Origin of the sequence: Nonomuraea maheshkhaliensis (assembly GCF_039529435.1) — a bacterium.
GTDB classification, from domain to species: domain Bacteria; phylum Actinomycetota; class Actinomycetes; order Streptosporangiales; family Streptosporangiaceae; genus Nonomuraea; species Nonomuraea maheshkhaliensis.
Genome location: NZ_BAAAMU010000048.1, coordinates 20,786 through 73,620 on the forward strand (window position 1 = coordinate 20,786; position 52,835 = coordinate 73,620).

At 72.5% G+C, this 52,835-nt stretch carries 60 protein-coding genes and 2 pseudogenes (1 of these 62 cut by a window edge); 30 read left to right on the forward strand and 32 right to left on the reverse strand.

Going from position 1 to position 52,835, the window contains the following annotated elements; all coding sequences use genetic code 11:
- The 7 genes and pseudogenes from ABFX54_RS57080 to ABFX54_RS28720 form a co-directional block, all read right to left on the reverse strand.
- Positions 1–215: pseudogene (locus ABFX54_RS57080) on the reverse strand (SDR family NAD(P)-dependent oxidoreductase); the annotation flags it as partial.
- Positions 216–257: 42 nt separating this feature from the next.
- Positions 258–1,052 carry an NADPH-dependent F420 reductase gene (locus ABFX54_RS28695; protein ID WP_346109666.1) on the reverse strand — a complete coding sequence of 265 codons (795 nt, stop codon included), beginning with the start codon at positions 1,050–1,052 and terminating at the stop codon, positions 258–260.
- Positions 1,049–2,104 carry an LLM class flavin-dependent oxidoreductase gene (locus ABFX54_RS28700; protein WP_346109667.1) on the reverse strand — a complete coding sequence of 352 codons (1,056 nt, stop codon included), beginning with the start codon at positions 2,102–2,104 and terminating at the stop codon, positions 1,049–1,051. Before ABFX54_RS28700 ends, ABFX54_RS28695 begins: the two co-directional genes overlap by 4 nt.
- A 72-nt stretch (positions 2,105–2,176) precedes the next feature.
- Positions 2,177–2,740 carry an NADPH-dependent FMN reductase gene (locus ABFX54_RS28705; protein ID WP_346109668.1) on the reverse strand — a complete coding sequence of 188 codons (564 nt, stop codon included), beginning with the start codon at positions 2,738–2,740 and terminating at the stop codon, positions 2,177–2,179.
- Positions 2,741–2,973: 233 nt separating this feature from the next.
- A complete protein-coding gene (locus ABFX54_RS28710) occupies positions 2,974–3,408 on the reverse strand; it encodes a winged helix-turn-helix transcriptional regulator (protein WP_346109669.1) in 435 nt (144 codons plus the stop codon).
- Positions 3,409–3,457: 49 nt separating this feature from the next.
- A complete protein-coding gene (locus tag ABFX54_RS28715) occupies positions 3,458–4,618 on the reverse strand; it encodes a DUF1648 domain-containing protein (RefSeq protein ID WP_346109670.1) in 1,161 nt (386 codons plus the stop codon).
- Positions 4,615–5,019 (reverse strand): GntR family transcriptional regulator, encoded by a 405-nt coding sequence (locus ABFX54_RS28720; RefSeq protein WP_346109671.1) that lies wholly within the window; start codon positions 5,017–5,019, stop codon positions 4,615–4,617. The genes ABFX54_RS28715 and ABFX54_RS28720 overlap by 4 nt, the downstream gene beginning before the upstream one ends.
- Before the next feature lie 146 nt (positions 5,020–5,165).
- On the opposite strand from ABFX54_RS28720, the gene ABFX54_RS28725 reads away from it, so the two are divergent.
- A complete protein-coding gene (locus tag ABFX54_RS28725) occupies positions 5,166–7,046 on the forward strand; it encodes an alpha/beta fold hydrolase (protein ID WP_346109672.1) in 1,881 nt (626 codons plus the stop codon).
- Here ABFX54_RS28725 and ABFX54_RS28730 read toward each other — a convergent pair.
- Positions 7,030–7,902 (reverse strand): aldo/keto reductase, encoded by an 873-nt coding sequence (locus tag ABFX54_RS28730; protein WP_346109673.1) that lies wholly within the window; start codon positions 7,900–7,902, stop codon positions 7,030–7,032. The two genes, ABFX54_RS28725 and ABFX54_RS28730, sit on opposite strands and share 17 nt — an antisense overlap.
- Before the next feature lie 157 nt (positions 7,903–8,059).
- Positions 8,060–8,506, reverse strand: a complete 447-nt coding sequence (locus ABFX54_RS28735; RefSeq protein ID WP_346109674.1) for a winged helix-turn-helix transcriptional regulator — start codon at positions 8,504–8,506, stop codon at positions 8,060–8,062.
- A gap of 314 nt (positions 8,507–8,820) precedes the next feature.
- On the opposite strand from ABFX54_RS28735, the gene ABFX54_RS28740 reads away from it, so the two are divergent.
- The 3 genes from ABFX54_RS28740 to ABFX54_RS28750 all read left to right on the forward strand — a co-directional run bounded on the left by ABFX54_RS28740 (position 8,821) and on the right by ABFX54_RS28750 (position 10,828).
- On the forward strand, positions 8,821–9,639 hold the full coding sequence (locus tag ABFX54_RS28740; RefSeq protein WP_346109675.1) for a nitroreductase/quinone reductase family protein: 819 nt from the start codon (positions 8,821–8,823) through the stop codon (positions 9,637–9,639).
- A 251-nt stretch (positions 9,640–9,890) separates the two neighbouring features.
- Positions 9,891–10,529, forward strand: a complete 639-nt coding sequence (locus ABFX54_RS28745) for a TetR/AcrR family transcriptional regulator (RefSeq protein ID WP_346109676.1) — start codon at positions 9,891–9,893, stop codon at positions 10,527–10,529.
- A 5-nt stretch (positions 10,530–10,534) separates the two neighbouring features.
- Positions 10,535–10,828, forward strand: coding sequence for a DUF6204 family protein (locus ABFX54_RS28750; RefSeq protein ID WP_346109677.1), 294 nt, complete (start codon positions 10,535–10,537; stop codon positions 10,826–10,828).
- Here the strand turns inward: ABFX54_RS28750 and ABFX54_RS28755 are convergent.
- The gene (locus ABFX54_RS28755; RefSeq protein ID WP_346109678.1) at positions 10,800–11,288 is read right to left on the reverse strand and encodes a hypothetical protein; all 489 of its coding nucleotides are present in this window, start codon (positions 11,286–11,288) and stop codon (positions 10,800–10,802) included. The genes ABFX54_RS28750 and ABFX54_RS28755 overlap by 29 nt on opposite strands.
- Before the next feature lie 222 nt (positions 11,289–11,510).
- The gene (locus ABFX54_RS28760) at positions 11,511–12,161 is read right to left on the reverse strand and encodes a TetR/AcrR family transcriptional regulator (protein WP_346109679.1); all 651 of its coding nucleotides are present in this window, start codon (positions 12,159–12,161) and stop codon (positions 11,511–11,513) included.
- A gap of 145 nt (positions 12,162–12,306) precedes the next feature.
- Here ABFX54_RS28760 and ABFX54_RS28765 point away from each other — a divergent pair, with 145 nt between their 5' ends.
- The 4 genes from ABFX54_RS28765 (at position 12,307) to ABFX54_RS28780 (ending at position 16,154) form a co-directional block, all read left to right on the forward strand.
- Complete coding sequence (locus ABFX54_RS28765; protein WP_346109727.1) at positions 12,307–12,951, forward strand: CatB-related O-acetyltransferase; 645 nt, start codon at positions 12,307–12,309, stop codon at positions 12,949–12,951.
- 52 nt (positions 12,952–13,003) lie between these two features.
- Entirely contained in the window at positions 13,004–14,266 is a 1,263-nt protein-coding gene (locus ABFX54_RS28770; RefSeq protein WP_346109680.1) for an erythromycin esterase family protein, read from the forward strand.
- A 60-nt stretch (positions 14,267–14,326) separates the two neighbouring features.
- The gene (locus tag ABFX54_RS28775) at positions 14,327–15,865 is read left to right on the forward strand and encodes an FAD-dependent monooxygenase (RefSeq protein WP_346109681.1); all 1,539 of its coding nucleotides are present in this window, start codon (positions 14,327–14,329) and stop codon (positions 15,863–15,865) included.
- 118 nt (positions 15,866–15,983) lie between these two features.
- A complete protein-coding gene (locus ABFX54_RS28780; protein WP_346109682.1) occupies positions 15,984–16,154 on the forward strand; it encodes a hypothetical protein in 171 nt (56 codons plus the stop codon).
- Here ABFX54_RS28780 and ABFX54_RS28785 read toward each other — a convergent pair.
- On the reverse strand, positions 16,138–17,187 hold the full coding sequence (locus ABFX54_RS28785) for a MurR/RpiR family transcriptional regulator (protein ID WP_346109683.1): 1,050 nt from the start codon (positions 17,185–17,187) through the stop codon (positions 16,138–16,140). The two genes, ABFX54_RS28780 and ABFX54_RS28785, sit on opposite strands and share 17 nt — an antisense overlap.
- 65 nt (positions 17,188–17,252) lie before the next feature.
- Between ABFX54_RS28785 and thrC the strand changes: the two genes are divergently transcribed.
- The 11 genes and pseudogenes from thrC (at position 17,253) to ABFX54_RS28840 (ending at position 25,728) form a co-directional block, all read left to right on the forward strand.
- Entirely contained in the window at positions 17,253–18,317 is a 1,065-nt protein-coding gene (gene thrC / locus ABFX54_RS28790) for a threonine synthase (RefSeq protein WP_346109684.1), read from the forward strand.
- 39 nt (positions 18,318–18,356) lie between these two features.
- Positions 18,357–18,407 (forward strand): annotated as a pseudogene (locus ABFX54_RS57085) (hypothetical protein); the annotation flags it as partial.
- 248 nt (positions 18,408–18,655) lie between these two features.
- Positions 18,656–19,054, forward strand: a complete 399-nt coding sequence (locus ABFX54_RS28800) for a hypothetical protein (RefSeq protein ID WP_346109686.1) — start codon at positions 18,656–18,658, stop codon at positions 19,052–19,054.
- Between the two features lie 132 nt (positions 19,055–19,186).
- Complete coding sequence (locus ABFX54_RS28805) at positions 19,187–19,681, forward strand: hypothetical protein (protein ID WP_346109687.1); 495 nt, start codon at positions 19,187–19,189, stop codon at positions 19,679–19,681.
- A gap of 105 nt (positions 19,682–19,786) precedes the next feature.
- Positions 19,787–20,392, forward strand: a complete 606-nt coding sequence (locus ABFX54_RS28810; RefSeq protein ID WP_346109688.1) for a biotin transporter BioY — start codon at positions 19,787–19,789, stop codon at positions 20,390–20,392.
- A 7-nt stretch (positions 20,393–20,399) separates the two neighbouring features.
- Positions 20,400–21,800, forward strand: coding sequence for a class I adenylate-forming enzyme family protein (locus ABFX54_RS28815; protein ID WP_346109689.1), 1,401 nt, complete (start codon positions 20,400–20,402; stop codon positions 21,798–21,800).
- A gap of 1 nt (position 21,801) precedes the next feature.
- Positions 21,802–22,992, forward strand: coding sequence for a thiolase family protein (locus ABFX54_RS28820; RefSeq protein WP_346109690.1), 1,191 nt, complete (start codon positions 21,802–21,804; stop codon positions 22,990–22,992).
- A gap of 47 nt (positions 22,993–23,039) precedes the next feature.
- Positions 23,040–23,717: an energy-coupling factor ABC transporter ATP-binding protein gene (locus tag ABFX54_RS28825; RefSeq protein WP_346109691.1), complete on the forward strand. Its 678-nt coding sequence runs from the start codon at positions 23,040–23,042 to the stop codon at positions 23,715–23,717.
- Positions 23,714–24,319, forward strand: a complete 606-nt coding sequence (locus ABFX54_RS28830; protein ID WP_346109692.1) for an energy-coupling factor transporter transmembrane component T family protein — start codon at positions 23,714–23,716, stop codon at positions 24,317–24,319. The genes ABFX54_RS28825 and ABFX54_RS28830 overlap by 4 nt, the downstream gene beginning before the upstream one ends.
- A gap of 39 nt (positions 24,320–24,358) precedes the next feature.
- Positions 24,359–24,709 (forward strand): ArsR/SmtB family transcription factor, encoded by a 351-nt coding sequence (locus tag ABFX54_RS28835; RefSeq protein WP_346109693.1) that lies wholly within the window; start codon positions 24,359–24,361, stop codon positions 24,707–24,709.
- Positions 24,706–25,728 carry a VOC family protein gene (locus tag ABFX54_RS28840; protein WP_346109694.1) on the forward strand — a complete coding sequence of 341 codons (1,023 nt, stop codon included), beginning with the start codon at positions 24,706–24,708 and terminating at the stop codon, positions 25,726–25,728. Before ABFX54_RS28835 ends, ABFX54_RS28840 begins: the two co-directional genes overlap by 4 nt.
- A gap of 43 nt (positions 25,729–25,771) precedes the next feature.
- On the opposite strand, the gene ABFX54_RS28845 is transcribed toward ABFX54_RS28840, so the two are convergent.
- Positions 25,772–26,554 (reverse strand): SDR family oxidoreductase, encoded by a 783-nt coding sequence (locus ABFX54_RS28845; protein WP_346109695.1) that lies wholly within the window; start codon positions 26,552–26,554, stop codon positions 25,772–25,774.
- 89 nt (positions 26,555–26,643) lie between these two features.
- Here ABFX54_RS28845 and ABFX54_RS28850 point away from each other — a divergent pair, with 89 nt between their 5' ends.
- On the forward strand, positions 26,644–27,234 hold the full coding sequence (locus tag ABFX54_RS28850) for a TetR/AcrR family transcriptional regulator (protein ID WP_346109696.1): 591 nt from the start codon (positions 26,644–26,646) through the stop codon (positions 27,232–27,234).
- A 61-nt stretch (positions 27,235–27,295) separates the two neighbouring features.
- Positions 27,296–28,573 carry an alpha/beta fold hydrolase gene (locus tag ABFX54_RS28855; RefSeq protein WP_346109697.1) on the forward strand — a complete coding sequence of 426 codons (1,278 nt, stop codon included), beginning with the start codon at positions 27,296–27,298 and terminating at the stop codon, positions 28,571–28,573.
- A gap of 121 nt (positions 28,574–28,694) precedes the next feature.
- Here ABFX54_RS28855 and ABFX54_RS28860 read toward each other — a convergent pair whose 3' ends face one another.
- From ABFX54_RS28860 to ABFX54_RS28885, 6 genes are all read right to left on the reverse strand, one after another.
- Positions 28,695–30,299, reverse strand: coding sequence for a HEAT repeat domain-containing protein (locus ABFX54_RS28860; RefSeq protein ID WP_346109698.1), 1,605 nt, complete (start codon positions 30,297–30,299; stop codon positions 28,695–28,697).
- 97 nt (positions 30,300–30,396) lie between these two features.
- Positions 30,397–30,714, reverse strand: a complete 318-nt coding sequence (locus ABFX54_RS28865) for a hypothetical protein (RefSeq protein ID WP_346109699.1) — start codon at positions 30,712–30,714, stop codon at positions 30,397–30,399.
- A 72-nt stretch (positions 30,715–30,786) separates the two neighbouring features.
- On the reverse strand, positions 30,787–31,527 hold the full coding sequence (locus ABFX54_RS28870) for an aspartate/glutamate racemase family protein (protein ID WP_346109700.1): 741 nt from the start codon (positions 31,525–31,527) through the stop codon (positions 30,787–30,789).
- A gap of 52 nt (positions 31,528–31,579) precedes the next feature.
- Complete coding sequence (locus ABFX54_RS28875) at positions 31,580–32,950, reverse strand: UDP-N-acetylmuramoyl-tripeptide--D-alanyl-D-alanine ligase (RefSeq protein ID WP_346109728.1); 1,371 nt, start codon at positions 32,948–32,950, stop codon at positions 31,580–31,582.
- A 5-nt stretch (positions 32,951–32,955) separates the two neighbouring features.
- Positions 32,956–33,912: a D-alanine--D-alanine ligase family protein gene (locus ABFX54_RS28880; protein WP_346109701.1), complete on the reverse strand. Its 957-nt coding sequence runs from the start codon at positions 33,910–33,912 to the stop codon at positions 32,956–32,958.
- A gap of 117 nt (positions 33,913–34,029) precedes the next feature.
- Positions 34,030–34,611 (reverse strand): TetR/AcrR family transcriptional regulator, encoded by a 582-nt coding sequence (locus ABFX54_RS28885; RefSeq protein ID WP_346109702.1) that lies wholly within the window; start codon positions 34,609–34,611, stop codon positions 34,030–34,032.
- Between the two features lie 82 nt (positions 34,612–34,693).
- Between ABFX54_RS28885 and ABFX54_RS28890 the strand changes: the two genes are divergently transcribed.
- Positions 34,694–35,467 carry an oxidoreductase gene (locus ABFX54_RS28890; RefSeq protein ID WP_346109703.1) on the forward strand — a complete coding sequence of 258 codons (774 nt, stop codon included), beginning with the start codon at positions 34,694–34,696 and terminating at the stop codon, positions 35,465–35,467.
- Positions 35,468–35,502: 35 nt separating this feature from the next.
- Positions 35,503–35,838: a VOC family protein gene (locus ABFX54_RS28895; protein ID WP_346109704.1), complete on the forward strand. Its 336-nt coding sequence runs from the start codon at positions 35,503–35,505 to the stop codon at positions 35,836–35,838.
- 1 nt (position 35,839) lies between these two features.
- On the opposite strand, the gene ABFX54_RS28900 is transcribed toward ABFX54_RS28895, so the two are convergent.
- Positions 35,840–36,439 (reverse strand): TetR/AcrR family transcriptional regulator, encoded by a 600-nt coding sequence (locus ABFX54_RS28900; protein ID WP_346109705.1) that lies wholly within the window; start codon positions 36,437–36,439, stop codon positions 35,840–35,842.
- Between the two features lie 112 nt (positions 36,440–36,551).
- On the opposite strand from ABFX54_RS28900, the gene ABFX54_RS28905 reads away from it, so the two are divergent.
- The gene (locus ABFX54_RS28905; RefSeq protein WP_346109706.1) at positions 36,552–37,367 is read left to right on the forward strand and encodes an SDR family NAD(P)-dependent oxidoreductase; all 816 of its coding nucleotides are present in this window, start codon (positions 36,552–36,554) and stop codon (positions 37,365–37,367) included.
- Positions 37,368–37,370: 3 nt separating this feature from the next.
- Here ABFX54_RS28905 and ABFX54_RS28910 read toward each other — a convergent pair whose 3' ends face one another.
- The 3 genes from ABFX54_RS28910 to ABFX54_RS28920 all read right to left on the reverse strand — a co-directional run bounded on the left by ABFX54_RS28910 (position 37,371) and on the right by ABFX54_RS28920 (position 39,657).
- A complete protein-coding gene (locus tag ABFX54_RS28910) occupies positions 37,371–38,105 on the reverse strand; it encodes a phosphotransferase enzyme family protein (RefSeq protein ID WP_346109707.1) in 735 nt (244 codons plus the stop codon).
- A gap of 43 nt (positions 38,106–38,148) precedes the next feature.
- A complete protein-coding gene (locus tag ABFX54_RS28915) occupies positions 38,149–38,994 on the reverse strand; it encodes a M55 family metallopeptidase (RefSeq protein ID WP_346109708.1) in 846 nt (281 codons plus the stop codon).
- Positions 38,995–39,084: 90 nt separating this feature from the next.
- Positions 39,085–39,657 (reverse strand): TetR/AcrR family transcriptional regulator, encoded by a 573-nt coding sequence (locus tag ABFX54_RS28920; RefSeq protein WP_346109709.1) that lies wholly within the window; start codon positions 39,655–39,657, stop codon positions 39,085–39,087.
- Between the two features lie 135 nt (positions 39,658–39,792).
- On the opposite strand from ABFX54_RS28920, the gene ABFX54_RS28925 reads away from it, so the two are divergent.
- Complete coding sequence (locus ABFX54_RS28925; RefSeq protein WP_346109710.1) at positions 39,793–40,530, forward strand: SDR family oxidoreductase; 738 nt, start codon at positions 39,793–39,795, stop codon at positions 40,528–40,530.
- A 120-nt stretch (positions 40,531–40,650) separates the two neighbouring features.
- On the opposite strand, the gene ABFX54_RS28930 is transcribed toward ABFX54_RS28925, so the two are convergent.
- The 3 genes from ABFX54_RS28930 to ABFX54_RS28940 all read right to left on the reverse strand — a co-directional run bounded on the left by ABFX54_RS28930 (position 40,651) and on the right by ABFX54_RS28940 (position 42,676).
- Positions 40,651–41,244, reverse strand: a complete 594-nt coding sequence (locus ABFX54_RS28930; RefSeq protein WP_346109711.1) for an ATP-binding protein — start codon at positions 41,242–41,244, stop codon at positions 40,651–40,653.
- Positions 41,245–41,343: 99 nt separating this feature from the next.
- Positions 41,344–42,078 carry a Clp protease N-terminal domain-containing protein gene (locus ABFX54_RS28935; RefSeq protein ID WP_346109712.1) on the reverse strand — a complete coding sequence of 245 codons (735 nt, stop codon included), beginning with the start codon at positions 42,076–42,078 and terminating at the stop codon, positions 41,344–41,346.
- 145 nt (positions 42,079–42,223) lie between these two features.
- Positions 42,224–42,676 carry a hypothetical protein gene (locus ABFX54_RS28940; protein ID WP_346109713.1) on the reverse strand — a complete coding sequence of 151 codons (453 nt, stop codon included), beginning with the start codon at positions 42,674–42,676 and terminating at the stop codon, positions 42,224–42,226.
- A 162-nt stretch (positions 42,677–42,838) separates the two neighbouring features.
- Here ABFX54_RS28940 and ABFX54_RS28945 point away from each other — a divergent pair, with 162 nt between their 5' ends.
- Positions 42,839–44,104: an MFS transporter gene (locus ABFX54_RS28945; protein ID WP_346109714.1), complete on the forward strand. Its 1,266-nt coding sequence runs from the start codon at positions 42,839–42,841 to the stop codon at positions 44,102–44,104.
- A 144-nt stretch (positions 44,105–44,248) separates the two neighbouring features.
- Positions 44,249–44,530, forward strand: coding sequence for an RICIN domain-containing protein (locus tag ABFX54_RS28950; protein ID WP_346109715.1), 282 nt, complete (start codon positions 44,249–44,251; stop codon positions 44,528–44,530).
- Between the two features lie 34 nt (positions 44,531–44,564).
- On the opposite strand, the gene ABFX54_RS28955 is transcribed toward ABFX54_RS28950, so the two are convergent.
- Together ABFX54_RS28955 and ABFX54_RS28960 are read right to left on the reverse strand one after the other, a co-directional pair.
- The gene (locus ABFX54_RS28955; RefSeq protein ID WP_346109716.1) at positions 44,565–44,954 is read right to left on the reverse strand and encodes a VOC family protein; all 390 of its coding nucleotides are present in this window, start codon (positions 44,952–44,954) and stop codon (positions 44,565–44,567) included.
- On the reverse strand, positions 44,951–45,697 hold the full coding sequence (locus ABFX54_RS28960) for an arsenate reductase/protein-tyrosine-phosphatase family protein (RefSeq protein ID WP_346109717.1): 747 nt from the start codon (positions 45,695–45,697) through the stop codon (positions 44,951–44,953). The genes ABFX54_RS28955 and ABFX54_RS28960 overlap by 4 nt, the downstream gene beginning before the upstream one ends.
- Positions 45,698–45,959: 262 nt before the next feature.
- Here ABFX54_RS28960 and ABFX54_RS28965 point away from each other — a divergent pair, with 262 nt between their 5' ends.
- Positions 45,960–46,892: a M56 family metallopeptidase gene (locus tag ABFX54_RS28965; protein WP_346109718.1), complete on the forward strand. Its 933-nt coding sequence runs from the start codon at positions 45,960–45,962 to the stop codon at positions 46,890–46,892.
- 113 nt (positions 46,893–47,005) lie between these two features.
- Here the strand turns inward: ABFX54_RS28965 and efeB are convergent, their stop codons facing one another.
- Genes efeB through efeU form a run of 3 tightly spaced genes read right to left on the reverse strand, consistent with a single transcriptional unit; the run spans position 47,006 to position 50,204 of the window.
- Entirely contained in the window at positions 47,006–48,232 is a 1,227-nt protein-coding gene (gene efeB / locus ABFX54_RS28970) for an iron uptake transporter deferrochelatase/peroxidase subunit (protein WP_346109719.1), read from the reverse strand.
- Positions 48,229–49,365, reverse strand: coding sequence for an iron uptake system protein EfeO (gene efeO / locus ABFX54_RS28975; RefSeq protein ID WP_346109720.1), 1,137 nt, complete (start codon positions 49,363–49,365; stop codon positions 48,229–48,231). The genes efeB and efeO overlap by 4 nt, the downstream gene beginning before the upstream one ends.
- A gap of 11 nt (positions 49,366–49,376) precedes the next feature.
- On the reverse strand, positions 49,377–50,204 hold the full coding sequence (efeU, locus tag ABFX54_RS28980; protein WP_346109721.1) for an iron uptake transporter permease EfeU: 828 nt from the start codon (positions 50,202–50,204) through the stop codon (positions 49,377–49,379).
- A gap of 108 nt (positions 50,205–50,312) precedes the next feature.
- Between efeU and ABFX54_RS28985 the strand changes: the two genes are divergently transcribed.
- Positions 50,313–50,720 (forward strand): BlaI/MecI/CopY family transcriptional regulator, encoded by a 408-nt coding sequence (locus ABFX54_RS28985; protein WP_346109722.1) that lies wholly within the window; start codon positions 50,313–50,315, stop codon positions 50,718–50,720.
- Between the two features lie 46 nt (positions 50,721–50,766).
- Positions 50,767–52,203, forward strand: a complete 1,437-nt coding sequence (gene pdxR, locus ABFX54_RS28990; protein WP_346109723.1) for a MocR-like pyridoxine biosynthesis transcription factor PdxR — start codon at positions 50,767–50,769, stop codon at positions 52,201–52,203.
- A gap of 35 nt (positions 52,204–52,238) precedes the next feature.
- Here the strand turns inward: pdxR and ABFX54_RS28995 are convergent, their stop codons facing one another.
- A protein-coding gene (locus ABFX54_RS28995) for an FAD-binding oxidoreductase (RefSeq protein ID WP_346109724.1) crosses the window boundary here: on the reverse strand, positions 52,239–52,835 show its 3' portion. The gene runs 756 nt beyond the window's last position; only the last 597 of its 1,353 coding nucleotides appear in the window; the start codon falls outside the window, past its right edge — the gene reads right to left on this strand; its stop codon occupies positions 52,239–52,241.

A 52,835-nucleotide genomic window follows, 5' to 3' on the forward strand; every position in this document is an offset into this window, starting at 1 on the left:
CCCCCCCCCCCCCCCCCGCCCCCGCCCCCCGCGACGCTCTCCTCGTCGGTGACGTCCAGGCGCAGCGGAACGAGGTCGCCGTCCGCCACGTTCGCCGGGTCGCGGACGCCGGCGTAGACCTTCGCCGCGCCGTGCTCGACGAGCGCGCGGGCCAGCGCGCGGCCGATTCCGCGATTCGCGCCCGTCACGAGGGCGACCGAGCCGTTGATGTCCATGGTTGTTCTCCGTTCTCCGGTGTCATCCGGCTGAGTTGAGAATCACAACTCAGCCCTCCCCGAGGTGAACGTCTCCCCACCACGGGGACCTTCCCCTCGCCTGGCGTGAAGTACCTCACGCCCGCGCGGCGACGCCGGGAAGCGGTCGAGCATGCCGCGCAGCTCAGGGGCGGTGACGTTCGCGCCGAACGGCTCCGTGCCCGGCTCCAGGCGGATGCCCTCGGCGAGCGGCCCGGCGGGCACCGGGTCGAACCCGAACGCGTCCACGAGGGCGGCGACGACCGCGACGTCCGCCGGATCGTCGCCGGCGACGGCGATCGCGGCCCGCCCGGGGGCGCCGGTGGGCCGGGCACCCGCTTCGAGGTCGTGGTAACCCATGTGGTTGAACGCCTTCACCACCCGGGAGCCCGACAGGAACGCCTGGACGATCTCGCTGGAGGACGTACGCGGATCGGTGAGGTCATCCCGCACCCCGTCGATCTCCCACCAGTAGTTCATCGCGTCGATCACCAGCTTGCCCCGCAGCGCCTCGGCGGGCACCTCGCGATGCCGGCCGAGCGGCAGGGCCAGCAGCACGACGTCCGCCTCGGCCGCGGCCCGCGCCGCCGTCACCGCTTCCGCGCCGGGGGTGACGACCTCGACGATGAGCGAGATCCGCGCCGCCTCGCGGGAGCCGGCGATCAGGACGCGGTAGCCGGCCGCGACCGCGAGGCGGGCCAGCACGGTCCCGACCTTGCCGGCACCGAGGATGCCGACGGTGCGTACGTCACCGGGCTCCATGTGCGGCGCGCAGACGGTGTCGCTCATCGAGGCACACGCCGCGGGCTGGTCGCTCATTGGGCCACCTGCTCGGGGGCGGCGAGGAGCTCGCGTACGCGCGGCGCGACCTCGCGGCCGAGCAACTCGATCGTGCGCGCGCGAGCGTCACGCGGCAGCCGCATGATGTCGTACTTGAGGTCGAAACGGCTCAGCCGCAGCTCACGAGCCATCCGGGCGATCTTGCGGGCGACCGTCTCCGGCGAGCCGACGAAGAGCGCGCCGTGCTCCAGCTCGGCCTCGTAGCGCCGCCGGTCGGGCGCGTAGAAGCCGCGCTCGGCCGCCAGCGCCGCGACGACCGGCTGCCAGTACGTCCACCAGGTCTCGATCGCCTCCTCGTCGGTGTCGGCCACCAGACCCAGCGAGTGCTGGCCGATCGGCAGCTCGGGATGGCCGAAGCGGTCGAGCGCCCGGAGATAGAGGTCGACGTTGCGGGCGAAGCGCACGGGCTGCCCGCCGATGATGGCCATCATGAGTGGGAGGCCGTGCCGGGCGGCGCGCACCACGGAGTCCGGGGTGCCGCCCACACCGATCCAGGTGGGGATGCCGCCGGGCCGCATGCGCGGGTGCGGCCGGTGCCCGGTGAGCGGCGGCCTGACGGTGCCCGACCAGGTCACCCGCTCCTCGCGTTCGAGCCGCAGGAACAGGTCGAGCTTCTCCTCGAACAATCGCTCATAATCGGCCAGGTCGTGGCCGAACAGCGCGAACGACTCCGTCGCCGAGGCGCGGCCGAGCACGATCTGGGCGCGGCCGCCGGACACCGCGTCGAGGGTGGAGAACTCGTGGTAGAGCCGGACGGGATCGTTCGTGCTGAGCACGGTCACCGACGTGCCGAGCCTGATGCGGCGCGTGGCGGTGGCCATCGCGGCCAGCAGCACCGGCGTGGCGGAGTCGTTGTGACCCTCCCGGTAGTGCTCGCCGACGCTGAAGACGTCCAGCCCCGCCTGGTCGGCCAGCCGGGCCTCCTCGACGAGCAGGCGCAGGGTCTCGGCGTCGCCGAGCTCGCGCCCGCCGTCGGTGGCGATCTCGCCGAACGAGTTGAGCCCCAGCTCGAAAGGTACGGATTCGCGCACGGTTCCTCCTGTGGTGTGGCGAGACGATCGGCGCCGGCCGGGGCGCGCGACGGCCCCGGCCGGGCACGGGGATCAGGCGGCCTGGCGCAGCGGGGCCAGGGCGCGGCTCCAGGCCAGCACCTCGTCCAGCATGGTCGTCAGGGCCGCGACCTGGTGCTCTCCGGCCGCGAGCTTGCTGAAGCCCTCGAAGTCGGTGAACAGCGACAGCGTCACGTTGGTGCGCACGTCCGCGAGCTTGAGCTCGCCGCCGATCAGCCGCAGGTGCTCCGCCGCCCGGGCGCCGCCGACGCTGCCGTACGAGACGATGCCGAACGCCTTGTTGTTCCATTCGGCGTTCAGGTAGTCGATCGCGTTCTTCAGCACGCCGGAGGTGGAGTGGTTGTACTCGGGCGTCACCATGACGAAGCCGTCGAAGGAGCCGATCTTGGCCGACCACGCCTTGGTGTGCTCGTTGCGGTACTGGCCGTAGGCCGGGGGCATGGGCTCGTCCAGGTGCGGCAGCGGGTAGTCAAGCAGGTCGACGAGCTCGAAGACGGCGTCCGAGCGCCGGGAGGCGTGCTCCAGCACCCAGTGCGCCACCTGCTCGCCGTTACGTCCTGGACGGGTGCTGCCGAGGATGATGCCGATGCGGGTCATCGCGGGTCCTTTCGAAGATTCCGATGTGCGGCGGCTCGCGTGCGGGCACGCCGAAGAAGCCCCGGGACAGGGGGCGAGCGGGAAAGCGTCACGGGACGAGGCACGCGGGCACCGGGCGCCGTTTCGAACGGGCGCCGGGTGCCGGTGGCCTCGCAGTACTGACTACAGGCCGCTGATCGGTAACTTCAACTGAACCGCGGTCACATGGAGTGAACCGCCTCAGCAGGAGGGGTTCAGCCCGTGTCCTCGGCGTCCTCGGTGTCCCCGGCACCGGTGGCCTGGTCGAAGGCGTGGCGGTTGGCGCGGATGGTGCTCTGGTTCTCGGCCGTCCATTGGGCGAGCGCCAGCACGGGGTCGGACAGGCTGCGTCCGAACGGGGTGACCTCGTACTCGACCCGGGGCGGGATCTCCGGATAGGCCACGCGCCTGACCAGCCCGTCGCGTTCGAGACTGCGCAGCGTCAGCGACAACATGCGGCGGGAGATGCCGGGCGCGGTGCGCAGCAGCTCGGTGAAGCGCATCGGCTTGTCGTCGAGCAGCCCGATGAGGATCAGGCTCCACCGGTCGGCGACCCGGTCGAGGACCGACCGGAGAACGTCGGGGTCGTGGTCGAGGCAGGCCCGGCCCCGTGAGCGCAGCACCCTGTCGGCCTCGCTCTGATGCGACATGGGTCCCCCGTCTCCGTCGTCACGCGTAAGTGACCAAGTCACGTTGCTGTTACCGGCCGTCGAAGGGTACATCAGCCACGGAAAGCGACAGTCCTCCGGTGGTGGGAACATCGATCACGTCGAGCAGGGCCAGCAGCGCCAGCACGGCCACCCCGGCCAGGACCGCCCACGCGGCGGGGTTGCCGAGGTTGAGGGTCCAGCGGCCGCCCAGGCGCGCATGGACGAGGATCGCCGGATCCATCCGATTGACATAGACCGTCCCGGCGAGGCGCCAGTAGCGGTCGTCGTCGCGCTGCACGAAACCGGACTCCTGCTCCTCGCCCGGCTCCGGCGGCAGCCGGTGGCCGGCCTCGCCGACCCGGATCCCGAAGAACAGGAACGCGCCCCCCGCGATGGTCATGGGTAGCCAGGTGAGGGCGGTCACCAGCACGGTGGACGGCACGATCTCCCACAGCTGCAGGGCGAGCAGCAGCAGGGTCAGATCGGCGCAGACCACTCCGATCAGGAGCAGCCTGGTCAGGCCGCTCAGGTAGACGCGGTAGCGGCGGGCCGAGCCGGCCGGGCGGGCGGCGTCCAGCTCGGGCCTGGCACGCAGCAGCGCGGCTGCCATGAGCGGCGTGAGCAGGGTGAGGGCGGCCTGGGAGAGCACGGGTGCGAAGGCGGTGGCGAAGGTGGTGGCCACCCTGACCGCGGGGTCCACGCCCGCCCCGCGCAGCGTGGGCAAGGTGGCGGGCAGCGCGTCGAGGCGCCACAGTCCGGTGGCCGCGGTGAGCAGCACCAACAGGACGGACGGGATCAGCAGCGGCCACGGCAGGCGTACCGGGTCGGTACGCAGCGCGGTGTCGGCCAGGGCCGCCTGCCGGACCCCCGCGTACCAGCCGCCGTCTCGTTTGGCCGCCGACACGGCGCGATGCGCGATGGAGAAGAGCACGATCTGCGCCGCTCCCAGGACCACGCCGCTGATCTGCAGCACGTGCGGCGCGCCGAGCAGGACCGCGGCGGAAGGGGAGAGCACGGCCGCTAACGCGCCGAGGACCAGGACGGAACGGGTGTAACGGCGGCGCTGGGCGATGACGGCCGGATCGGACACGCGGTCATCGGGCACCCGCACGCCGAACGGCAGCGTCGGGCGGCTCAGCACCGGAACCGCCCAGGCGGCGGCCGTGAGCAGCGCGACCAGGGACAGGCAGGCCAGAGCGATCATGATCATGTCGGTGTTCTTCCTTTCCTGGTTCCGAACGAGTCGAGCACCTCGCCGCACTGCCGCAACGTCTCCTGCTCGCCGAGGCCGTGCACCGTGGCCTCGGCGAGCAGCGTGCGCAGCCGCGCCTGCCACTCCTCGGCGAAGCCGGCTTCCGCGGGGCCCGAGGAGGGGTCACGGCGCACCACCGCTCCGCTCTTGCGGTTGATCCGGATGACCCCCTGCTGGCGCAGCAGGTCGTACGCCTTGTTCACGGTGTGGAAGTTGATCGCCAGGTCGGCGGCCAGCTGCCGGGTGGAGGGCAGCGCCGATCCCTCCACCAGATCACCGTCGGCGATGGCCTCCACCACCCGATCGCGGATCTGCTGGTAAATCGGCACCTCGCTGTCGAGGTCGATCGTCAGAAGCACACTTGCAGTCTATCTGATATAGGTTAACTATAACAGATAGAGAAGGCCGCGCTTTCCGCGTCCCCGATCCCGCGGCGCGCGTCGAGATCCCGGCGTCCGCGGGCACGCGCCACGCTCGGCATCCCCCTCAGGAAAGGACCAGGTCCATGCGCTCGAAAGTCTCCGATCCTCCCGTCGTCAGCGCGCGAGACGGCCGCGGCGGCCTTCGCCGGCGCGAGCTGACGGTCTTCCTGCTCCTCGCCTTCGGCGTCCCGTGGCTGCTCTGGCTGTTGCGCCTGCTCACCGGCATCGACGTGCTCGCGGTGGGCGGCATGCTCGCGGCCGGCCTGGCCACGTTCGTGGCCATGCGCTGGGCCGGGCGGCCGGGCGACATCCCGCGCGACACCGCACTGACTCCACTGGGTCCGGCGCGGCGGCTCGTCCGCTACTGCCTGATCGGCCTGGTGGTCCCGCTCGTCCTCGCCTTCCTCGCGGTCGCGATCGGCGCGCTGGCCGGTGTGTACCCGCTCGACCTGGAGAACTTCTCCGGGCTGCGCGGCATGTACGCGCCGGACACCGCCGGCGAGACCGGTGCGCCCGTCGGAGTGATCCTGTCCGCGCTCGGGACCGGCTTCGGGTTGTTCGTCCTGCTGCTACCGCTGGCGTTCTGCGAGGAATGGGCCTGGCGCGGCTTTCTGCTGCCCCGGCTCCGCCCGCTCGGCCTGTGGCCGGCGCTGCTGCTCAGCAGCCTGATCTGGGGGTTGTGGCACCTGCCTGGATACGTCGGCACGAACGCGAACGCCGGGCTGATCCCGTTCCTGGTGACCGTGATGTTCTTCGGCGTCCTGCTCGGCTGGCTGCGCCTGGTCTCCGGGCTGATCTGGCCTGGCGTGATCGCGCACGCGGCCAACAACACGCTGATCACGGGCTTCGTGAACGTCGTGTTCGCCGCCGACGACCAGCGGGCGTTGAGCAACCCCTGGACCATCGGGCTCGGTGGCTGGCCCGGCTGGCTGGTCATGCTCGCCACCATCGCCGCCCTCGTCGTGACGGGCACGTTCCGGCTGTCGGACGACAGCGGTTCGCGGAAGCCTCGGCGGCGGATCCTCGCCGCGGTCCTCGCGCTCGTCGCCGTGGCAGCGCTGGGCGGAGCGTCCGCCGAGAACTCACTCGCGCCGACGGACGCCCGGCGCTTCCTCGCGCCGGGCCGCCTCGTCAGCGTCGGTACGCACCAGCTGCACCTGCGCTGCCTGGGCAGCGGGCGGCCGACGGTCGTCTTCGAGGCGGGATGGGGTGACTCGTCCACGACGTGGGATGATCTCCAGCGGCGAACGGCCGCCTCCGGGCAGCGTTCCTGCGCCTACGACCGGGCGGGCTACGCCTGGAGCACTCCCGGACCGGGCGCGCGGGACGTCTCCGCCGAGGCGGCCGACCTCGCGGCGTTGCTGCGGAACGCGGGGGAGCGTGGGCCGTACGTGTTCGTGGGGCACTCCTGGGGCGGGCACGTGCTGCGGCTGCTCCGTGCCCGGTGGCCCGGGAGCGTGGCCGGGCTGGTGCTGCTCGACGTAGCGGACGAGCGGAGCGGCACGAATCCCGCGACCCTCGCGACGGTCCAGGCGAACGTGTGGTCCTTCCTCGCCGGCGCGGGGCTGCTGCGTACGGGAGCGTGGATGATCGACCCGCGCGAACCGCGTCTCACCCGCGACAACGTGCCCGTCGTCTTCGGCCCGGGCACCTGGGCCGCCGCCGCGGCCGAGATGCGTGGATTCGACATCAGCACCCGTACCGTCCAGGACCTTCCGCGCGAACCGGGATCATGGGGCTCCCTGCCCCTGACGGTCGTCAGCGCCGGCGGCAACCGGGAGAGCGCCGAGCACCACGCTCAGCTCGCGAAGCTCTCGACCCTGGGGCGGCACGTCGTCGCGCCCACCACGGATCACTACCTGCATCTCGCGGATCCCGCGCTCGTGTCGCGGGAGATCTCCCGGGTCGCCGGTCAGGCCCAGGAGCAGGAGCTCGGGCGGGACGGCGTCACTTCGACGAGCTGACCGCCGAGGTCAGCTCGGCGACGTCCTCGTCGGTCAGGTCGAGGCCGGCCGCCGCCACGTTCTGCTCCAGATGCTCGATCGACGAGGTGCCGGGGATCGGCAGCATCACCGGCGAGCGGTGCAGCAGCCACGCGAGCGCGAGCTGCGACGGCGTGGCCGACAGCCGCGAGGCGATCGCGTCGAGCGGCCCGCCGGGCTTGACTAGCCCGCCGGTGGCCAGCGGGAACCACGGGATGAACCCGATCCCGTGGCGCTCGCAGTGGTCGAGCACCTTCTCCGCGGCCCGGTTGGCCAGGTTGTAGAGGTTCTGCACGGAGGCGATCGGGGCGACGGCGCGGGCCTGCTCGATCTGCTCGACGGTGACCTCCGACAGGCCGATGTGCGCGATCTTGCCCTCGTCCTTGAGCGCCTTCAGCTCGCCGACCTGGTCCTCGATGGGCACCTCCGGGTCGACGCGGTGGAGCTGGAACAGCGGGATCCGGTCGAGGCCGAGGACGCGCAGGCTCATTTCGCACTGCTGGCGCAGGTAGGCGGGCCTGCCGACGGGCGTCCACTGGTCGGGGCCCTGCCGGGTGAGGCCGGCCTTGGTGGCGATGACGATGCTCTCGTCGTACGGGGCGAGGGCACGCTTGAGCAGCGGCTCGGCGACCAGCGGGCCGTAGGAGTCGGCCGTGTCGAAGAGTGTCACGCCGAGCTCCGCCGCGCGGCGCAGCACCCGTACGGCCTCGTCCTCGTCGGCGGGAGGCCCCCACACGCCGGGCCCGGTCAGCTGCATGGTGCCGTAGCCGAGCCGGGTGACGGGAAGGACATCCTCGATCATGAATTGGCCGGATACGTCGGCTCGTACGGTGGTCATCACGGTTCCTTTCGCTGCCGGCCCGCCGAAGCTGAGGGCGTGCGGGGTGGCTCTGCCCGGTGGGCCCGCGCCCTATCTCAACCCGCGGCAAAGCCCTGTCCTCGATCGCGGGTGGAGATCACGGGTGGAGATCACGGGTGGAGATCGCTGGCGGAGATCACGGGCGGACGTCCAGCAGGACGTCATCGCGGGCCACCTCACGGCCGGCTTCGTCGACGAACGCGACGCGCACCGGCTCGCCGGTGGAGCGGGTCCTGCGCAGGGCCGAGGGCCCGGCAGGACGGGCGCGGTGCGTGTCGCCCCACTGCTGCAACGCGCCGAGCACCACGCTCAGGTCGGCACCCGCCTTGGTGAGGTGGTAGCTGCGGCGCTGCCTGCTGCCCGGCTCCTGGTAGGTGAGCGTGCGCACCACCCCGGCGCCGACCAGGGTCCTCAGCCGCGCGCTCAGCAGGTTGGGCGCGATGCCGAGGGAATCCCTGATGTCGGCGAAGCGGTGCCTGCCCAGGAAGAGCTCGCGCAGGATCAGCAGCGTCCACCGCTCTCCGAGGATCTGCAGGCTCCGCTCGATCGAGCAGACCGGCTCGTCCGCAGTGACGGTCATCATGCCTCCTCTCCACCGATGGCTATCGTTACTGTACTCAGCCCGCACGTGACGGCACCCGGTTGACAGTCGCCCGCGAATATGGGCGTAATGGCGGTCGCGTCGCGTGTCACCGCCGGGAGGACGGACGGAGGCATGGAGGCGCCGTACCAAAGGGGATTGACGTGATGGCCACTCACACCACCGGTCGTGCCTGAGCACACCGCGCCCGCGCGTCTCCCCATGCCTCCTGCGGTGTCGTAGCACCCGTACGGCGGGCATGCCCGCGCGGGTCTCCCATGTCATCGACACCCACCCGCGAGGAGCCGGTACTCAGCATGCCCATGAACTTCAACCAGCAGATCATCGACGAATTCCGTGCCAACAAGGGCCTGGTCAGCGGCCCCTTCGAGGGAGCCAGGCTGCTCCTGCTGACCACGGTCGGCGCCAAGACGGGCGCCCCGCACACCACGCCGCTCGGCTGCCTGCCCGACGGCGACCGCATCCTCGTCATCGCCTCGGCGGGCGGCGCGCCCAAGCACCCGGCCTGGTACCACAACCTGCTGGCGAACCCGCAGGTCACCGTGGAGGACGGCGCCTTCACCTACCAGGCGGAGGCCGTCGTGCTGGAGGGCGGGGAACGCGAGCGCCTCTTCGCCCGCGCGGTCGAGGCCGACCCCGGCTGGGGCGCCTACCAGGAACGCGCCGGCCGCGTCCTGCCGGTCGTGGCGCTGCTGCCGATCGACGCGGGCCCGCCCACCGGCTCCCTGGCCGACGCCCTGATCACCGTGCACGACGCGTTCCGCCGCGAACTGGCCATCATCCGCGCCGAGACCGCCAGGTCGGGCCCGCGCGTGGGCGCGCAGCTGCGGGTCAACTGCCTGACGCTGTGCCAGGGCCTGGATGTGCACCACTCCCGCGAGGACTCGTTCATGTTCCCCGCGCTGGAGCACCGCTATCCGGAGCTGGCGCCGGCGATGGAGCGGCTGCGCGCCGAGCACGAGGTGATCGCGCGGCTGCTCGGCGAGCTCAAGACACTGCTCGACCGTACGGACGTCGCCCCCGACGACCTGCTGGCCGAGGTGGTCCGGCTCACCGGGGAGCTGGAGGCCCACCTCGACTATGAGGAGAAGCAGCTCGTACCACTGCTGACCTGACCTTTTCGGGGTGCCTCTGTGACAACGGGGACAGGCGAGACGTATGCTGATGGGGCGTCCGGGCCCGGCGCCACATCACTCATGATCCGCTCGACGACGGCTGCCGCCTGCGCGCGCCTCGTCCCGCTTGGAGCGGGCATTCGGCTCTCCGGGAAAGCGACCACCTTCATACGACCTCGCCTGCCCCGGGCGAAATGTGCACCGCACTCCAAAACTGCAATGAACTTAAAGTTTGCAGTAGGCTTGGCGTCATGGCGGAAGGACTGCGGGAGCGCAAGAAGCGGCAGACCCGGCGGCACATCTCGGAGGTGGCCATCGGGCTGTTCGTCGAGCGCGGCTTCGACAACGTGACGATCGCCGAGGTGGCCGAGGCGGCCGAGGTGTCGGTCAACACCGTCTACAACTACTTCCAGGCCAAGGAGGACCTGGTGCTGCCGCCGGAGGAGGCCTCGCCGCGGCGGCTGGCCGGCATCGTGCGCGAGCGCGCCGTCGGCGAGTCGGCGGCAGGGGCGGTGCTGGCCCGGCTGCGCCAGGAGGTGCGCGGGCGCGAGCGGCAGGTCGGTCTGAGCGCGGGCTTCGGGCGTTTCCTGGAGATGATGCGGGCGGCTCCGACGCTGAGCGCCCGCCTGGAAGACCTCGCCCACCAGATGACCGACGCGCTGGCCGCCGTACTGGCCGAGGAGACCGGCGCGGCGCCGGGCGATCCGGTGCCGCGCGTGGCGGCCTGCCAGCTCGCCGCCCTGCACGCGATGGTCCTGACCGAGATCGGCCGGCGCGCGGCGGCGGGCCAGGATCCCGACGCGATCGCCGCCGCCGTGCTGGATCTGCTGGACGCCGCCGAGAGCCTGCTCGGCGAGAAACTGCTCGACTACGCGGTACGGAAGGACTGAGGTCTGTGTTCAGAGTGACGATCAGGGGCAAGTTCCAGGACCTCGACGACGGGGGCCGGGCCGCCGTGCTGGCCGCGGGGGGCGCCGCCTTCACCGAGGCGGGGACGTTCACCCACGACGAGGGCGTGTCGGTGTTCACGTTCCGTTGCGAGGTGCCGGCCGGACCCGACGACGGGGAGGACGAGGCGACCCTCGGGGCGATGATGGCCCTGGAGGCGCACGGCCACCCGCACGAGATCCTCCGGATCGGGGTCACGGACCTGCGCGACATCAAGATCCGTAACCGGAGGAGGGTCTAGGCGCCGCCCAGTGAATGTCGGGCGGGATGGCGCCGGTCGCCTTCCGGCGTGAACATGAAGGTGTCCTTGAACGCTCCTCTTCCGGCGCGGACGGCCAGCAGGACAGGTTCGTCGTGCATGGGGGCCAGGTCCTTTCGGCCTGCGGGTCGCTTCCTTTCCAGAAATGGAAGAAGACGATCGGCTCCGCCGCGTGCGAGGTCAGGTAGGCGAGCGTCTTGCCGTAATAGGGGTTGGTGCCACCGATGAGAAGCGAGGGCGGGCCGGACAGCTCTCGCACGTCGGTGAAGGTGCGGTCGTGAGCGGTCCAACCGGCGAGTGTCCGGCGCATGTCGGCGTACTCGTCGGGGGTCAGGGTTCTGCCGGCCTGTAACCACTCGCGATCGCGGGCGAGCTCGGCGTAGATCGAGGCGACGCCATGGCCGCTGGAATCGGGCAGGACGGTGCTGATCGCTCCGGTCACGCCGGCGCCGTTGGAAGCGCCCCGCGATGTCAGGGTCCGCAACGCCTGTGCGAACTCCTCGTCCTGCTGTTCCGCGTAGGCCAGGTGTCGAACGGGAGACGCAGGGCGATCTCGTCGCCGTACATGCCGGGACGGCGAAGCGCCTGGTTGAGCTGGTCTTTGAGGTAAGCGCGGATCTCTGCGGAAGAACGTGGCGCGGAGGAGGTCGCCATGATGCTCATTTCATGTCGCTGCGGGCGGTGTGAGACGGCCTCGGTGATCGCGCTCCCGGGCGGATGACGACCTCTCTATGCGGGGGGAGGGGCCGAGGCCGGTGAAGAGGGCGTCGAGGATGCGGTCGACGTACGCATGGGTCAGGGGTTCCTGGGTGATCAGGAGCTGGAAGTACAGGGGGCCGGACAGGATCGCCATCGCCAGGGTGAGGTCGAAGGCGGGTGACAGCTGACCCTCGTCGCGGGCCTTGCGCAGGCGGGCGACGGTCTTGTCCGCCTGTGGGCCGATGAAGCGCTCGTTGAGCGCGGCGGCGATCTGGGGATCGTGCTGGGCCTCGCTGATCAGGGCCCTGAACAGGGGGCCGACGGGCGGCCCGGTCAGCAGGTCGACGGCCGAGTGGATCTGGGTGCGCAGGTCGGCGACGATGTCGCCGGTGTCGGGATAGTCCAGGGCGGGCGCGTTCACTGACAGCAGCGAGTCGAACAGCAGTGCCGCCTTGGACGGCCATCGGCGGTAGATGGTCTGCTTGCTGGCGCCCGCTCGGGTGGCGACCGCCTCCATGCTCAGTTTGGCGTAGCCGATCTCCTGGCCAAGCTCCAGCGTGGCCCGCATGATGGCCTCGGTCCTGTCGGCACCGCGACGGTGCGGCGTGTCGGTCATGGCGACCACCTTATCGGTACGGGACGTTCCGTACTTGACGCCAAGCGTTCTTCTTGGGCATGCTTCCATCGGTACGGTACGTTCCGTACTGTTAGGTACGTCCCGTACCGCACCACACCCTCATCGGAAAGAAGACGACTGCGTGATGGCCGTTTCCGCCGACCCGACCGTGCTGCGCCCCATGCCCGAGCAGCCCCGTGTCGTGCTGCTCAAGCCGCTGGTCACCTCCCCGCTGATCGAGGTCGGCGAGTTCTCCTACTACGACGACCCGGATGATCCGACCGCCTTCGAGACCCGCAACGTGCTCTACCACTACGGCCCGGAGAAACTGGTCATCGGGAAGTTCTGCGCGCTCGGCGAGGGCGTGCGGTTCATCATGAACGGCGCCAACCACCGCATGGACGGCCCCTCGACCTTCCCCTTCCCGATCATGGGCGGCTCCTGGGCCGAGCACTTCGACCTCGTCACCGGGCTGCCGGGACGGGGCGACACCATGGTGGGCAACGACGTCTGGTTCGGCTACCGGTCCATGGTGATGCCCGGTGTGCGCATCGGCCACGGAGCGATCATCGCCTCCGGCGCCGTGGTCGTGGACGACGTGCCCGACTACGGCATCGTCGGCGGCAACCCGGCCAGGCTCATCCGCCGCCGTCACAGCGACGCCGACATCGACCGCCTGCTGGCCGTGGCGTGGTGGGACTGGCCGCTTGAGCAGATCACCGAGCACGTACGCACGATCATGTCCGGCAGCGTCGCGGAGCTGGAGGAAGCGGCGGTCCTCAGCCGGTAGGACGCACCGCCGAGCCCCCTTCGCCTTCCACGATCAGAATCGAGCTGTCAGCATGCCCGTTTCCTCCAGCCGCGACCCGTTCGCCGACTGGCTCGGCGGCCACGCCGTCCCCCTCGCCCACCTCGACCCCGAGGCGCCGCTCGACGACCTGGAGCCGCTGCGCGACCTCGTCGGGGACGCCCGCGTGGTCGCGGTCGGTGAGAGCTCCCACTTCATCACCGAATTCTCGCTCCTGCGCCGGCGCATCCTGCGGTTCCTGGCCGAACGCTGCGGCTTCACCGTCCTGGCCTTCGAGTACGGCTTCAGCGAGGGCTTCCCCCTGGACGCCTGGGCCCAAGGAGAAGGCTCGGACGACGAGCTGGCGGGCCTGCTCGCCACGTCGATCCCCGTGGGGGTCGAGGAGCCGCTGCGCTGGATGCGCCGGCACAACGCCTCGGCGGCCGAGCCGGTGCGCTTCGCCGGGATCGACGTCCCGGCGGCCGGCGGGTCCTTGCTTCCCGCGCTGGCCCCGGTCGCCGAGTACTTGCGCCAGGTCGATCCCGAGGCCCTGCCGATGATCGAGGAGGCGATGCGGATCGCCGGGTCGTTCGCCGGCGCCTCCGCGGCCTCGGCCGCACTGGCCTGGACCCGCCTGGCCGCCGCCGAGCAGGACGCGCTCAGCGCGCTCCTGATGCGGCTGCTCATGCGCTTTCGCGCCGTGCGGTTGTTGTACGTCTCCCGCTCCGACCAGGCCGGCTACGACCTCGCCCTGCGCCGGCTTGAGGCCGCCTGCACCGCTGACTACGGCTTTCGCGCCATGGCCGGCCTGTACGCGGGCACCGGCCTGACCGCCGACACCTCGGCCAGAGACGTCTATATGGCCGGTTCGCTCCAGTGGCACCTCGAACGCTCCGGCCCCGGGGCCCGAATCGTGCTGGCCGCCCACAACGCCCACATCCAGAAAACCCCGGTCTCGTTCGACGGCCGCCTCACCGGGCTGCCCATGGGGCAGCACCTGCACCACCGGCTGGGCGACGACTACGTCGCCCTCGCCCTGACCAGCCCTGCCGGACACACCGCCGACATGCGTCCCGACGAGAACGCGCGCTTCGGCTTCGCCGTCGACACCACCGCGCTGCGACCGCCCGAGCCGGGCAGCGTCGAGGCCGCCTTCGCCGGGGCCGGGCTCGGGCTCGGCATCGCCGACCTGCGCCAGGCGCGCGGGATGACAGGCCCCGACCGCATCAGGATCCAGAGCGCGTACGTGCACACGCCCGTCCTGGAGGCGTTCGACGGCATCCTCAACACCCCGATCTCCACCGTCGCCGGCCTCTGAACCCGGCCGGACCGCCACCACCGCACCGCGCGTGAACGACAAATCGTAAGGAAGTGACCGATGAAGAACGCCGATGTGGTCATCGTGGGAGCCGGACCGACCGGCCTCATGCTGGCCATCGAGCTGAGCCTGGCCGGGGTGCGGCCGCTGGTGCTGGAGCGGCACCCGCACCGCCGCGACACCCCCAAGGCCGGAGGTCTCGGCGGGCAGATCCTGGAGCTGCTGCGCTACCGGGGCCTGCTGGAACGTTTCCAGGCCGCCTGCCCCGGCCCCGCCCCTGCGCCCCGTTTCCCGTTCGGCGGGGTGCACCTGGACTTCACCCGGCTGGCGGATCCGCCGCTGCACGCGCTGCCACTGCCGCAGCAGCACCTGGAGCGGCTGCTCGACGAACGCGCCGCCGAACTCGGCGCGGACGTCCGGCGCGGGCACGAGGTGACCGGGGTGAACCAGGACGACGCCGGAGTGCGGGTGGAGGTGCTGGGCCCGGACGGGCCGTACGAGGTGAGCGCCCGCTACCTGGTGGGCTGCGACGGAGCCCGCAGCCGCATCAGGGACCGGGCCGGGATCGGCTTCCCCGGCACCCTCTACCCGGAGGTCAACCGGCTGGCCCAGGTCACCCTGCCCGCCACGGTCACCGTGCTGGACAGCGGCGATCTCGACGTCCCCGGCGCCGGCACGATCCGCGCCGGTTTCACCCGTACGGACCAGGGCCTGTTCGGCCTCGGCTCCGCACCCGGCGCCACGAGCGTCTCCGTCTACACCATCGAGGACGAGAGCACCGAGTACGACGACGACGTCCCGATGACCCTGACCGAACTGCAGGACAGCATCCGCCGCGTGCTCGGCGCGCACCTGCCCCTGGCCGGATCGACCCGGCTGTCGCGCTTCACCTTCCAGGCCCGCCAGGCCGACCGCTACCGGGCCGGGCGCATCCTGCTCGCCGGGGACGCGGCGCACCTGTTCCCTGCCACCGGCGTGGCGCTCAACGCGGGCATGCTGGACGCGGTCAACCTGGCCTGGAAGCTGGCCGCCGACGTGCACGGCCGGGCGCCGCTCGGCCTGCTGGACACCTACCACGACGAACGCCACCTCGCCGCGACCCGCACCATGCTGCACACCCGCGCCCAGGTGGCGCTGCGCCGCGGCCACGACCCGGCGGCGGAGGCGCTCCGCGAGGTCCTCCAGGAACTGCTCACCGACGAGCAGCCGCTGCGCCGCATGGGAGCCATGGTCGCCGGAACCGACCTCCGCCTCCCCATGCCCGGCTCTGGAGACCACCCGCTGACCGGCACCTTCGCCCCCGACCTCACCCTGCACACCGACCAGGGCGTCACCAGCGTCGCCGGACTTCTCCACCCTGCCCGGCCCGTCCTCCTCGACCTCGCCGACCGCTCCGACCTGCGCGCGGCCGCCGCCGACTGGGGGCCGCGCGTCGACGTCCACACCGCCAAGACCGACCGGCGACCCGCCGACGCCCTGCTGATCCGCCCGGATGCCCACATCGCCTGGGCCGCACCCCTCGACGAGCCCGCCGCGACCGCAACGCCCGCGCTGCGCGAAGCCCTCTCCCACTGGTTCGGCCCCGCGGCAGCGGTCTGAGGCTCCCCGGCCGGGGCGGGGAGATTCGGGGAAGGCGAAAGCGGGCTGCGGAGATCCAGCGGGAGGTGCTCTTCGACCGGCGGGCCGGCAAGGTCCTGGGCAGCCGCGAGTCCAGCTCGTGCCCGGCCCCGACAGCGAGAGATGGCAGGTCGCCGGCCGGGTGCTGAACTACCGGGCGATCCTGGACATGGGCTGGAGCGACACCGAGCCCGCCCTGCCCGGCCGAAGCGGCTTGTCCCGGATCGGCGGCGACGGGGGTCTCGCCGATCCGGTCACAACGTCTGGGTGAGCTCGTCGAGGGCGGCCAGGCGTCCGGCGGCGGACGGGGCCAGGCGGGCGGCCGTGGCGACGAGCAGGAGTTCGGTGACGGCGATCTCGTGGGCCAGCGGCGCGATCGGCCCGGCGGCCTCGCGCGGCAACCTGATGAGCACCTCCGCCTCGGCCGCCAGCGGCGATCCCCAGGCGTCGGTGACGAGCACCAGCCGGGCGCCCCTGGCTCGGGCTGCGTGTACGAAACGGGCCGTTCTGGGGGAGTAGCGCCGGAAGTCGTACGCCACGACCACGTCGGAGGCGGTGAGGTCGAGCACGGTACGGGCGCGGCCGGGCGCGGAGCCGGGCACCCGCTCGGCCTTTGGGCGCAGGCCGGCCAGCTGGCGGATCAGGTAGTCGGCGGCCAGCTCGCTCAACGGGCCGCCCAGCGCCCAGACGGAGCCCGCCTCGGCCAGCAGTGCGGCGGCTCGGTGGTAGAGCGGCTCGGGTACGGCGGTCAGGGTGCCGTCGAGCCCGGCACGCAGGTCCTCGGCGGCCTGCCACAACGAGGAGAGGCCCGCCCCGCCGTCCGACTCGCCCGCCGCGGCGCCCGACACACGTGCGCCCGCCCTGCCGCCCGGGGCAGCCGCGCCCGGCCCGCCGGACCGGGTGACCGCGGGTTCCTCGCCGGCCGGCGCCTCCGGGCCTGCGACTCCGCTCCATGCCCCCGGGTCTGCGGCTCCGGCCGGGGTATCGCCGCCCGGGCGGCCGGGATGCGGACCGCCGGATTCGCTCGCCTGCGGCCGGTGGGTGATGAACTCCAGCAGCCGGGATCGGTCCCGAGCCCCGTCCCGTACCGCCGCCTGGAAGTCGGAGAACCCGTCGTACCCCAGCCGGTCGAACAGCCGTGACGCCGTCGGCGGGCTCACCCCGGCCCGCTCGGCCAGGGCGCGCAGCGAGCCCAGGGCGGCGAACGGATAGTCGTCGAGCAGCACCCGCACGACCGCCCGCTCCCCGGGCGGCAGCTCCGGATAGACGGCTCCGAGGCGGCTGGCGATCGGATCGTTCTCCATGATGACGAATGTTACATCAGTATCGCCTTGACGACATATACGAAACAGTTGTTACGGTGTCGGGCATGACTACCTGGCATGGTTTGCTGGCCAGCGGCTACCGGCGCTGGCTGCCGGTCACCGCTGACACCCCGTCGATCTCGCTCAACGAGGGCAACACCCCGCTGCTGCGCTCGGAGCACCTGTCCGACCGCACCGGCTGCGAGGTCTGGCTGAAGGTCGAGGGCGCGAACCCGACCGGCTCGTTCAAGGACCGCGGCATGACGGTGGCGATCAGCCGGGCGGCCGAAGCCGGCGCCGAGTCCGTCATCTGCGCCTCCACCGGCAACACCAGCGCCTCGGCCGCCGCCTACGCCGCCCGCGCCGGGGTGACGGCCGCCGTGCTGGTGCCCAAGGGCGGCGTGGCGCCGGGCAAGCTGAGCCAGGCCGTACGGTACGGCGCCGAGATCGTCGAGATCGACGGCACCTTCGACGACTGCCTGCGGGTGGCCCGCGACCTGGCCGCCCACCACCCGATCGCGCTGGTCAACTCGGTCGGCAACGAGCCGCGCCTGGCGGGTCAGCGCACGGTGGCGTACGAGATCGTGGACGCCCTGGGCGGCGCGCCCGACGTGCACTGCCTGCCGGTGGGCAACGGCGGCAACATCACCGCCACCTGGGGTGGCTACCGTACGTACCGGGAGGCCGGTCTGTCGGACGGGCTGCCGCGCATGTGGGGCTTCCAGGCGGCCGGAGCCGCCCCGCTCGTCCACGGCGCGCCCGTCGCCGAGCCCCGTACGGTGGCCGGCGCCATCAGCATCGGCCACCCCGCCACCTGGGACGGCGCGATCGCCGCCCGCGACGAGTCCGGCGGGCTGATCGGGGCGGTGAGCGATGAGCAGATCCTGTCCGCCTACCGGCTGCTCGCCCGCCGCGACGGCGTCTTCGCCGAGCCGGCCTCGGCGGCGGGGGTGGCGGGGCTGCTCGACCGGCACGCGAAGGGTGAGCTGGAGCCGGGCCTGCGCGTCGTGATCACGCTCAGCGGCAACGGGCTGAAGGACCTCGACACCTCCATGCGCGACGGCTACACCGCCACGGAGACGTCGGCGGCCACCGCCGACGTGGCCCGCGCCCTGCGCCTGGCCGCCTGACTCTGGCGAAACAGCGAGCACGGCATCAGCGTCGGGGAGCTGGCCCGCACCGCCGGGGTCAGCTCCCGCAACGCCACCGGCCTGGTCGACACGCTGGAGCACAACGGGCTGGTCCGCCGGGTCCCCGACCCGAAGGATCGGCGTTCGGTCCTGGCCGAGATCACCCCTGACGGGCGGGCGTGGATGGAGGCGTTCCGCGAGCCGTCGCACCGTGCCATGCGGGCGATGTTCCACGGGTTCACGCCTGGTGAGCTGGCCGTACTGCGCGACCTTTGCCTGCGGCCGGCCACCAACCAGCATCGCCTCGCCGACCACCTGCGCCAGATCGGACAACGGCCATGACCACGACCGCCCGGGACCAGACCCGCCGCGCCGTGCGCGGCTACCACGAGACCAGCTTCCGCGGCGAGGTGTCCGCGGCGGCGGAACACCTGGGGGAGCCGTTCCGCTTCCAGAGCCCGTTCATCGCCTCCGACGACCGGACGGGCCATCTGGCGACCTTGCCGGGGTTCGTCTCCATCGTGACCGGCGTCGAGCTGATCAGCGAACTGTACGGCGGCACGGAGGCGACCCTGGTGTACGACGTGCACACCGCGACGCCGGTCGGGACCCAGCGCACGGCCGAGCACTTCCGCCTGGACGGCGACAAGATCGTGTCGATCATGCTGCTGTTCGACGCCTCGCCGTGGCAGCCGATGAAGGCCCGCATCCAGGCAAGGCGCCGCGAAATGCGTTGACGGGCGTGCCGGCCGCTGAGCGAGGATGGCGCGATGGAATCGGGTTACGTCCTGGCCGGCTATCGGGTCGCCACAGTGTGTGATTTCCCCTTTTGGCAGGAGAACGGTCTTCCCGGTCCTCGGCTGCTGTCGATGAGCGACTGCGTCGTGGAGCTGATGCCGGCGGATCCCGATGGTTGGGATCACTGGTTCTCCAGCCCCCAGGAGGCGGAGACCGCCCGGGATCGGGCGGGCCGGTCGAACTTTCACGTGCTCGGGGTCGGCTTCGCTGCCGCCGATGCCCCGGCGCTGGTGGCCGACATCGCCGACAGAGGCTGGGACGGCAGCCTTAACGAACGGGTTGACCGGCGTGAGACGTTCCCCGGCCCCGGCGAGAGGCGACTGGGTTTCGAACTGGTCGGCTTCGACGTCGGAACCTGGCACGCCTGGAGCTGCGTGGACCTCGTCACCGTGGTTCGCCAGGCCGTCGGGGTCCGGCCGGGCCCCGACGGGCTGATCCAGGACGAGCAGGACGCGCACCGGGCCGCTCGATGGCTGACCAGCTCGGGTCTCGGCGACCCCAAGGTGTTCCTCTGGGCGGCCGCGCTGCTCACCGAGCCCTCCGTGGGCGCTCCTCCAGGCGGCTGACACACCCGGTGGCGGAGGCGGTAGCGATCCTCGCAGATGATCGGCGGGATTGTTGTGGGATACCTCCATGCCCCCGCGTGACCGTTGTGGTGTGGGATCGACCCCATGACGAATGCAGGAAAGCAGCGCCGGTTCCCCACGGGGGACCTGGCGAGGGTGGCGGTGTTCGCGGCGCTGATCGCGGTCCTCGGCCTGCCCGGCACGCTGAACGTCTTCGGCAACGTGGTCCCGATCACGCTGCAGACGCTCGGCGTGATGCTGGCGGGCACGATCCTCGGCTCGTGGCGGGCGGCGCTGGCCGTGGTGGTGCTGCTGGTGCTGGTCGCGGCGGGGCTGCCGCTGCTGGCCGGCGGGCGGGGCGGGCTGGCCGTCTTCACCGCGCCGTCGGCGGGATTCCTGATCGGGTGGATCCCGGGCGCGGCGGTGACCGGCTGGCTGGTCGAGCGGGCGGGCCGACGCCCCGGCATCGTCCCGCTGCTCACGGCGTGCCTGGTGGGCGGCATGGGCGTGGTCTACCTGTTCGGCATTCCCGTTCAGGCGCTGGTCACCGGAGTCTCGCTGGTGAGTGCGGCGCAGCTCACGCTGGTCTTCCTGCCGGGTGACCTGATCAAGGTGGTGCTGGCCGCCGTCGTGGCCAGAGGGGTGCAGCGGGCCTATCCGGACGCGGTGCCGGCCGTGCACCAGGAACGACTCCGCGCCGGGGGGCGTTGACCCTTCCATGCCCGTAGCGCAATACGTGATGTCGCACGCCGCCGAGCGCCCTTCCCGGCTCGCGGTGCGCGGCCCCCTGGGCGAGCTGACGTACGAGGAGCTCGCCGACAAGATCAACGGCGTCGCCCGCCACCTGCTGGACCGGGGCGCGGGCCCCGGCGCGCTCGTCGGGATCGGCCTGGCCGATCCGGTCGAGCTGCTCGTCGCCGCGCTGGCGGCCGACCTGGCTGGGGCCACACCCCTGGTGGGCGACCCCACGTGGGACGCCGGGCGCTGGGCGGGCGCCGCAGGGTCGGAGGCTCCGTTCCTGGTGGACGAGCCTCTGCCGTACGTGGCCGGCGCTCCTGTGGTGCATGAGCCCCGGCCTGGGGATCGGGCGTGGGCGTGTTTCAGCTCCGGCAGCACCGGCCGGCCCCGGGCGGTCGTACGCAGCCGGAGGTCGTGGACGGGCTCCTTCCCGCACCTGAACGACCTGACCGGCATCGGCCCTGATGACGTGGTGCTGGTGCCGGGGCCGCTGCTTTCCTCCCTTTACTCCTTCGCCGCCCTGCACGCCCTGGCCGCCGGCGTGACGGCGGTGGTGCCCGGCCGCTGGCCCGGCGGGTCGCTGGACGCGCTCCTGGACGGGGCCACCGTCGTGCACCTGGTGCCGCACCGGCTGCCGGACGTGCTCGAACGGCCCGGCTCCCTGCGTACGGCCGTGGTCGGCGGCGCGGCACTCGACCCTGACGTCCGGGCAGCGGCGGCGCGGGCCGGGGTGCGGGTGGTGGCCTACTACGGCGCGACCGAGTTGTCGTTCGTTGCGGTGGACGCCGATGGTGGCGGGTTGCGTCCTTTTCCCGGCGTGGAGATCGACGTCCGGCAGGTGGAAGGGCTGGCCGGCGCGTCCGGTCCGGCGGAGGGACCGTTGGGTGAGGTTTGGGTGCGGTCGCCGTGGCTGGCCGAGGGGTACCTGGGCGGCGCGGCCGGGCCGTTGCGGCGTGACGGGGCCGGCTGGGTGAGCGTGGGCGACGTCGCGGAGCCGTACCGGGAAGGAGAGGTGCTGCGGGTGCGCGGGCGTGGCGGCGGCGCGATCCAGACCGGCGGCGCGACCGTCGTGCCCGAGGACGTCGAAGAGGTGCTGCGCAAGGTGCCGGGCGTGGGCGACATCGTGGTGGTCGGCTCGCCGCACCCGTCCCTGGGCGCGGTGGTGACGGCGATCATCGAGGCCGCGCCGCCGCCCCCACGTGCGCTGCTTGAGGCCACCGCCCGGGGACGGCTTGACGTCGCCCAGCGGCCCCGACGCTGGTACGCGGTGCCGAACCTGCCCCGCACCGGCACGGGCAAGCCGGCCAGGGCCCAGGTGGAGGCACTGCTCGCCGCCGAGCTGGCGGGCCAGCCGGGCGACGAGCTGCGGCGGCTGGTCTGACATGGGCGACACACCTGTGGTGGTGGCCGCCCGGCGCACGCCGATCGGCACGGCGGGGCACGCGTACCGGGAGCTGAGCGTCGACCGGCTGGCCGCACCGGTGATCGCGGCCGTGGTCGCGGACGTGACCGGGGAGCCGGCCCCCGACGTGACTGGGGACCTGGCTGGGAACTCGGCTGGGGGCCTGGCCGGGCGGCGGGTGGATGACGTCGTGCTCGGCAACTGCATGGGGCCCGGCGGCAACGTGGCCAGGATCTCGGCGCTGGCCGCCGGCCTGGGGCACGAGGTGCCGGGGCTCACCGTGGACCGGCAGTGCGGCAGCGCCCTGGCCGCGATCCTGCTGGCCGGGCAGGCCGTACGCGCGGGGGAGATGGACCTGGTGATCGCCGGCGGGGCCGAAAGCGCCTCGACCGCGCCGCTGCGCACGTTCAGGGGCGCGGCGGAGCCGTACGAGCGGGCGCCCTTCGTCCCCGATGGCCGTCCCGACCCGGACATGGGCCCGGCGGCGGAGGCGCTGGCGGCGGCTCGCGGCGTCAGCAGGGAACGGCAGGACGCCTACGCCTGCCGCAGCCACGCCCGAGCCCTGGCCGCCCGCGCGGCCGGGCGGTTCGAGCGGGAGATCGTCCCGATCGGCGGCCGGTCGGATGACCAGCGCCCGCGCCCGCTGCGGGCGGCGTCGCTGGCCCGGCTGCCTGCGGCTTTTGTTTCTGACGGTACAGTGACGGCCGGCAATTCCTCCCCGGTCAGCGACGGCGCCGCCGCCGTGGCCCTCGTGCCGGAACGGTCGCGCGGAGACCTGCCGGGGATGCGGCTGCTGGCCGGAGCCGTCGTGGGGTGCGATCCCGCGCTGCCCGGCTGGGGGGCGGTGCCCGCGATCAGGCGGGTGCTGGAGCGTACGGGGGTGGATGTGGAACGGGTCGCGGCGGTGGAGATCGTGGAGGCGTTCGCGGCGCAGGTGCTCGCGGTCACCGACGCGCTCGGGCTGGATCCGCTGGGCGCCGACGACGAGCGGGTGTGCGCCGACGGCGGGGCGCTGGCACTGGGCCATCCCTGGGGCGCGACCGGTGCGGTCGTGGTGACCAGGCTGTTCTCCAGGCTCGTACGCGCCGGCACCCCCTCGGGAACGCTCGGCCTGGCGGCGGCCGCGGTCGGCGGCGGGCTGGGCGTGGCCGCGCTGTTCGAGGTGGTGTGAGATGGGCACCACACCGGCGCCTGCCGCCCCGTCCGAGGTGGTCTGAGATGAGCATCGACTTCGCCGACGTGCACGTTCGCCTGGGGGAGCGCGACGTGCTGCGCGGCGTGACCGCCTCCCTGCCCGAGAGCCGCGTCGGCGTGGTCGGGGCCAACGGCTCGGGCAAGAGCACGCTGGCCCGCCTGATCAACGGCCTGGCCGTGCCGACCTCCGGCAGCGTCACCGTGCTCGGGCTGGACACCCGCCGCCACGGCCCGCGGATCCGGCGCGGTGTCGGGTTCGTCTTCACCGACCCCGACGCGCAGATCGTGATGCCCACCGTGGCCGAGGACGTGGCCTTCTCCCTGCGCCGCAGCAAGCTGCCGCGTGCGGAGGTCGAGCAGCGCGTGCACGAGGTCCTCGGCCGTTACGGCCTGGCCGGCCACGCCGACCATCCCGCCCACCACCTGTCGGGAGGCCAGAAGCAGCTGCTGGCGCTGTGCTCCGTCATGGTGCTGGAGCCGCGGATCCTGGTCATGGACGAGCCGACCACGCTGCTCGACCTGCGCCACTCCCGCCAGGTCGCCGCCCTGCTGCGCGAGATGCCGCAGCAGGTGCTGGTGGTCACGCACGACCTGCCGCTGCTGGCGGGCTTCGACCGGGTGCTGGTGATCGACGAGGGCCGCGTCGTCGCCGACGGCGCCCCTGACGAGGCCATCTCCTTCTACCGGAAGCTGATGGCGTGAACGGCCTGCTCGGCGCGTACGTCCCCGGCTCCTCGCCGCTGCACCGCCTCCCGGCCGGCGTCAAGCTGGCCGGGCTGGCCGGGGCGTGCACGGTGCTGGTGCTGCTGGGCTCGCCGCCGGCGCTGGGGGTGGCGGCGGTCGTGGTGGCGGGCCTGTACGCGCTGTCGCGGGTGGGCCCGGCGGCGGCGTGGGCGCAGGTCAAGCCGGTGCGCTGGTTCGCGGTGGCGCTGTTCGGGATGCAGTGGGTGTTCGTCGATCTGCAGGGGGCGCTGTCCACGGTGCTGCGGGTGGTGCTGGCGGTGGCGCTGGCCGGGCTGGTGACGCTCACCACCCGCGCCTCGGCCATGATGGCGGCGCTGGAGCGCTGCCTGTCGCCGGCCAGGTTCGTCGGGCTGGACCCGTTCCGGCTGTCGTTGCTGCTGTCGCTGACCATACGCAGCGTGCCGGTGGTGGCGGAGCTGGCCACGCGCGTCAGGGAGGCGCAGCGGGCCAGGGGCGTCGAGCGCAGTGTGCGGGCGTTCGCGGTGCCGCTGGTGGTGGGTTCGCTGCGGCACGCCGACGCGCTGGGGGAGGCGCTGAGCGCCCGCGGCCTCGATGACTAAGGATTGACTTATATAAGGCCGCACTGAAATACTCTGGTCGTGCACGCTTTCGACGTTCTCGGGGATCCGGTGCGTCGCCGGATCCTGGAGCTGCTCGCCGGCGGCGAGCAGAGCTCCGGCGAGGTGACCGCTGTCATCCAGCGCGAGTTCGGGATCTCCCAGCCGGCCGTCTCCCAGCACCTGCGGGTGCTGCGCGACAACGGGTTCGCCAGCGTGCGGGCCGAGGGCACCCGGCGGCTCTACGCCGTCGAGCCGGGCCCGCTGCAGGAGGTCGATCTCTGGCTGGAACGCTTCCGCGGGTTCTGGGAGCAACGCCTGGACGCCCTGGCGACGGAGCTGGCCCGCGGCAGGCGAGAACGCCGCAGGAAAGACGATACGGAGGACAAGTGAAAAAGATCATCGACGAGCTCACCCAGGCGCACAGGGAACTGCTCGACGGCGAACGCAAGGTCGTGGTGCTGCGGCGCCACTACGACGCCGAGGTCGAGGACGTCTGGCAGGCGTGCACCGACGGCGACCGGCTCTCCCGCTGGTTCCTGCCCGTCAGCGGCGATCTGCGGCTGGGCGGCACGTACCAGCTGGAGGGCAACGCCGGCGGCGAGATCCTGCAGTGCGAGCCGCCGAGCCTGCTGAGGGTCAGCTGGCTCTTCGGCCCCGACCCCGGCTTCTCCGAGGTCGAGGTGCGCCTGACCGGCAAGGACGGCGGCACCGAGCTCGAACTGCGCCACACGGCTGAGGTGCCGCCGGAGTTCTGGGGACAGTTCGGCCCCGGCGCGGTCGGCGTCGGCTGGGACCTGGCGCTGCTCGGCCTGGCCCTCCACCTGCGCGGCGGCGAGCGGGTCGACGAGGCCACCTTCCACAAGACCGAGGAGGGCCGCGCCTACATCACCGGCAGCTGCCAGGCCTGGGGTGAGGCCCACCAGGCCGCGGGCGCGCCGGCCGGCGAGGTCGCCGCCGCCGTCGCCATGACGACCGCCTTCTACGCCCCCGAGGAGCAGCCGCCCGCGCCGCCGCAGCAGAAGGTGACCCCCTTCCTCATGTTCCAGAAGGGCGACGCGGAGGAGGCGATGAACTTCTACGTCTCGCTCTTCGACGACGCCAAGGTCGTCCATGCCGAGCGCTACGGCCCCGGCGAGCAGGGCAAGGAGGGCACGATCAAGCTCGCCCGCTTCACCCTGGCGGGCCAGGAGCACATGTGCATCGACAGCAACGTCAAGCACGACTTCGAGTTCACGCCGTCGATGTCGCTGTACGTCACGTGCGGCGGCGAGGAGGAGCTGGAGCGGCTGTACGGCGCGCTCGTCGAGGGCGGGCAGGCGCTGATGCCGCTCGGCTCCTACGGTTTCAGCACCCGCTTCGGCTGGGTCAACGACCGCTTCGGCGTCTCCTGGCAGCTCAACCTGCCGTGAGGACGCGCGGGTGCGCGGCCGATTCGCCGGCGGCGGCAGGGCGTCACGCCAGGGCCTGGCCGCCGTCGACGGAGAGCACCGTGCCCGTGATGAGGTTGTTCGCCATGAGGAACAGCGCCGCCGAGGCCGCCTCCTGCGCCGTGCCGAGCCGGCCGATCAGCAGTCCCTGCCCGGCGGCCGCCACCGCCGCGTCGTCGGCCAGCCCCATCACCGCACGCGACAGCGGCGTGTCGATCGCCCCGTAGCGGACGGCGTTGACCCGCAGCCGCCGGGGCGCCAGCTCCACCGCCAGCGCCTTGGTCAGCGCTTCCACCGCGCCGATGCCGGCGATGCTCGCGGCCGCTCCCGGGACGGGGCGCACCAGGTAGAGGCCCGAGGTGAGGGTGATCGAACCGCCGGCGGGCAGGCGGGGGGCGGCGGCGCGGGCGACGCCGTACGGGCCCCAGATGCGTCCGTCCACGGCGGCGGCGACCTGGTCGCGCGGCGTGTCCAGCAGTGCTCCGCCGGAGATGGAACCTGCCGTCACCAGGACGTGGTCCACCTCGCCCACCTGGTCGAGCGCCCGTTCCACCTCGCTCTCGTCGTTGCCGTCGGCGGAGATCCCGAGCGCGGAGGCGCCGGGCGTCGCGCGTAGGTGGTCGAGGGCGGCCTCCAGACGGCCCGGGTCGCGCGCCACGAGCGCGACCCGGGCTCCGACCGAGGTCAGCAGCGCGCCCGCGGCCAGGCCGATGCCGGAGCTGCCGCCGATGATCATTACGGTACGGCCCTTCAGTGCTGTGGGCAGGGGAGAGCCGGTCGGCATGGGGGCGAGCGTGGTCGTGGTCATGAGTGGTCCCTCTCAAAAATAAACCATCTGGTTGGTTTAGACTCTGGCCCTGGTAGCCGAAAAAGTCAACTGGATGGTTTAATTGCCGCATGAGATACGACGCGGAGGCGACCCGGCAGCGGATCTTCCAGGCCGCTACCGCCGAGTTCGCCGAGCACGGGCTGGCCGGCGCCAGGATCGACCGCATCGCCGCCGCCGCGCAGGCCAACAAGCAGGCGATCTACCTCTACTTCGGTGGCAAGGAGAAGCTGTTCGGCCAGGTCGTACGGGCCAAGATGGACGAGATCTGCCACGCGGTGACCCTCGACCCCCGAGCGCTGCCCGAGTCGGTGGGGTTGCTGTTCGACTGGTACGCCGAGCATCCGGAGCTGATCCGCCTGCTGCTGTGGGAGTCCCTGGAGACCGACGGCGACCGGATCGAGGGCGGAGAGGAACGCCTGCAGTTCTACCGCGGGAACGTGGACGGCCTGCTGGAGGCGGGCCTGGAGGACCGGGAGACGGCCCAGGACTGGCTGTTCACCATCCTGGGCCTGGTGGCGTGGAACTTCTCCGTGCCGCAACTGCGCCGCCTCATCCTGGACGAGGCGGACCAGGAGCGGGCCATCGCGCGCCGCCGCGCCATCGTGGTGGACCTGGCCCGGACGCTGGCCGAACGGGCGGAGGCCGCCGCCGGTCGCTGACAGTGTCCGACCGGTCTGCGGAGCAGCGGAGAAAAACGACCCGATCAGACGTTGATCTGACATGAGCGATTCGCACGGTGGGCCGGGCCGTTCAGCGGGCAGCGGGCGCGCGGGAGCGGGAGCGAAGGCAGCGGCCGGACTGCTCATCGTCCTGACGGTTCCGGTCGGGCTCGGGGCGGGGCTCGGCGCGCTGTGGGCGGCGGCCGCGGCGAGTGGCAACCGGTACGTGGCGCTCGCCGTGGGCGCGTCGATGCTGGCGGGCCTCACCTGGTGGTTGTGCCGGTCGGCGCTGCGGCGGGTGGCGGGCCCACGGGTGCGGCGCCTGCTGCCGATCGCGGTCGCCGGACTGCTGCTGACGGCCGCCGCCGTACCCCTCGCGGGCCTGCTGTCCGGCCGGCCACCGTCCCGGCCGATCGTCGCCGGGCCGGGAACGCGGTACTGGGACCTGCCGACCGGCTCGCACATCGCCTACACCCGTACCCCCGCGCGGGGCGAGCGCCGGGACACGCCGGTCATCCTCCTCCACGGCGGGCCGGGCGCGCCGGACACCGCGCCGTCGCCACTCGCCCCCGCGCTCGCCGCCGAGGGCTTCGACGTGTACGCCTACCACCAGGTGGGCGCGGGCCTGTCCAGCCGCCTGCCCGACGTGGGCGGCTACACGGTCGCCCGGCACGTCGCCGACCTGGACGCCGTCAGGGCCGCGATCGGCGCCGACCGGGTCGTGCTGGCCGGCACCTCATGGGGCGGTCAGCTCGTCGCCGCCTACCTGGCCGCGCACCCGGACCGGGTGGCCCGCGCGGTCGTGGCCTCGCCGGGAACCATGTGGTCGCCCGCCTTCCCGGACAACCGGCACCTGACGGAGAGCGGGCTGCGCGACCAGAACCGGGCGCTGTGGGAGCGCCACCCGCGGATGCTGCTCGGCGCCGCGCTCGTCGAGGTCGCGGGGCCACGCGCGGCGCACGCGCTGCTGCCGGACGAGGCGATGGACGGCGAGTTCCAGTCCTTCGTCGGCGAGCTCGACATGCGCGCGGGCTGCCCCGGCCGGCCGCTGCGGGCGCCGCAGCCGGGGCTGGGGTTCTGGGCCAACGCCATGACCTCGCGCGATGCCCGCCGGGTCGCCGACCCCCGGCCCGCGCTGCGCCGGGTGGCCGTGCCCGTGCTGGTGCTGCTCGGCTCGTGCGACTATCTGGCGCCCGAGGTCGCCCGCGAGTACGCCGACGTCCTGCCGAACGCCACCTTCCGCGAGATCGACGGGTCCGGGCACGACATCGCCCACGAGCAGCCCGCCAGGTACCAGGAACTGGTCACCGCGTTCCTGCGGGACCCGATCACGCCTTGAGCGGCCGGTCGCCGGCCGCGCCTGTTCCGCGACCCGGCCGGGAGCGGCGGCCTCGTCGAGCGCGCCTGGTGGGAGTTCGATCTCGACGGCCGGCACGCCGGGCCCCTCCTCCGGCCGGGTATCACGGGCGTGCTTTCGCCGCGGCGTCCCTGACCGTGGTGTCCGGGGCCTTCTTCGCCAGTTCGGCCAGCACGTCCAGGGCCTCCGGGGTGCCGATCCGGGCGATGGCCTCGACCGCCTTGACCGCACGGGCCTTGGTGCCCCGCCTCACCCAGCCGGGGATCAGGGCGGCCAGCTCGCGGGCCGTCCGGTCGTCGCCGAGCAGGCCCAGCGCGGCCAGCGCCCAGGCGTCGCCGTGCAGGAACAGCGCCCAGCCCAGATCGGCCAGCGAGCGCCGGTCGCAGGCGTCGCGCACCGCGTCCAGCGACTCGTCCTGCTTCTTGGCCAGTGCGACGAGCCGCCTGGTCGCGGCGGCGGGCAGGGCCAGGCCACCGCCCTTGAGCAGCACCTGCGGCAGGAGGTCGGGCTCGGCGTAGGCGGGCAGCCGGGGCGCCCGGCCCGGCGCGGTCAGCACCGCCGGGACGTCCGCGGCGGGCGCGTCCGGAACCCGCGGCGCCGGGGCCGGACCGGACAGCTCGGGACGGGCCTTGAGGTGCGTGCGGAGCAGCCCGGCGGCGAGCAGCGCCGACGTCGAGTCGCTCGCGGCCACCCTGGACAGCACCCGCGCCGCCCGTACGGGGAACCGCTCCATCGCGGCCCGCAGGTGCGCACCCGCGAACTCCCGCTCGTATCGCTCCAGCAGCAGCTCGAACGCCTCATCACTGGGCAGCAGGGAGATCAGCTCGACGAACGGCTCCCGCCACCGCGTGTAGATCTTGAGCCGGTCCCAGGCGTCGACCAGGACCGGGGCGACCGCCGCCCCCAGGCCGTCGGCCATCGTGGCGCGCATCCCGTACGTGAGCGCGTCGAAGTCGGAGTCCTCCAGCCGCCAGCCGAGCAGTTCGAGGTGCCGTGGCGTGCTCACCGACGCCCACAGCCGCTCGCGATAGAAGGCGTTGGAACCCCACTCGGCGGACGGCGGCTCGGCGCAGCACTCGTCCATCCAGTCGTCGCGGGTGGGCACCAGGTAGGAGACGACGAACCGCCGGGTGCGGGTGCCGCGGTGCGCGGCCAGCCGTTCGACCGCCCGCAGGTATTCCTCCTCGGGGCAGAGGGCCAGCAGCCCGCGGACCCGGCGCAGGCTGACCGAGTCGATCTGCCGGAGGGCGTCCGTCGGGCGCAGGCCCTTCCCGAAGGAGTCGACGGCGGTCAGCTCGGCCAGCGCGCAGGCGGCGAAGGCGAGCCCGTGGGAGGCGATCCAGCCGTCGGTGAAGGTGCGCGGCGTCTCGTTGCCTCCCCGCACGCCGGCGACGATCGACGCGATCGCCGCCGCCCCGGCGGGGTCGTCGGCGCCGCCGAGGTACGCCCGCGCGTGCGCGACCAGGGCCGGGTCACTCGCGGCCGCCGACAGCACCGCCTTGATGTGGCCGCGGTGCTCGTCGGCCAGCTTCGCCGCCACGTCCGCGGCAGCGGGGCCGACGGTGTCGCCGGGCGCGACCTCGCCCAGCGCCCGGTCGAAGACGCCCGGTTCGGTGGACAGCACGCCGCCCCGTCGCAGGTGCAGGTCTCGGCGCAGGTGCTCGGGGAGGACCAGGACGTCCTCGGCCGGCGGGAAATGATCACTCATGGCGGATCACCGTAGCCGAGCCGGCTGACATTTGTTCCGGGTCCTGTGGTGCTCCAGCGCTCGGGCGGCGATCAGGAAGCCGGCCAGTGCCCGCCGATCAGCGCGGGCGGCTGAGGGCGGCCTCGGCCAGGTCCGTCCACTGCCCGGCCGAGGCGTGCGGCACGACCACCCAGTCCTTCATCTCCCTGCCCTGCCCCGAGGGGTCGAACAGGCGGGCTCCGGCCAGCCGCAGCGCGGCCGCGTGTTCGGGCGTCTCCCTGACCAGCCGGAACACCATCGCCCCGTCGCGCTGCAGGCTCGCGAACACCTTGCCCGCCTGGTCCTTGAGCGCGGGCCGGCCCATCATCCTGGAGATCCGTACCCCCAGGTCGGCCAGCTCCGCGCCGACCTGCTTGAAGTCCTCTTCCGCGCTCATCGTCGGTCGGCCCCCGAGCTCTCATGGCGGCGTGGCGCGATCGTCCGCCCGCCGTTCCGGCAGAAACGGCGATCAGGCTAGTGGGCCGAAGCCGGGCCGATCAAGGGCAGGGTCGATCAAGGGGCCGGCCAGGGCGAAGGCGGCCGCGGCCTCCGCGTGCAGCCGGGCGCTCGGCAGCACAGGGACGGGGGTGTCCTTCTCGCCGATCAGCAGCTCGATCTCCGTGCAGCCGAGGATGACGGCTTCGGCGCCGTCGTCCGCCAGGTCGGCGACGATGCGGGCGTAGGCGTCCCTGGACGGCTCCCGCAGCACCCCGCGCACCAGCTCCTCGAAGATCACGCGATGGACGAGCTCGCGCTGCTCCCGCCCCGGTACGACCACGTCGAAGCCGTGCGCGGCCAGCCGATCGCGGTAGAAGGGCTGCTCCATGGTGAAACGCGTGCCCAGCAGGCCGACCTTGCGCATCCCCCTGGCGCGCACCTCGGCGCCCACGGCGTCGGCGATGTGCAGCACGGGCACGTTCGCGGCCCGCGCCACGTCGTCGCTCACCCGGCTGAAGGTGTTGCTGCAGATGAGCAGGACCTCGGCGCCGAGCCGCTCCAGTTTCCCGCCCGCCTCGGTCAGCAGCGCGCTCACCTCGTCCCAGCGGTCGGCGAAGATGAGGTTCTCGACGGTGGTGTAGTCGACCGACCAGATGAGGCTGTCGGCGGAGTGGCTGCCGCCGAGCCGCTCGCGTACCCGCTGGTTGATGATCTGGTAGTAGATCACCGTCGATTCCCAGCTCAACCCGCCGATGAGGCCGATGGCGCGCATGGAACTCCGTTTCGCTCTCGTGTGCATGATGGGCTCGGTGCCGCGCGGGCGGTCAGGCGCCGGCCAGCGCGCGGGCGCAGGCCCCGAGGCCGACCTCGCTGGAGGCCTTGACGAACACCACGTCGCCCGGCTGGATCAGGGCCGTGGCCAGCGTGATCGCCCCGGCCACGTCCTCGACGGCGTGGACGGACACGTTCCGGCTCGCGGCGGCCGCCTCGCCGGCCAGCGCGACCGGATCTCCCGATCCGACCGCGATCAGCAGGTCGTAGCCGAGTTCGGCGACGAGCCGGCCAATCTCGGTGTGCCGGGCGCGGGAGACGTCCGCCTGCTGTCCCATCGCGCCGAGCACGGCGACGCTGCGCCGGTTCCCGGCCAGGGCCCTGGCCGCGCGCAGCCCGGCCCGCATGGATTCGGGGCTGGCGTTGTAGGCGTCGTCGACGACGGTGACGCCGTCGGCTCGTTCGACGATCTCCAGCCGGCCGGACGAGCGCCGCCGGGCCGCGTTGAGCCCGGCGGCGATCTCGCGCGTGTCCAGCCCGAGCACGGTGGCGACGGCGGCGGCCGCCTCGTCGGCGGCCACCTGGTGCTCGCCGATGAGGTCGAGCTCGACGGGGGCCCGCCCGGAGGGCGTCACCAGTTCGAACGCGGTCCGCCCGCGCCCGGCCGGCCGCACGTCCCCGGCCCGCACCGCCGCCTGCGGCGACCGGCCGAAGCGCACGATCTGGGCCTTCGTGCGGCCCGCCATGCCCATGACGTACGGGTCGTCGGCGTTGAGCAGCGCGAACCCGTCCGCAGGCAGGGCCGCGACCAGCTCGCCCTTGGCCTCGGCGATGTCGGCGGGCCCGGCTCCCATGCGTTCCACGTGCGCGCTGCCGACATTGAGCACCAGCCCGACCTGGGGCGGCGCGATGCCGGTCAGGTACGTCAGGTCGCCCTTGCGGCCCGCGCCCATCTCCAGCACCAGGTAGCGGGTGCCCGCGTCGGCGCGCAGCACGGTGAGCGGCAGCCCGAGCTCGTTGTTGAACGAGCGGTCGGTGGCGACCGTCGCCGCGTGCCGTTCGAGCACCTGGGCCAGCAGGTCCTTGGTGGTGGTCTTGCCCACCGAGCCGGTCAGGCCGATCACGACCGGGCCGATGCGGCCGAGCACGTGCCTGGCCAGCAGGCCGAGCGCGACCTGGACGTCCTCGACCACCAGCGCGGGCACGCCGACGGGCCTGGAGGCGAGCACGGCGACCGCGCCGGCCGCCATGGCGACGCCCGCGTAGTCGTGCCCGTCCACCCGCGCGCCGACCGTCGCGGCGAAGAGGCCGCCGGGGACCACCTCGCGCGAGTCGACCGCCGCCGGCGCCGTCACCAGCGCCCCCGGGTCGCCCACGTCGTACGGGGTCGCGCCGACGACCTGCGCGATCTCCTCCAGCGTCATGGGGATCACGAGCCGCTCCTGGCGAACGCGAGGTCGATGAGGCGGCGCAGCAACTCCGGGTACGGGACGCCGCTCGCGGCCCACGCCCTGGCGTAGACGGAGCGGGCCGTGAAGCCGGGCATGGTGTTGATCTCCAGCAGATGGAGGCGGCCGGTGTCCCCCTCGTAGAGGAAGTCGGCCCTGGCCAGGCCGTAGCCGTCGATGGCCCGGAAGGCGCGCAGGGACAGCTCGCGTACGTCCTCGGCCACCCGCTCCGGCAGCTCGGCGGGGATCGTGGCGATCTCGGCCTGGCTGAGGTATTTGGCCTCGTAGTCCAGCCAGGCGCCGGGCACGATGAGCTCGCCTGGCACCGACGCGTCCGGGGTGTCGTGGTCGCCCAGCACGCCGCAGATGAGCTCGCGGGCGCGTACCTCCTGCTCGACGACGACCGTCCGGTCGTGGGTGAGCGCCAGTTCCACGCCGGCGCGCAGCTCGTCCATGGTGGTGACCCGGGAGATGCCGATGGAGGAGCCCAGGCCGGCCGGTTTGACGTACATCGGCCAGTCGAGCGGCTTCACCAGGCCCCAGGGGTCGGTGGTGGCACGCCATTCGTGCTCGGTGAACCACACGTAAGGGGGCACCGGGATGCCCTCGGCGAGGAACGCGCGCCGCATCGCGACCTTGTTCATGGCCACGGCCGAGGCCAGGACGCCGCAGCCCACGTACGGGATGCCCAGCGTCTCCAGGTGGCCCTGGACGACGCCGTCCTCGCCGAACGGCCCGTGCAGCACGGGGAAGACCACGTCCGCCCGGTCGCGGCCGAAGTGCGCGGGCCATCTGCCCTGCCGGTCGATGATGACGGCGACGGGGTCGTACAGGTCTCTCGGCAGAGCGTCCAGCACCGCCTGCGCCGACTGCAGCGACACCTCGTGCTCGGCGGACGGCCCGCCCGCCAGCACAGCCACGCGCACGCGTTCAGTCACGATCGATCAGCCTTCCTCAGTGGCACGGGGGAGCGCCGGTCCCGTCACCCGGGACCGGGCCTCCACCACTGTCGGCCGCCGGTGTCCCCGCCTGGTCAGCGCCGTGTCATGGTTGTGTCACGGGTGCGATCCGGTGGACGCCGCGCCGTGGCGCAGGCCGTCGTACAGGATCGTGGCGATGCGGATCGCGTCCTCCTGCCAGCCGTTGGCGCGCATCGAGCAGATTCCGCCGAGGCCGCGCAGCAGGACGCGTCCGCTGACGCCGTCGCGGAGCAGGCCGGCCGCGACTCCGGCGGCGAGGAGGTCGTCGAGGGCGCGGGCCATCTCCTCGCGCGCGTCGTCGAAGACCGGCGAGTCGGTGGCCATGATGCTCTCCAGCGCCTCGCCCATCCCCTTGCTCACCGCCGCGTGCTCCACGAGCAGCAGCAGGAAGGCGCGCAGGGCCTCGTCGGGGGCGTGCTCGGCGAGCAGCCGGGCGGGGGTCGCGCAGAGGTCGGCGACCTCCTGGCGGTAGACCTCGGCGACCAGCGCCTCGCGCGTGTCGAAGTGGCGGTACAGCGTGCCGACGGCCACGCCGGCCCGGCTGGCGATCTCCTCCACGTGGGCGTCGTCGTCGGCGAGGAACGCCTCCCGTGCCGCGGCCAGGAGCGCTTCGCGGTTTCGGCGGGCGTCGGCGCGCAGCGGACGTGGTGACGGCAACGGTCCTCCCTAATGTGAGTCCGGTTCAGTATATGTGTAGAGTTTCCGGAGTCCGATTCACCTTATTGCTGGAGTCACACCCATGACGATCGACGACAAAGAGCCGGCCGGCCTGCGCGTGCTGGTGACCGGCGCGAGCCGGGGGCTCGGGCTGGCCACGGCCCGACGCTTCGCCGCGGCCGGCGCCACCGTCCTGACGGCCTCGCGTACCGCGCCCCCTGACGACCTGCCCGCCACCTTCATCCCCGCCGACCTGCGCTCCGAGGAGGGGGTGGCGGAGCTCGGCCGGCGCGTGGTGGAGCGCGCCGGAGGCGTCGACGTCCTGGTCGACAACGCCGGAGCGACGGCCGGGCCGGCGCCGACCCTGGAGCGGTCCGACGCGTCGTGGCTGGCCGACCTGGAGATCAACCTGCTCAGCGCGGTCCGGCTGGACCGGGTCCTGGTGCCCGGGATGGTCGAGCGCGGCGCCGGCGTCGTGGTGCACGTCTCCTCCATCGCCAGCCACCTCCCCCAGCCCGCCGAGGCGTCGTACGCGGCGTCGAAGGCGGCGCTCAACGCCTACAGCCGCGAGCTGGCGACGGCCGTGGGCACGCACGGCGTACGCGTGGTGTGCGTCCTTCCGGGCTTCGTCGTCACCGAGGGGGCGGCCGATCACCTGCGGCACATGGCCGACAGCCGGGGAGTGAGCGTCGAGGAGATGCAGCGGCGGCTCGTGGAGCACCTGAAGGTCCCGATGGGGCGCCCCGGCCGGCCCGAGGACGTCGCGGAGCTGATCGCGTTCCTCGCCTCGGACCGTGGCCGCTGGCTCACCGGCGCCCAGTACCGGGTGGACGGCGGCATCATCCCCGTCGTCTGAACCGCTGTGTCCACATCCACATCAAGGAGAGCATCATGACCTTCAGCCTTTTGTCACTCGTCGTGGACGCCGGGGACCCGGAGAGCGAGAGCTCGTTCTGGCACCGGCTGCTCGGCGGCACGGTCACCAGGACGGCGACGCACCACTTCCTGCGGATCGACGGCTTCCCCGTGATCGTGATCCAGCACGCCCCCGGGCACGTGCCGCCGCAGTGGCCCGGCGGCGTCTCACAACAACTGCACGTCGATCTCGCCACGGACGACATGGCGGGCGCGGACGAGCGAGTGCTCGCGGCCGGCGGCACGCGGCTGAGTCAGGCCGGAGTGTACGCGAGCCCGGCCGGGCATCCCTTCTGCGTCCGTCCGGCCTGAGTCAGCGGGCCGGGCGCATGGCCCTGAGGAAGGCTTCGGCCAGGGCGTCGGCGTAGTCAGGGGTGAGCGGTCCCGTGCGCAGCAGCCAGCGCTGGTAGAGGGGGGCGTACAGCAGCTCGAGGGCCAGGTCGAGATCGGCGTCGGCGGCGAGTTGCCCGGCCCGCTGCGCGCTGCGCAGCCGCTCCTTCTTGGCCTCGTCCACCGGACCGGCCAGCTTCTCGCGGTATTGCGCGGCCAGCGCGGGATCGTTGATGATCTCGGCGTTGAGCGCGCGGATCGGCCCCTCGAACGCCGGGTCGGCGAACTCGGCCACCGTCGCCCGCATCACCGCCTTGAGGTCGGCCGCCACGTCGCCGGTGTCGGGCAGCGCCATGCTCCCCTCGGGCCCGGCCTCGCTCAGGGCGAGGAAGGCGTCGAGGACGACCGCGCCCTTGGAGGGCCACCAGCGGTAGATGGTCTGCTTGCCCACGCCGGCCCGGGCCGCGATGGCCTCGATGGTCAGCTTGGCGTAGCCCACCTCGGAGACCAGCTCGCGGGCGGCGGCGAGGATGGCCTGCCGGGAGCGCTCACTGCGGCGGGCGGGGTCGGGCTGCTTCACCATGGCCGGGATCGTACCACACATGCGAGACGAGACGTTCCGTCTTGACAGTTTAGTGAGACGAGACGTAGCGTCTTGTCTCGTTTGGCGACGAATCTGAACAAAGGGGATTGCAGTGAGCCGAGTGTGGTTCATCACCGGTGCGTCGCGCGGCCTGGGCCGGGCGTTCACGGAAGCGGCCCTGGAGGCGGGGGATCGGGTCATCGGGGCGGCGCGGAACATCGAGCCGCTCGCCGACCTGGCCGCCGAGCATCCGGACCGGCTGGTACGGCTCCCGCTCGACGTGTCCGACCGGGCGGCCGTGTTCGAGGGCGTGGACAAGGCGGTCGCGGCCTTCGGCCGGCTCGACGTCGTGGTCAACAACGCCGGCGCCATGCTGCTCGGCATGGTGGAGGAGGTGACGGAAGAGCAGATCAGGGACCATTTCGCGGTCAACGTGTTCGGCGCGCTCTGGGTCACCCAGGCCGTGCTGCCGCACCTGCGCGCTCAGGGCGGCGGCCGCATCCTCCAGATCACGACGATGGGCACGGGCGGCGGCTTCCCCATGACCGGCCTGTACGCGGCCGGCAAGTCGGCACTCGACTCGATCTCCGAGGCCGTGGCCATGGAGGCGGAGCAGTTCGGGGTCAAGCTCACCATCGTGCAGATGGGCGGCTACGACACCGCCCTGTTCACCACGGGCACGACGACGACCGACCCCTTGCCGCACTACCAGGGGCTGCGCGACCAGCTGATCGAGATGTGGGGCGACGAGGCCGGGCCCGCGCCGAGCACGGCGGCGCCGGTGATCATGGAGCTGGCCGGGCTGGCGGATCCGCCGCGCCGGCTCGTCGTGGGCAGCGCGTCGTACGACATGGTGCTGGCCGGCCTGGAGCAGCGGGTGGCGGCGTACCGGGCCTGGGAAGACCTCAGCCGCAAGGCCGCCGGGTGACGCTCAGATCGCCCGGACTTCGGCGAGCCGCTTGACCGCGTACTCGTCGTCCCAGCAGACGGCGGCCTCCCAGGCGGCCGACGCCTGCGCGGCGACGTCGTACGCGGCGTCGTCCAGGCCGGCGGCGTTGCCGGGCAGCACCAGGTCGAGCTCGGGAACGTCGACGTGCGCCTCGTCCCAGTCGATCAGCGCGACCCGATCAGCGGTCACCCGGACGTTGCCCAGGTTGTTGGAGTCGCCGTGGACGACGCAGGTCTCACGCCCGGCGAGCCGCGCCCACGCCGCCCGGCACCGGGCGACGCCTTCTGCGGGCATCGCGCGGAGGTCGACCTTCGTCCCGGTCTCGGCGTGCAGGAGGTCGGCCGACGACCGCCAGCCCGGGCGCTGCGGCCAGCCCCGCGTCAGCTCGTGCAGCCGGCGGAGCGCCTCGGCCGCACGGCGCCAGTCGGCGTCCGTCTCGGGTGCCAGGCCCTCGACGTAGGTCATCACCACCAGGCCGTCGGCGAACAGCCGTCCGTCCGTCGCCGGGATCGGCACCGGCACGGTCAGACCTTCGCGGTCGAGATGCTGGAGCAGCTCGGTCTCCCACGCGAGGTCGGCGTCGCTCCTGGTGCCGAGCCGGCCGACCGCGAGGCGCCCGCCGACGCGCACACTCCACACGTCGTTGGCGACTCCGCCGGTGAGCGGCTCGACGCGGGCGGCGTCCGCGCCCCACCGCTTGAGTGTCTCCCATCCCATTGAGCAGATCTTACGCGGATCGCCGGTACGCGGCGCTGGAGGTTCAGCGCCGGGCCGCCACGGCGGCGGTGTCCCTGGTCGCGTTGGCCGACAGGTGCAGGCAGGCGGAGATCAGCCGGATCAGGTCCTCGGTGCTGCCGACCTCGCGGACGAGCCCCACGCCGCCGAGGCGCCGCGCCTCAGGCACGTACATGGCGTAGTCGCAGGCCAGCGGGGTGGTGAACTCGATCTCGACGCGCATGCCGTCCGGCACCGGCGGGCACTCCAGCCCGGCGTGACCGGCCACGGCGTCGCGGGCGGCGGCCCTGATGCGCTCGGCGGCCACCGACGGGTGCGTGGAGGTCGCCGCGTGGAAGCCCGCCGCCCGCTTCACCGGCACGGTCAGCACCCCGGGCAGCGCCTTGGCCGCCGCGGCGCAGACCAGGTCGTCGCCGGTGACCAGCCCCACGGGCACGCCCAGCGCCGCGGCGTGAAGGGCGTTGACCTCAAGCTCGCCGACCGGCGCGCCGTTCACCCGGATCTCGCGGAAGGCGCCGGAGAAGCTGTGCGCCAGCACGCCCTGCTCGCCTGCCGCCGCGTGGTAGCCGACGAGCAGGGCGACCGCGTCGCCTTCCGTGATGCCCTGCATCATGGCCAGCGGTTTGGGCGAGCCGGTCACCACCTGGGCGCGCGGGTCCAGCTCGGCGTGGAGCAGGTTGTCCATGCTGCCGTGGCTGTCGTTGACCACGACCTCATCGGCGCCGGCGTCGAAGGCGCCCCTGACGGCGGCGTCGGCCTCGGCGGTCATCAGCCGCTGGGCGCGCGCGTAGCCGGTGCCGCCGCGTACGGCCTGGTCGAGGGTCGCGACGCCCGCGACTCCCTCCATGTCGATCGAGACGAAGACTCGCATGCCCGCGATCTTAGCGATGCCCCTCGTCCGGGACCGGCGCCCGCCCGGCGGCGCGGGGACGCCCTCGCGTGCCCCGCGGCGGAAGTGGTGTCACGAGCGAACCCTGAGGCCGTCCAGGGTGAGATCGAGCAGGCGTTCGGCCTGTTCCCGCTGCTCGGGCGCGGCCGAGCCGAGGGCGATGCCGGCCAGGGCGGCGCCCAGGTCCGCCGGGCTGATGTCGGTACGGATCAGGTCGGCGGCCAGGCAGGCGTCCATCAGGGCGGTGATGGCGTCCTCGATCATCTCCCGGCTGTGCCCGTAGGGGCTCTCGCCCGTGGCCGCGATGGCGCGCAGGGCGTCGGCCATGCCGAGCTTGGCGGTCACGTAGTCGAGGAAGAGCCGCGTCCAGGCGCGCAGGGCTTCGTAGGGCGGATGCGCCGCGAGCAGATCCGGTACGGCGTCGCAGAGCTGGGCCACCTCGTTGCGGTAGACCGCCTCGATCAGCGCCTCCCGGGTGGGGAAGTTGCGATAGAGGGTGGCGGTGCCCACGCCCGCCTCCTTGGCGATGCGTTCCAGGTGGGCGTCCAGTCCCTGCTCGGCGAAGACGCCTGCCGCGGCCGTGATGATCTTGTCTCGGTTGCGGCGCGCGTCGGCCCGCAACGGGCGCGCTGCGTTCTGGCTCATCGGCGGCCCGTCGTCCCCTCTCCGTTTGCTAAACGGAGGCGTGCCCACTTACGCTGCCAATAAGTGGTGGCGCCTCCACTTCCACTGTAGGTCATCGGCCGGCCTGCGCACATACCTTCGGAAGGACTGCTGATCATGACAGGCATCGCGGGAAAAGTGGTGGCGATCACGGGCGCCAGCAGCGGCATCGGCGCGGCCACGGCGACGTACCTCGCGGAGAGAGGCGCCCGGCTGGTGCTCGGCGCGCGCAGGAAGGACCGGCTGCGCGAAGTGGTGGACCAGATCGTCGCCCAGGGCGGCGCGGCCGTCGGGGAGGTCGTCGACGTGACGCGCCGCGAGGATCTGCGGCTGCTCACGGACACGGCGGTCGACCGGTACGGCCGGCTCGACGTCCTGGTCTCCAACGCCGGCACGATGGCGGTCTCACCCTTCGACGACCTGCGCCAGGACGACTGGGACGCGATGGTCGCGACCCACGTCACGGGCCTGCTGAACGGCATCGGCGCGGCCCTGCCCGTCTTCCGGCGGCAGCGCTCGGGCCAGTTCGTCAACGTCGCCTCGACCGCGGCGTACGTCGTGAAATCGCCCCAGGGCGTCTACGCGGCCACCAAGGCGGCGGTCAAGGTGCTGACCGAGGCGCTTCGCCAGGAGTCGGGGCCCGACCTGCGCGTCACCCTCGTCTCACCCGGCTTCACCAACACGGAGGGCGTCGGCAAGGGAGCGGCCCCTGAGACGGCCGCGGCGATGATCCGGCAGCGCGACGAGATCGCCATCCCGCCGTCGGCCATCGCGTCGGCGATCGGCTTCGCGATCGAGCAGCCGGCGGGCGTCGACATCAGCGAGATCGTCGTCCGACCGACCGCCCAAGCCTGACGATCGCGGGCACCGCCGCCCGCCGCGCTCCCACCGGCCCCCCTCACGTCGCCGGCCAGAGACGTGGGCTGACGCCTCTGGTGCGTGCGTCGACGGCGGCCAGGGCGGCCATGCGCAGGGTCAGCACGAGGTCGGATCCGGGGCCGTCGAGGCGAGGCGAGGCGGGGCAACCGTATCCGGTACGGCCAGGCCGTACCGTTCGCAGAAGCAGTCGTGAAGGTCCTGGCTCCCGGGGGAGGGGACGGCACGGTGGGCGGCGGTCACGACCTTCCAGCCGCGCTCAGCCACCAGGTGGGCGAACGCGGACACCAGGCGGGTCTTGCCCTGGCCGCCCGGGCCGTGCAACCAGCGCGCCGCCAGCTGCGGCCCCTCCAGCCACGAGGTCAGGTCGGCGAGTTCAGCTTCGCGCCCGTCGAAGGCGACGACCTCGTAGCGGGCGTCGAGCAGCCTGCTGGGCTGTTCGAGCAGCCAGGCGGCGTCCACGGCCAGTGGTCCCGCCCGCTCGATCAGCGTGTAGACGGGACCCGCGTCCTGGAAGACGTGCAGGTCCGCTCCGATGACGCCGTACGCGAAGCCGGCCTCGGCCTGGACCGTCTGCTGGAAGAGCGGGTCGTTCTCCGAGCCGGGTCGTCGATGTCGCCGTGGATGATGACGTTGCCCCCCTGCGCGGCGAAGAGCCTGCCGTGGTCGCGGGCGATGTTGTTCTGCACCCACGTCATCGACTTCTCGGGGAGCCCGGCCCCTGCAGCTCGGTCACCAGGTCGCGCAGCTCGCCGGCCGGCTCTGGATGCTCTTGGAGCGGATCCTCGACCTTCACGCGTTCTTCGAGCGCAGGATCCGTTCGACCGCGGGCACGATCTCCGCCTCCGCGGGCTGCTTGGCGACGCCGAGCCCGGCCAGCGTGCGCACCACCGGCGCGTCGTCCAGCGACAGGATGCCGAGCAGGAGGTGTTCGGTGCCGACGAAGTCGTGTTCGAGGCGCAGGGCCTCGCGGGCGGCCAGTTCGAGGGCCTTTCTGCCCTGCGCGGTGAACGGTGCCGGCTGGTCGGGCCGCCCGTCGCCGGGGCCGAGGTCGGCCGTGACGGCGTCCCTGACCGCGTCCGAAGAGGCGCCCAGCGCCACCATGGTCGTGGCGGCCAGCCCTTCGGGCTCGCGCAGCAGGCCCAGCACCAGGTGCCCGACCTCGATGTGGGCGTGGCCGCCGGTGCGGGCCTCCTCCTGTGCCTTGACGAGGACGCTGCGTGCCTTGTCGGTGAAGCGGGAGAAGGTGCGCAGGTCGTCCTGAAGGGAACTGGCGTTGCCGCTGCTCTTGGGCACGAAGCGCTTCTGCACGGCCTGCTTGCTGACCCCCATGCTGCGGCCGATGTCGGTCCACGAGGCGCCGGAGCGCCTGGCCTGATCGACGAAGTGGCCGATGAGGTGGTCGGCGACCTCGCCGATGTGCTCGGCCAGGGTGACGGCGTCGGACAGCTCGCCGAGGGGGTCGCCGTCGGGGTGGCGGTCCTTGATCGTGATGATGAGGTCGTCGAGACGTACGTTGCTCTGCATGCCGTCAACGATAGGTTGACGCACCTCAAACGTCAACCATGGGTTGACGGCTAACGGTCATCCGGCCATCGCCTCAGTTCTTCGCGCTCCTGGACGAATTCCTCGCCGAACGGGAGCTGTCGTCGTAGTGCGGGAGCCGGCGGCCTCATGCCGGGACACGTCTCGTCGCCTTCACGTACGACCTGATCATCTCCAGGGACAGGACGATCGCGGCGGCGCCGAGAACCCCGTGGTACCACCGCCAGCCCACGCCGATGCCGACGAAGCCGTCCACGACCATGATGCCGCCCCCGCCCGCGACCGCCAGCCCCATCCCGGCCAGGACGAGCAGCATCAACGCCCTCGGTGCTCTGCGGCCGGCGGGCGTGACCGTGGCCACGGCGACGCACGCGCCCAGTACGCCGGTCGCGGCCGCGAGCCACTGTGCGGTGGCCGCGTCGAGGAAGTAGCCGGCGGTCTCGGCGGCTGACACGGGCGGTCCGCCCGGGAACCCGAGCCGGGCCTGCGCGGCGAAGGCGGCCTTCCCGGCGGCGTAGCCGAGGAACAGGGCCGCCATCAGGTACGCCGGCCAGCGCCGCGGACGATCTGGATCGCTCATGGACCCGAGCGTAGGAAGCGCGGGCGGGGCGTCGCCTCCCCGCGGCGGGGAGGACGGCTCCCTCTCATGGGGGATCAGGCGCGAAAACCCAGGTGAGAATTCCGGACCGCTCGTGCTAGGCAATAGGGCTCATCATCGGACGGGACCAGGGCGGTGCATCGCGTGGCGCGGGCGGCGGAAGACGAGGACGAGCGGAGGCGCCGGAGGCGGTGGCCGCTGCTGACGGCGGTGGCGGTCGACTCCGTGGGCGCGGGCCTGTATCTCCCGCTGTCCCTGCTGTACTTCCTCAAGGTCACCGACCTGGACCTGGCCACCATCGGCCTGCTGGTCAGCGCGACCACGGCGCTGACGCTGCCGGTGCCGATCGTCGTCGGACGGCTGGCCGATCGGTTCGGGCCGCGGCTGGTGGTCGCCGGCGGCCAGGCGCTGCAAGGGGCCGGCTTCCTGCTCTACCTGACGGTCTCCGGGGCGGGCTCGCTGGTGGTGGCCGTCCTGGTGACGATGGCGGGGTCGCGGGTCTACTGGTCCTCGATCTTCACGCTCATCGCCGACCACGCCGACCACACCGGCGCGGGGGAGGCGAAGGATCACTGGTACGCGCGCACGGGGATGATCAGGGAGGCGGGCGCCGGCGGCGGGGCGCTGCTGGCCAGTGCGCTGCTCGCCTTCGACTCCACGGGCGTCTACGACGGGCTGATCCTGGGCAGCGCGCTGGCGTTCCTGGCCGCCGCGCTGCTGGTCGTGCTCGCGGTGCCGGCGCTCCCGCACACCCGGCCGCCGGCCGACGGCCCCTCCGGGCACCGGGCGCTGCTGCGTGACCGGCCCTACCTCGCGCTGATCGGAACGTGCACGATCTTCGCCCTGTGCAGCACGTTCCTCGCCCTGTCGCTGCCCGTCTACGTCGTCCAGGGCTTGTCCGGCCCCGACTGGGTGCCCGGCCCCCTCCTGGCCATGAACACGCTGCTGCTCGCCACCTGCACGGCGTCCCTCACCCGGTTCGTCCGCCGCCACGGCACCCGTGCCCGCGCCCTGACCTGGGCCGGCGCGTTGTGGGCGCTGTGGTGCGCCTTGTCGGCGGCGGCCGTGCTGCTGCCGGCGCAGGCACTGGTGCCCTACCTCGTGGTGGTGGTGGTGGTCTACACCGCCGCGGAGATGATCTCCGGGCCCGCGACGAACGCGCTGGCGGCCGACGCGGCGCCGGCCGGGTCGCGGGGCACGTACCTGGCGGCCTTCCAATACTCCTTCGCCATCGCGAACATCGTCGCGCCCGGCCTGTTCGGCCTGCTCTTCAGCCGGCACCACCAGCTTCCCTGGCTCGTCGTCGGCCTGCTCGCGACGCTGGGCGCGGTCCTCATGCCGCGTCTCGAACGCCGGCTGCCGCAAGAGCGTCAACCGGCCGGGGCCGGGGTGCCGGAGAGCTCGGCATGACAGTCCTGGGACTCAGGTCCCAGACCGCCCGCGTCGGCTTCCCGGCCACAGGGGCTTGACGTCCCTGGAATCGAGGCCGGTCGCGCGCCCCTGTGATCGCAGGCGCCATCCACGCCCTGCTCGATCGATTCGAACGAGGTCCTCATGGCCGACATCGCCGTACGACGCGTCCTGGTCCTGGCCGCCGCCGCGCTCGCCCTGTCCGGCGCCTCGGCTGCCGCAGCGGCAGCCGACGATCCGGAGGAGACCGGCACGATCGAGGGGCCGGGACTCACCGTGATCAGCTACGTACAGGTACAGAACGAGCGCAGCGGCAAGTGCCTGGAGGTCAACCAGGCCGGCTCGGCCAAGGGCGAGGGCAACAACGCCAAACTCCTGCGGTGGAACTGCCACAGGGGTGCTCAGCAGCAGTGGAGACAGCGCTGACCATCAGCGGGATCCTCCGATGATCCGGCCGGGATCAGGCATGGGCGGGCTGGAAGAGTTCGACGAGGTTGCCCGCGGGGTCGGTGAGCAGGATCTGGCGTCCGCCGGGGCCGGCGACCACCTCGCTGACGAACGACGACACGCCGGCGGCACGCAGGCGGGTGATCTCGGCGTCGAGGTCGGCGACGATGAGGTGGATGCGGTTGTGCCCGGCGGCGAGGTCCGCGGGGGTGGCGCGGGCGCCGGAGCTGGCCGGTCCTGACAGCAGCAGCCGCAGCGGCCCGCGTACGACGTCGGCGAAGGCCGGCGCGGCGTCGAGGCGCACGGTGAAGCCCAGGTGCTCGGTGTAGAAGCCGACTGCGGCCGCCACGTCGTCCACGAGGTAGCGGACGCCGGCGAGTTGTTCGGGGGCGGGTGCGGTCATGGCAGGACCTCCTGGGACATGAGGACGGGCAGCAGGTGGCGGACGCGGCTGTCGATCTCCGCCGCGACGCGGTCGAACGCGAGCTGATCACCGCCGGCGGGGTCGGGGATGCTCCAGTGCACCTTCCGGGAACGGGGCCCGAAGCCGGGGCAGACCTCGCGGACCTTGTCGCACAGGCTGATCACGTAGTCGAAGCGGCGGCTGCTCAGGGTGTCCAAATGCCGGGGCCGCCGGCCGCTCACGTCGATGCCGTGGCGCTCGCGCAGGACACGTACGGCCTCCGGATGCAATCGCGCCCGGGGATGGCTGCCCGCGCTGGCCGTCTCGACGCGGCCGGCGGTGTGATGGCGCAGCAGGGCCTCGGCGATCGGGGAGCGGGCGCTGTTGCCGGTGCAGGTGAACAGCACGACGGGCGGACGGCCGGATGCCGGCGCGGGGGAGGGCGGGGCCGGGGCGAGGCGGAGCGCGGGGTGCAGGAGGGCGCCGGTCTCGGCCAGCGCCTGGGCGCAACGTTCCAGGTCGAGGTGATAGTAGCTGTCGCGGGCGTCGAAGCTGCTGCGGCGGGTGGTGACCAGCCCGGCGCCGCGCAGCTGCCGCAGGTGGTAGGAGACCAGGTTCTGCGGCTGCGCGACCAGGTCGACCAGCTCACGGACCCGGTGGTCGCCGGTGGCCAGCTCGGTCAGCAACCGCCATCGGATCGGATGGGCGGCCAGCTGCACGAAGGACGGGGGCGAACTCGCCATGTAGGTGACGATACATCAAACCATTTTGATGCATAAGGCTCGGGCCACGCATGGTCCTGGCTGACACCCGCGACAACCACGTCTGCGCCCCGCTTGACAAGGGCATCCGCCGCGATGGGCCGGAACGCGGCGTCCGACGCCCACGTCTACACCCCCTTCGACGTGGGCGACCCGTCGCGAAGGGCCTGACCGACGCCGCCTGCCCTTTCTTCCGGTCCGCTCCGACATTAGGTTAGGGTTACCTATCTTCTGGAGTGCGGCCTTGTTTGATCATTTCGTCTGGTCCGTCGTGGCGGTTCCGGTGGCGTTGGTCGTGGTCATCGCGCTGCTCGCCGACCGGCTGCCCCCAGCGCGCGCGGCCAGGGTGCTGGCCTGGTCGGCGGCCGGGACCGCGCTGGCGAGCGTGCTCAACGTGGCGGCGTTCGCCGTTGTAGCCGCGGCGGAGATTCCCGTGATCGCCGGATATTTCGGGTGGTCCTACCAGACGGTGATCGCCGATACGGAGCAGGTGCGCTGGGTTCCGTGGTTGTGCGTGGTCCTGCTGGTATGGGCGGCGGTGGCCGCGGGCCGGGTGGTGCGGCGGCATGGTGGCGGGCGTGCCTGGGCGGCGGGGCTGGCCGCGGCCGAAGCACACGACGGGGTGGTCATGGTACGGAGCTCGGCGGTGGACGCGTTCGCCGTGCCGGGCAGGCCCGGCCAGGTCGTGGTCACGACCGGGATGAGGAAGATCCTCACCGACCGGCAGTACGAGGCGCTGCTCGCCCATGAGCGGGCGCATCTCGCTCAGGGCCATCCCCTGCTGGTGCTGCTGAGCGACCTGGCCGGCGCGGTCCAACCGGCGCTGTGGTGGGTCTCCGGCCGGGTCGGCTACCTGAGCGAACGTGCCGCCGACGAGCAGGCGGCGGCGGTGGTCGGCGATCGCACGGTCGTGGCCGGGGCTATCGGGACGGTGGCGCTCGCCGCGCATGGCCGGCCGCCGCTGCAGGACGTCCGGTTCGCGTCGTTCGCCAGGCCGAGGCGCCCTGGCGCGATACCGCGCAGGGTCGCCGCGCTGCTCGGCCACCAGAACGCCGGCGGCCGGGCGTGGCCGGCCGTCATTCCGGCGGTGCTGGCGGTGAGTTCGCTGATCTGGACCGGAGAGGCGCTCTACGATCTGGTCGAACTGCTCGTTCTCGCCCACGATGCCCTGCACTGAACCCACGATCCCCTGCACTGAGGCGACGGCGTCCTGCGCTCAGGCGGCGTCCGAGGACGATCTGCTCATGTCGCCGTCGCCTCGCTCCGGCGGGCCGCATGGTCAGGCCCCCTTCACGAGAACAGGGCGCGCCCCCAATAATCCCCGGCGTCCCTGACACCGGGCGGGCAGGCGAACACGCCGCTCGACACGTGCTTGATGTACTCGTTGAGACGATCGGCTCTGGCCAGCCCCATCTGGACCGGTACGAACTGCGTCCGCGGATCACGCTGGTAGGCGATGAAGAAGAGCCCCGCGTCCAGCCGGCCGAGCCCGTCGGAGCCGTCTACGTAGTTGTAGCCGCGCCGCAGCAGGTGTGCGCCGCCGTGGCTGCTGGGGTGCGCCAGCCGTACGTGGGCGTCGGGCCGCATGGCCGCCAGGTCGACCGGGTCGAACTCGTTCTTCCTGCCCACCGGCGCGCCCTCGCCCTTGCTGCGGCCGAAGATCTCCTCCTGCTCGCGCAGCGAGGTGCGATCCCACGTCTCGACGATCATGCGGATCTTCCTGGTCACCAGGTAGCTGCCGCCCGTCATCCAGCCGGCGCCGTCCTCCGCCCTGGCCCAGAGCTGATCGCGCAGCAGGGCCGCGTCCTCCAGCTTCATGTTGTTGGTGCCGTCCTTGAAGCCCATCAGGTTGCGCGGGGTCACCTGGGCGCGCGAGGTGGAGGACGTGCGGCCGAAGCCGAGCTGCGACCAGCGCACCGACACCTTGCCGAAGCCGATCCTGGTCAGGTTGCGGATGGCGTGCACGGCGACCTGCGGATCGTGCGCGCACGCCTGCACGCACAGGTCGCCTCCCGAGATCTCCGGCACCAGCTGCTCGCCGGGGAACTTCGGCAGGTCGGCCAGGGCCGCGGGGCGCCTTTCGGCCAGCCCGAAGCGGCGGTCGAACAGGGACGGGCCGAACCCGATCGTCAGCGTCAGCCCCGAGGCGGGCAGGCCGAGCGCCTCACCGGTGTCGTCGGGCGCGGCCTCGGGCGAGCCGCCGACCGCGCCCAAGGCGCCGGCCTCCCTGCCCTGGGTGAGCCGGGCGGCCGCGGCCGTCCACTCCTGCAGCAGGTCCACCAGCTCGGCCCGCTTGTCGGTGACGACGTCGAAGGCGACGAAGTGCAGCCGATCCTGGGCGGGGGTGACGATGCCCGCCTGGTGCTCGCCGTAGAAGGGGAAGGGGGCGGCGGTGCCGCCGTCCGCGGCCACCGGCTCCTCGACGAGCGAGCGGGAGGCGATCACGCCGGCGCCCGCTGCCGCGACCCCGGCCGCGCCGAGGCCGAAGACCTTCCTGCGACTCAGCCGTCCGTTCATCGCGCCACGATCGGTGCGATCTTGCTGATCGGCTCGGCCAGCGCGTTGATCACATCGGACAGGCTCTTCAGCTCGGACTTCGACAGCTCGTCGTGCAGCCGCCAGCCGTCGCCCTTGCGGTGCTCGCCCAGCTCGGCCTCGGCGGCGGCGAACTTCTCGTCCAGGGTCTCGACCAGGTCGGGCGCCCGCTCCTCCAGCACCGGGCGCAGCGCCTGCACCGCGGCCTTGGAGCCCTGGAGGTTGGCGTCGAAGTCCCACAGGTCGGTGTGCGACCAGGTGTCCTCCTCGCCGGTGATCTTCCCGGTGGCCACCTCGTCGAGCAGTTCCTTGGCGCCGTTGGCCAGGTTGAGCGGGGTCAGCTCGGCGGCGTTGGCCTTGGTCACGATGGTCTTGACATCGGCGATGAGCTTGTCGGCGACGGGCCCGTCCTCGCTGACGTCCTCGGTGACCCACAGATCCTTCTCGATCTTGTGGAAGCCGGTCCACTCCTCGCCGTCGGCCAGGTCCGCCTCGCGGGCGTCGATGGCCGGGTCGAGGTCGCCGAAGATCTCCGCCACCGGCTCGATGCGCTCCCAGTACGTACGCGAGACAGGGAAGAGCTCCTTGGCCTTGCCGATGTCGCCCGCCTTGACCGCGTCCACGAACTCCTGCGTCTTGACCAGCAGCGTGTCACTCTGCGCCTTGACGTAGCGCTGGTAGCTTCTGGTGGCCTCGGCGAGCTTGGCGTCGGCGGTGAGCGGTTTGTGCTCGCCACTCACCTTCAGCGGGTTACGGATGCCCTTGCCGATCATGCCGGGTTTGCACGCCGTCTCGTACGTCCCGGCCGGCAGCTCGGCGATCAGCTCGCGGGTCAGCCCGGGGACGATGTTCTCCACCTCGGCCAGCACCCGGTCGCCCGCGGCGTAGACGTAGAACTCGGTCACCTTGCTGCCGCCGTTCGTGATCGCGAACGTGCTGGTGCCCGCGGGGACCTCCGAGACGGCGACCTTGCACTCGGTGTCGCTCGCGGCCACGGCGACCTTGCCCGGCTTCGGCGCCGTGCCCGGAGCGGGGGCCTCCGCCGCGCAGGCACTCAGCGCGGTCAGCGTGCCCAGGGCGAGCGCGCCGGTGGTGAGACGGATGGTGACGGACATGGTGCTCCTGTTCAGACCGCGGGCGCGGGGGAAGGCTGGGTGCGCGAGGGACGCAGGAAGAGGAAGAGCGTGGGGAGCAGGTAGACGGCCCAGGCGACGGTCTCGGCGACGCTGGGCTGCGGGGTGATGTTGAGCATTCCGGCCAGCAGGGCGCCGTACCAGGAGTCGGCGGGCAGGACGGCGCTGAGGTCGAAGGCATAGGTGCTGAGGCCGGGCAGGAGGTTCGCCTCTTGCAGGTCGTGCACGCCGTACTTGAAGATGCCCGCCGCGACCAGGATGAGCAGCAGGCCGGTCCAGGTGAAGAACCTGGTGAGGTTGATGCGGACGGCGGACTGGTAGAGGCCGTAGCCGAGCGCCACCGCGGCGAGCAGGCCGAGGCTGATGCCGATGAGCGGCTGGGCCGAGGTGGTCGCGCCCTGCACCGAGGCGAAGAAGAGCAGGGCGGTCTCCAGCCCTTCGCGCGCCACGGCCAGGAAGGCCATGACGACGACGGCCGCCGGCCCGAGCTCCAGCGCGCCGGCGAGCTTGCCGCGCAGTTCGCCGGAGAGCGCGCGGGCGGCCCGCCGCATCCAGAAGATCATCCAGGTGACGAAGACGACGGCCAGCAGCGAGGTGATCGCGTCGAAGAGCTCCTGCCCGGTGTGGCCGAGACTGGCGGCGGTGAAGGTCAGGAACGCCCCGAAACCGACAGAGAGCGCCACGGCGGCCAGCACGCCGGTCCAGACGTGCGGCAACCGGTCCGAGCGGTCGCTCTTGACCAGGAAAGCGACCAGCACCGAGACGACCAGGGCCGCCTCCAGTCCTTCGCGCAGGCCGATGAGAAAGCTGGCGAACACCATTGCTCCAATGCTTCGAGCGAGCGGGACCGACACGCCGCCCTGCTACACGCTTGTAGAAGTTAACATAGGCTCACCTAACTAGCCAGGCGGCCCGGTAGGGTGGGCGCGATGAAGGAAGATCCGGCCGGTGGCTCTCCTGATCACGGCCGGCGCCGCCGGCCCGGCGAGCTGGAGGCGGCGATCCTCGCCACCCTGCGCGACGCGGGGCGCTCGCTCACCTCCGGTCAGGTCCGCGATCTCCTCGCCCCCGAGGGCGGGCTGTCCTACAGCGCCGTCGTCACCACGCTGGTCCGCCTGCACAGAAGGAAGGCGGTCACCCGCCGCAGGGAGGGGCGCGCCTACCGCTACGGCGCGCTCACGGACGCCGCCGGGCTGGTCGCACAGCGGATGAGCGCCCTGCTCGACGCCGAGGACGACCGTGCGACCGTGCTGCGGAGGTTCGTGAACGAGCTGCATCCGGGCGACGAGGAGCTCCTGCGCCGGTTGCTGGCCGACGAGCCGGGTGAAACGCCGTAGGTCGCTCGGGTGGCAGGAATTGGTACCCGCCGATAGGGTCCGATCCGTGGGGCGATCGAGGACCAGTTCCGGACCGGCCGAGGACCTGCTCATCGAACTCGACCGCGACGCCGGAGTGCCATTGCACCGGCAGATCGAGGCGTCCATCCGGGCGAGCGTCCGGGCCGGCCGGTTGCGCGCCGGCGCCTCGCTGCCGCCTACCCGCACCCTCGCCGCCGGGCTCGGGGTCTCCCGCGGGGTGATCGTGGAGGCGTACCAGCAGCTCGTGGCCGAGGGCTACCTGACCAGCCGGTCGGGCGGTTACACCCAGGTCGCCGCGCCGATCCCGCCGGCCGCCGACACGGCCCCCGCGGCTTCCGGCACACGGCCGGCCGCGGACGGCCCCGGCTTCAGGGTCGACTTCGGGTACGGACGCACCGACGTGTCGCAGTTCCCCCGGGCCGCCTGGCTGCGCTCGGTCCGCAGCGTGCTCACCACCACGCCCAACGACCGGTTCGCCTACCTCGACGGGCGGGGCGTGCCGGAGCTGCGCCAGGCCCTGTGCGACTACCTCAACCGGGTGCGCGGCACCCAGGCCGTGCCCGGCCACACGGTCGTCTGCAACGGCTACGCGCAGGGCATCTCGCTGCTGATCCAGGTGCTCGCGCGGCGCGGCGCCAGGCGGATCGCCGTGGAGGACCCCTCCTCCGCCGACGACGCCCGGCCGCTGGCCGAGGCCGCGGGACTAGACGTGATCGGCATCCCGGTGGGCCAGGAAGGCGTCCGGATCGACGCCCTCAGCCAGGCCGACGCCGACGCGCTGATCCTCACGCCGTCGCACCAGTGGCCGACCGGCGGCGTGCTCTCGGCGGCGGCCAGGGCCGAGGTGATCCGCTGGGCCAGGCGCCGCGACGCGATCGTGATCGAGGACGACTACGACGCGGAGTACCGCTACGACCGGTCTCCGGTGGGCGCCATGCAGGGCCTGGCCCCCGATCACGTCGTCTACTGCGGCACGGCCAGTAAGACGCTCGCGCCGGGGCTGCGGCTCGGCTGGCTGGTGCTGCCCGCCCACCTGGTCGCCGACGTCGCCTCGGCGAAGCTGCTCGCCGACCGGGGATCGGCGGTCATCGACCAGCTGACGTTCGCCGACTTCCTCGGCCGCGGCGAGTTCGACCGTCACCTGCGCCGGATGCGTCCGGTGTACCGGCGCCGCCGTGACGCGCTGCTGGACGCGCTGCGCACCCGGCTGGCGGAGCTGCGGCCGGCCGGCATCGCCGCCGGGCAGCACGTGGTCGCCTGGCTCCCGCCCGACCTGGACGAGGCGGCGGTGGTGGCCGCCGCCGCCCGGCACGGGCTCGGCATCCAGGGCGTCGGGCCGTTCCGGGTCACCCCCGCCGGGCCCGGTGGCCTGATCTTCGGTTACGCCATCCTCGGCGAGAGCGCCATCGCCGAGGGGGTCGCGCTGCTCGCGACGGCCATCAGGGAGGTACGAGACTCCTGACGCGGCCCCGTCACCGGGCTTGACCCCTGCGCCGATCACTGGGCGGGACGGATGTTCTGGTTCAGGTGGAACACGTTCGCCGGGTCGTACGCCGTCTTCACCGCGGTCAGCCGGGCCAGCTTCGCGGCCGAGTACGCCCGCCGCACCCCCCGCTGCCCGTCGGCCAGTTCGTCGGCCGTCAGGGAGTTGACGTAGATCCCGCTGGCATACGGTTCCAGCGCGGCCCCGGCGGCACGGGCGGCTCCCATCCTGACGTCGTCCTCCGCCTGGTCGCTCCACCGGGAGCCGGCCCCGAACTCGAACATCGTGTCGCGGTGGCTGAACGCCGCGTCCTCCTCCGGCACCTCGGCGATCGCGCCCCCGTGCGCCTGCAGACCGACCCCCGGCAGGTCCAGGCCGGCGCTCAGATCGCAGGCCCCGCGCAGCAGGAACGCCTCGATGGCCGCGGTGGGGAAACTACGCAGGTAGTGCGCCTTGGAGTAGCGGCGGTAGGCGTGCCCGCCGGTGGAGTCCTCACGCTGCTGCAGTTCGAGGTACGACGGCGTGGTGACGCGGGAGGCGACGGGCCGCCCGAGCGCCCGCATCGCGGGCAGCAGCCGGCGGCCGTCGTCCGGGTCGCCCACCCACACGAA

What these genes read in the sequence shown, in the direction of transcription:
- ABFX54_RS28695 (WP_346109666.1), bottom strand. Translation starts at nt 1,052, where the DNA reads ATGAGCGACCAGCCCGCGGCGTGTGCCTCGATGAGCGACACCGTCTGC.
- ABFX54_RS28705 (WP_346109668.1), bottom strand. Translation starts at nt 2,740, where the DNA reads ATGACCCGCATCGGCATCATCCTCGGCAGCACCCGTCCAGGACGTAAC.
- ABFX54_RS28710 (WP_346109669.1), bottom strand. Translation starts at nt 3,408, where the DNA reads ATGTCGCATCAGAGCGAGGCCGACAGGGTGCTGCGCTCACGGGGCCGG.
- ABFX54_RS28715 (WP_346109670.1), bottom strand. Translation starts at nt 4,618, where the DNA reads ATGATCATGATCGCTCTGGCCTGCCTGTCCCTGGTCGCGCTGCTCACG.
- ABFX54_RS28725 (WP_346109672.1), top strand. Translation starts at nt 5,166, where the DNA reads ATGCGCTCGAAAGTCTCCGATCCTCCCGTCGTCAGCGCGCGAGACGGC.
- ABFX54_RS28730 (WP_346109673.1), bottom strand. Translation starts at nt 7,902, where the DNA reads ATGACCACCGTACGAGCCGACGTATCCGGCCAATTCATGATCGAGGAT.
- ABFX54_RS28735 (WP_346109674.1), bottom strand. Translation starts at nt 8,506, where the DNA reads ATGATGACCGTCACTGCGGACGAGCCGGTCTGCTCGATCGAGCGGAGC.
- ABFX54_RS28740 (WP_346109675.1), top strand. Translation starts at nt 8,821, where the DNA reads ATGCCCATGAACTTCAACCAGCAGATCATCGACGAATTCCGTGCCAAC.
- ABFX54_RS28745 (WP_346109676.1), top strand. Translation starts at nt 9,891, where the DNA reads ATGGCGGAAGGACTGCGGGAGCGCAAGAAGCGGCAGACCCGGCGGCAC.
- ABFX54_RS28760 (WP_346109679.1), bottom strand. Translation starts at nt 12,161, where the DNA reads ATGACCGACACGCCGCACCGTCGCGGTGCCGACAGGACCGAGGCCATC.
- ABFX54_RS28765 (WP_346109727.1), top strand. Translation starts at nt 12,307, where the DNA reads ATGGCCGTTTCCGCCGACCCGACCGTGCTGCGCCCCATGCCCGAGCAG.
- ABFX54_RS28770 (WP_346109680.1), top strand. Translation starts at nt 13,004, where the DNA reads ATGCCCGTTTCCTCCAGCCGCGACCCGTTCGCCGACTGGCTCGGCGGC.
- ABFX54_RS28775 (WP_346109681.1), top strand. Translation starts at nt 14,327, where the DNA reads ATGAAGAACGCCGATGTGGTCATCGTGGGAGCCGGACCGACCGGCCTC.
- ABFX54_RS28785 (WP_346109683.1), bottom strand. Translation starts at nt 17,187, where the DNA reads ATGGAGAACGATCCGATCGCCAGCCGCCTCGGAGCCGTCTATCCGGAG.
- thrC (WP_346109684.1), top strand. Translation starts at nt 17,253, where the DNA reads ATGACTACCTGGCATGGTTTGCTGGCCAGCGGCTACCGGCGCTGGCTG.
- ABFX54_RS28800 (WP_346109686.1), top strand. Translation starts at nt 18,656, where the DNA reads ATGACCACGACCGCCCGGGACCAGACCCGCCGCGCCGTGCGCGGCTAC.
- ABFX54_RS28805 (WP_346109687.1), top strand. Translation starts at nt 19,187, where the DNA reads ATGAGCGACTGCGTCGTGGAGCTGATGCCGGCGGATCCCGATGGTTGG.
- ABFX54_RS28810 (WP_346109688.1), top strand. Translation starts at nt 19,787, where the DNA reads ATGACGAATGCAGGAAAGCAGCGCCGGTTCCCCACGGGGGACCTGGCG.
- ABFX54_RS28815 (WP_346109689.1), top strand. Translation starts at nt 20,400, where the DNA reads ATGCCCGTAGCGCAATACGTGATGTCGCACGCCGCCGAGCGCCCTTCC.
- ABFX54_RS28820 (WP_346109690.1), top strand. Translation starts at nt 21,802, where the DNA reads ATGGGCGACACACCTGTGGTGGTGGCCGCCCGGCGCACGCCGATCGGC.
- ABFX54_RS28825 (WP_346109691.1), top strand. Translation starts at nt 23,040, where the DNA reads ATGAGCATCGACTTCGCCGACGTGCACGTTCGCCTGGGGGAGCGCGAC.
- ABFX54_RS28845 (WP_346109695.1), bottom strand. Translation starts at nt 26,554, where the DNA reads ATGACCACGACCACGCTCGCCCCCATGCCGACCGGCTCTCCCCTGCCC.
- ABFX54_RS28850 (WP_346109696.1), top strand. Translation starts at nt 26,644, where the DNA reads ATGAGATACGACGCGGAGGCGACCCGGCAGCGGATCTTCCAGGCCGCT.
- ABFX54_RS28855 (WP_346109697.1), top strand. Translation starts at nt 27,296, where the DNA reads ATGAGCGATTCGCACGGTGGGCCGGGCCGTTCAGCGGGCAGCGGGCGC.
- ABFX54_RS28860 (WP_346109698.1), bottom strand. Translation starts at nt 30,299, where the DNA reads ATGAGTGATCATTTCCCGCCGGCCGAGGACGTCCTGGTCCTCCCCGAG.
- ABFX54_RS28865 (WP_346109699.1), bottom strand. Translation starts at nt 30,714, where the DNA reads ATGAGCGCGGAAGAGGACTTCAAGCAGGTCGGCGCGGAGCTGGCCGAC.
- ABFX54_RS28870 (WP_346109700.1), bottom strand. Translation starts at nt 31,527, where the DNA reads ATGCGCGCCATCGGCCTCATCGGCGGGTTGAGCTGGGAATCGACGGTG.
- ABFX54_RS28875 (WP_346109728.1), bottom strand. Translation starts at nt 32,950, where the DNA reads ATGACGCTGGAGGAGATCGCGCAGGTCGTCGGCGCGACCCCGTACGAC.
- ABFX54_RS28890 (WP_346109703.1), top strand. Translation starts at nt 34,694, where the DNA reads ATGACGATCGACGACAAAGAGCCGGCCGGCCTGCGCGTGCTGGTGACC.
- ABFX54_RS28895 (WP_346109704.1), top strand. Translation starts at nt 35,503, where the DNA reads ATGACCTTCAGCCTTTTGTCACTCGTCGTGGACGCCGGGGACCCGGAG.
- ABFX54_RS28900 (WP_346109705.1), bottom strand. Translation starts at nt 36,439, where the DNA reads ATGGTGAAGCAGCCCGACCCCGCCCGCCGCAGTGAGCGCTCCCGGCAG.
- ABFX54_RS28910 (WP_346109707.1), bottom strand. Translation starts at nt 38,105, where the DNA reads ATGGGATGGGAGACACTCAAGCGGTGGGGCGCGGACGCCGCCCGCGTC.
- ABFX54_RS28915 (WP_346109708.1), bottom strand. Translation starts at nt 38,994, where the DNA reads ATGCGAGTCTTCGTCTCGATCGACATGGAGGGAGTCGCGGGCGTCGCG.
- ABFX54_RS28920 (WP_346109709.1), bottom strand. Translation starts at nt 39,657, where the DNA reads ATGAGCCAGAACGCAGCGCGCCCGTTGCGGGCCGACGCGCGCCGCAAC.
- ABFX54_RS28925 (WP_346109710.1), top strand. Translation starts at nt 39,793, where the DNA reads ATGACAGGCATCGCGGGAAAAGTGGTGGCGATCACGGGCGCCAGCAGC.
- ABFX54_RS28935 (WP_346109712.1), bottom strand. Translation starts at nt 42,078, where the DNA reads ATGCAGAGCAACGTACGTCTCGACGACCTCATCATCACGATCAAGGAC.
- ABFX54_RS28940 (WP_346109713.1), bottom strand. Translation starts at nt 42,676, where the DNA reads ATGAGCGATCCAGATCGTCCGCGGCGCTGGCCGGCGTACCTGATGGCG.
- ABFX54_RS28950 (WP_346109715.1), top strand. Translation starts at nt 44,249, where the DNA reads ATGGCCGACATCGCCGTACGACGCGTCCTGGTCCTGGCCGCCGCCGCG.
- ABFX54_RS28955 (WP_346109716.1), bottom strand. Translation starts at nt 44,954, where the DNA reads ATGACCGCACCCGCCCCCGAACAACTCGCCGGCGTCCGCTACCTCGTG.
- ABFX54_RS28960 (WP_346109717.1), bottom strand. Translation starts at nt 45,697, where the DNA reads ATGGCGAGTTCGCCCCCGTCCTTCGTGCAGCTGGCCGCCCATCCGATC.
- efeB (WP_346109719.1), bottom strand. Translation starts at nt 48,232, where the DNA reads ATGAACGGACGGCTGAGTCGCAGGAAGGTCTTCGGCCTCGGCGCGGCC.
- efeO (WP_346109720.1), bottom strand. Translation starts at nt 49,365, where the DNA reads ATGTCCGTCACCATCCGTCTCACCACCGGCGCGCTCGCCCTGGGCACG.
- efeU (WP_346109721.1), bottom strand. Translation starts at nt 50,204, where the DNA reads ATGGTGTTCGCCAGCTTTCTCATCGGCCTGCGCGAAGGACTGGAGGCG.
- ABFX54_RS28985 (WP_346109722.1), top strand. Translation starts at nt 50,313, where the DNA reads ATGAAGGAAGATCCGGCCGGTGGCTCTCCTGATCACGGCCGGCGCCGC.